Source organism: Chitinophaga sp. CF118 (genome assembly GCF_900112615.1).
In the GTDB taxonomy this organism is placed as follows: Bacteria; Bacteroidota; Bacteroidia; order Chitinophagales; family Chitinophagaceae; genus Chitinophaga.
On sequence record NZ_FOMK01000008.1, the window covers coordinates 117,354 to 175,024 of the forward strand.

Sequence of the window (57,671 nt, forward strand, 5' to 3'; positions counted from 1 at the left end):
ATGGGGCAGGATGCTGTCACTATGAAAACGACTATTAAGCATAAAAATTTAAGATTCTGGTATAAGATAATTCCGCTGAAAGAAATTGATTATAAATTTTTTCTGCAATCAGAAGATCCTGAAGTAAAAGTATTTGCAATTTTAGCTAACTTCGGAAATGATGATACAGAGACGGCTTTAGACAGAATTTTGAATGAGGTCAGTACCGCTTCTGATGGGGATTTAGCAAAAGAGAAGCATAATAATCAGCTGCGTGTCTTAGTTCAATTACGTAATGACAATGTTAAACATAAATTTAAACATATGATATCAACAAGAACATTTTTTAAGGTAAAAGATGATGCTTTTTATCAGATAGGGAAAGAGGAGGGAATAGCGGAAGGGAAAGTAGAAGGGAAAGTAGAAGGGAAAGTAGAAACAGCTATCAGGCTAAAAGAACTTGGATGTGATGTGGAATTAATTTCTAAAGGGTTAAATATTTCTATTGCAGAAGTAGAGCAACTTATAGAGCCATTGCAGATGGGGATTTAGCAGAAAGAAACATATTAATCAACTACGTGTTTTAGTGCAATTATGTAATGATAATGTTAAACTTGAACATATGATATCAACAAGAACATTTTTCAAGGTAAAAGATGATGCTTTCCTGAATTGCTTCAAAGTATAAGTCACCGTTTTTTACACTCCGGTCAAATTTAAAAAAAGATGCATATTGTACCAGGCCAAGCCTGTATATGGTTCCGGTGTTCAACGATATACTACTGGCTGCAGTTACAAGAGGATAAGAGTTGTCAATAATAGCTATATATGGGTCAGGCAGATTTAATGTAGTCACAGTACTTTGTTTTTTACAGGCAACAACAAGTGGTAGCAATAGGTAACAAAAAAAACTTATATTCATAACCGAATTTACACAAAAATTATTAGGCTAAAACACCCAAAATACAGATGCTGCGGTGTAGCCTTCCCTGGCGAAATGGCACAGGCGAACCAGGTGGTTACTGCCTGATTAACTACTTGCGATTTCATCCATGCAGATGCCGTGCATGATCTTTTATCATGCACGGCATCTGCTATTTTTAAAATTAATTTTAGGTATTGCCTATAAAACCCCAGGCAGGGTTAGCGATCTTTTGTTAAAAATCCCTGCTGATGATGCCCGGTCAGCAAACAAAGCTTATTTCCATCCTCCTCCTAAGCTTCTGTATAGTGTTACTAATGATGTGAGTTGTTGCAACCGGTCGTTTATGCTGCTTAACTGTGCAGATAAATAACCTTGCTCAGATGTTAATACATCGGTATAGGTGACATAACCATTTTTAAGCAGTTCGCGGTTGTAATCCACAGATCTGAACCAGGCATCAAGTTGCAGCTTACGGGTTAAGGATTTATCTTCAACTGCCTTGTAGTTGTATAACGCGTCAGAAACTTCGCGACCGGCATCAAGTACGGTTTGTTGAAAGGTTGCAACATTCTCCTCGTATTGAGCTTTGGCAAGTTGCATCCGCTGTTTGTTCAGGCCTTTGTTAAATATAGGCTGTGTTAAACCTCCTACAACATTGCCAAAAATGGTAGCACTTTTAAACAAATCGCCCACGGTTGCTGATTGCCACCCACCCTGGGCAGTAATATTAAGGGTAGGATAAAAGTAAGCGCGGGCTACATTGATCTGCTCAAAATAGTACCTGACGTTATACTCCGCCTGTTGTACATCGGGGCGGTTGCTTAGCAATTGTGCGGGCACACCCGTTTGTAATGTAGTGTCTACCTGTTGCGCCTCAAGTAAGTTTCTTTGAATTGCACCGGGATGTCTTCCTGTCAAAACGCACAGTGCATTTTCAGTTTGGCGAATACTGTTTTGCAGATCGGGTATGGTAACCTCGGCTGCATAACGGTTGGCTTCACTTTGTGCAACTGATGCTTCATTTACACGGTTAGCTATCTTTAATGCTTTATTAGTTTCTACATCTTCTTTACGGTTATCTACAGTTTGCATTGTTATAACCAGTTGTTTATCGTAAGCCAACAGGTTATAATAATTGGTAGCAATGTCGGCAATCAGTTTCGTTTGAACAGACCGTTGGTAGGCATAACTCTGCAGAAGCAGTGCCAGTGAACCTTTTTTGGCACTGCTTAATTTACCCCACAAATCTATTTCCCAACTGGCATTGCCTATTACCGCGTAAACGTTTTCTGGTGTAAAACCCAGGTTTCCACCTTGTGTGGCAGCAACTTTTTGCCTGGTGTATTGCGGCCCCACACTTAACGTTGGAAGGAACGCTGCTTTGGTTTGGCGCAAATTGGCTTCGGCTTGTTTGATGCGGGCAACGGCTATTTTTAAATCGTAGTTATTGGTAATGCCTTCCTGTATCAAAGTCTGCAATTTGTCATCCTTAAACATTTGTTTCCAGGATAAATTTGCGATGGTGGTAGTATCTGTGGTATATCCGGCGCGATACAGACTATCTGTTTCAACAGCAGGGCGTACGTAAGTCTGTCTTAGTTTACATGCGGGCAATATCAGTACAGCGACTGCAATTACAGCAGCTGTATGTGTAAAATATTTTAAGTTCATGTTGCTTAATTTAATTAATGATCATTAATCCAATGCAGGAGTTACCGGATGAACGGTCGTTTCATCAGGCTTCTTTTTTCCGCTGAATTTTTCCTGTAATGTTTGAAAAATGATGTACAGAACAGGGATAATAAATACACCGAATATTGTTCCTGTCAACATCCCACCTACAGCACCGGTGCCGATAGAACGGTTACCGGCAGCACCAACACCAGATGATAACATAAGTGGCATTAAGCCCACAATAAACGCAAGAGACGTCATTAATATAGGACGTAAACGGGCTGTGGCGGCCTCAATTGCAGCATCTACAATTGTCATACCTTTCTCTCGCCTTGCAACTGCATACTCAACTATCAGGATGGCATTTTTAGCGAGTAAGCCAATCAGCATCACTACAGATATTTGCATGTATATGTTGTTATCTATACCCATTATCCTGGCAAAAAGGTAAGTGCCAAACAAGCCCACAGGCAGGGAGAACAGAACAGCAAATGGTATAATGTAACTTTCATAAAGAGCGCTCAGCAAAAAGAATACAAACACGATACAAAGTATATAGATGAATACTGTTTGTCCACCAGAATTTACCTCCTCACGCGATAACCCCGAGTAGTCAAAGCTATAACCGGCAGGCAGAGTTTTAGCCGCGGTTTCTCTCACAGCAGCAAGCGCATCGCCACTGCTAAACCCGGGTTTGGGACTACCAATGACGGATATATTATTATATAAGTTGAACCTTGACAAACTTTGCGGCCCGTTAACAGCCGTAAGGTTCACAAATTCGGATACAGGTGCCATGTTACCGGCAGCATTCCTAACATACACATTATTGAGGCTCTCTGAATTGCTCCGGTATTTAGCATCGGCTTGTACCATAACGCGGTATTGTTTACCAAACTGGTTAAAGTTAGATGCATATATACCACCGTAATACCCCTGCATAGTTGCCATCAGATCACTGGTTAAAATGCCAGCCTCTTTTGTTTTGGCTACGTTTATATTCATTAAATATTGAGGGTAGTTGGGGTTAAACCCTGTAGCACCGTATAAAATTTCGGGGCGTTGGTTTATTGCACCCAGGAAGCCACCGGCTACTTTACTGAAGTTTTCTATACTACCACCTGTTTTATCCTGTAATTCAATGGAAAAACCGCTGGAATTACCAAAGCCTGGTACAGTTGGGGGGGCAAAGAAGATGATTTTTGCATCTTTTATTCCGGCTGTCATTCCAAATAGCTGACCAATTACATCATCTACTTTTATACCCTTTCTTTCATCCCACGGTTTTAGCTTAAATACAAGCAACCCAAAATTGCTACCTGTACCATTGATAATGCTTTGCCCGGTTATTTTTGCCCGGTTAGCAACAACTGGTATTTGCTTCGCCATATTGTCTACCATATTGGCAACCTGCATCGTTTTTTCAAGAGAGGTACCCGGAGGTAAGCTGATATCAGCGAAAATAGTACCCTGATCTTCATTGGGCACAAAACCACCTGGCGATGTTTTCATAAAGAAAACCAGTAATGCGGTAAATAAAACTACTGCAGATGGAATGATCCATTTTTTGCGGCTTAAGAAGCCTATTGACTTTTGGTATTTACCCTTTAAGGCATCAAAGCCGGTATTAAAAGCAGTATAAAACCTTTGTAACAGGTTTTTCCTGGTTCCATCATGTTCTTCATGCGGTTTCAAAAACAAGGCACACAATGCAGGACTTAATGTTAAGGCATTGATAGCCGAAATAATAATTGCCGAAGCTAACGTTAAACCAAACTGTTTAAAAAACACGCCAGAGCTACCGCTGATAAACGAAACCGGAACAAACACAGCAGCCATTACCAATGTGATAGCTACAATAGTTCCGCCCAATTCAGACATTGCATCAACAGATGCATTATATGCTGATTTATACCCTTCATCAAGCTTGGCATGTACCGCCTCCACTACTACTATCGCATCATCTACCACAATACCAATTGCCAGCACCAATGCAAAAAGAGTAAGCAGGTTAATTGTGAAGCCAAACAGACTGAGACAGGCAAACGTACCGATGATGGACACCAATACTGATATACCTGGTATCAGGGTTGAGCGAAAATCCTGAAGAAAGAGAAAAACGACAATGAAAACCAAAATATAGGCTTCTATTAAAGTATGCACCACTTTTTCTATGGATGCACTTAAAAAGTCATTCGCGTTCAATAAGGACACATAACTTACACCTTTGGGAAAAGATGTGGAAGCTTTATCAAGTGTAGCAATGGCTTCCTTAATAATGGCCTGGGCATTGGAACCGGCGGTTTGGCTTATAGCTATAACGGTTGCGGGCTGGTCGTCTGTATTCATAGTGGATGAATAAGTGAGCGAACCCATTTCCAGCCTGGCAATATCCTTTAAGCGTAATAACTGGCCGTTAGTTTTGGAACGCATAATAATGTTGCCAAACTGCGTGGTATCTATCAACCGGCCGGTATATTTAATGGTGTACTGAAAAACCTGGTTACTGTTTTCTCCAAATTTACCTGGTGCAGCATCAAAATTTTGTTCTGCAAGCGCGTCGTTTACATCTGCAGGAGTTATGCCATAGGTCGCCATTACATCCGGCTTCAGCCAAACACGCATTGAATAATCTTTTGTGCCAAATGAAACTACGCTGCCTACGCCGTTTATACGTTTAATTTCCGGTATAAGATTTATGTTGGCATAATTGCTTAAAAATGTCTGGTCGTACGATGGATTATCACTTTTAAGCGCAAAGATGAGCAGGTTACTACTTTGCTGCTTCTCTACAGTTACACCTGCTTTGGTTACCTCAGCAGGAAGTAAATTAGTAGCCCTTTGAACCCTGTTCTGCACATTTACGGCATTTATATCAGAGTTTGTACCCAGTTTAAAGTACACGGTTATGGTAGCATCACCATCATTGGTGGCGGTAGATGTCATGTAGGTCATTCCCTCTACACCATTTATCTGCTCTTCCAATGGTATAATAACGTTTCTTTGAATTACATCTGCGCCGGCACCGGTATAAGTAGCTGATACCTTAACAGTAGGTGGGGCGATTTCGGGGTATTGGGTAACTGGTAGCCCTAAATAAGCTAATACCCCCAGTATTACTATAATTACCGATATTACAGTAGATAAAACCGGTCTTTTTATGAATATTTTAAGCATAATATTTAAAAGTTTTGTGTGAAACTTAACAGTAAATTGGTCTACTTATGTTTGCCCGCATCAGCGTATAAGCTGTCGGCATTAGAAGGCAGCGGTTTAATAGCCATACCCGGCTTTAAATTACCTACACCTTCTACTACAAGCTTATCACCTTTTTTCAGACCGCTTTCCACCACATATAGATTTCCTATAGGGTTTGCAGATACGCTTACACTGGTATTTACAGTACTATCTTTATCGCTTAGTGTATAAACAAACTTTTGGCCCTGCATATCATAAGTGGCATTTTGAGGAATCAGCAAAGCATTCTCCATTTGAACGGGTATTTTAATTGTGGCGCTACTTCCGCTGCGTATTAAGCCAACCTTGTTTGGGAAATTAGCTCTGAAACTTACTGATCCTGTTTCTGTACTGATCAGACCACTGGCTGTAACTATTCTTCCTTTTTCCGGATACTCAGTGCCATCTGCAAGTATTAATGATACATCGTCCATTGTGGCCAGTTTTTCTTTAAGCGTTGCGCCTTTTACCCTTCTTGAAAATTCAAGCAGTTGTTTTTCATTTAAAGAAAAGTATACGTAAATATTATTTGTGTTGTAAACTGTGGTAAGTGGGTTTGCAGATGTGCTGCTTACCAAACTGCCAACCTTATAGGGTATGGTCCCTATAACACCGTTGGACGGGCTTGTTAAATAGGTATAACCTACATTTACTTTAGCGTTAACCAGATCGGCTTGTGCCGATGCCAGGGAGGCTTTTTTAGAATTTAAGGTATACTGCTTTGATTTTAACTCATAATCGCTGATGATCTTTCTTTCTACCAGGGGTCTAACCTTTTCTACGTCCATTTCTGCAGTCTGAACGTCGGCTTCTGCTATTTTAACAGCTGCAACAGCGGTTCTTACAGCGGCTTCGTATTGTGGGTTCCGTAATTCAAATAATGGCTCACCTTTATGTACAGTGGCGCCTTCATCTACAAATATGTTTTGGATAAAGCCATCAACTTTAGGGCGTATTTCAACATTCTGTTCACCTTGTACAGTAGCAGGATAACTGTAAAACATGGTAGCTGGTCCTGAGTATACTTCTGCAGATTGATAAGGTGCAGGCCCGGTTGGGCCTCCTTGTCCAGCTGCGCCCTGGCCGCCTGCTGCGGGTTTTCCTCCGCATGAAGTTAACACTACCAACGCTGTTGACAATTGAAAGAGTAATAGTACTGTGTTCGTTGTTATTGACATTTTCATACTTGTGTGCATTAATTGATGAGATTATTTAGCGTGTATTCTTTGAATTGATGGCACAAAGTTGAGGATCGGACAATCGAAAAAAAATGTCCGTAAGGAGTGAAAGTATGTGTATATGTCGCATTAACATTTTGCTTGCATTTCAATGAGCCATTTAGACATATTGTTACTACTTTCAGACATGGATACATCCCTTTTTAATACCAATATTTGTATTGTTTTTACAAGCAGTTAATCTTTATAACATGTCATTAAAAAATAAAGTCGCGATTTTAGCGGGGAGTACAGGTGCAATAGCTATAAGCATTGCAAAAATGCTGTTGAAAGAAAATGCAATTGTTATAGTACTCGCGCAAAGCGCAAAAGATCTGTTATGGATCAAACAAATTGAAGCAGTTACCGGCAGCGGTTCAATCATCACCATGCTGGCCGATTATCCTGATTTTTATAAGGCGGAACAAATGACAGACGATATCATTGAACGTTTTGGGAAAATAGATTTAAGTATTGCCTGTTTTGAAAATTCTACACTCACTAAACCTCTTAACCAGGTGGAAATTACAGATTGGGAGCGCACTATTGAACAAAATATAACAGCTTTTTTTGTGGCTGCCAGGTTATCCTTTATTGGTATAAAAAAATCCCGGCAAGGTATGTTCATCAGTATCGATTTCACTGATCATACTTTAAAAACAGAGCAGGCCAAACTTACCCGATTATCGCTAGGCATGCAAAAGGAAATGGCAAAAATGTTTTTCGAAGAAATAAAGGATACGAATATGGAATACTATCATTTGTATGTAGATCCTAAGGAGAAAAAAAGCAAGGTTCAAAATAATTATGTCCATCCGGATGAGCTGGGAGCACTAATACTGGATCTATACGATGGCAATACAAAAGGTAAAGACGCGCTGTTTCAATGGATGCACAATGATCATTAATCAATAATTAAATTATGGAGCACAAGCAAAAGAAGGTAGTAATTGTAGGTGGTGGCTTTGCAGGGTTAAACCTGGCTAAAAATCTACAAAAAAAACCGGGTTATCATATTACATTGATTGATAGAAATAATTATAATTTTTTTCAGCCGCTGTTATACCAGGTGGCAACGGGCTTTTTAGAGGCTTCCAGTATAAGCTATCCATACCGGAAATTGTTGCAGGGTAAAAAGAACATTAACTTCTATTTAGGGCGGATGGTTGAAATTTTGCCAACAGAGAATAAGGTATTGCTGGATGTAGGGGAGATGGAATATGACTACCTGGTTTTAGCTACCGGTACTAAAAGCAATTATTTAAATCTGAAAAACATCGAGGCAAATGCGTTACCCATGAAAACATTAGATGACGCTATCAATATGCGTAATTATTTGCTTCAGCAAATTGAAACAGCCACCAGGGTACCAGATATTGCCGAAAAGAAAAAGTTAACTACTATTGTTATTGTAGGTGGCGGGCCAACAGGGATAGAAATAGCCGGTATGCTTGCCGAAATGACAAAAGGTATTTTGCCCAAAGATTATCCTGAATTGATTGATCATGCTGGAGGTATCTATTTAGTAGATAGTCATGATTCCTTATTATCTGCAATGAGTGAGACTTCACAAGCCTATACTTATAATAAATTACAGGATATGGGGGTAAATATCAAGCTTGGCGCACGCGTAACAGATTATGTAGATGATTCGTTAATGTTATCTACGGGTGAAATTATACCTGCTAAAATTTTAATATGGGCAGCAGGTGTTATAGGAGAGGTATTTCCGGGTATTCCTCAAAGTACATATGGAAATGGGAACCGTTTAAGGGTGGATGCTCACAATACTGTAAGTGGATTTTCTAACATTTTTGCTATTGGTGATATTGCTCTGCTAACCAGCGACCCAAACTATAGCAAAGGCCATCCGCAGGTAGCACAGGTTGCTATGCAGCAGGGTAAAAACCTTGCCCATAATTTAATGGCTATAAATAGTAATAACCCCCTTAAACCATTTACTTATTTTGATAAAGGATCGATGGCTATTATTGGCAGTAAAATGGCGGTGGCAGATATGCCAAAACAAAAAATGCATTTTAATGGATTTATTGCCTGGGTGGTGTGGCTGTTTATACATTTAACCTATTTAGCCAATCATCGTAACCGTGTTAAAACTTTTTATAACTGGATGCTGGCTTATTTTACAAAAGACCAGGTATTACGTATGATCATCAGACCATCTTCAAGAACGTAGGTTGTCGTTATCGCTTTATTGGTGCTCAACTTATTGAAATATACTTAAATGTCTGTTAAGTTTCATAAATAGGGATTGAGAAGAATACAGAATCTGGCTTAATTTAATTAAATTGATCTTTCATTCGTGTCAATTGTCATGTTAAGTTTATGAAAGCCAATCCCCCTTCCATTCATAATTATACGATAAGTGATGTCAGTGCTGATGCTGGCCGAAAGGATACTGCTAAAGATTTTCTCATTTTCAGGAGTGATGAATTAATACCTAAAGAGGAGATATTAGGACGGCCTTTACGTTCAGATCATTTTTCAATTGCGCTGATAATTGAGGGGGAAGTGGAAATACAAATTAACCTGGTTAATTACCATATAAAAAAGAACGGCCTTATAATTATCCCTTCCAATGTGATACACCAGTTTCAAAATCATAATGATGAATCCATTGTGGTAGTGGTTATCTTTTCACATAAATTTATTGGACAGGCCCGGTTTGGCGAAAAACATTTACCTTCCTTTGGTTTCTTCTCCCCGCAAAATAATCCTTATTTAATGTTGCAGAAAGAAGAAACTGAGGCATTACAGGGAATTATAAAAATGTTAAGTAAAATGGAGGAGCCGTCATATGAGCATCCATTTAAGACGGAAATAATACATCATGGCTTTAATATTTTTATGTTTGAAGTAGCTGCTTTATTTAAAAAGTACCGACCGGATGAACAGGTAAAAATAACCAGGAAAGAAGAGATATTAACATCATTTGTAAAGTTACTTTTTCAGCACTTCAGGGAAGAACGTGGGGTGCAATTCTATGCAGATGCACTCTGTATAACACCTAAGCACCTCACTAAAATGGTGAAAGAAATCACTAATAAAACCTGTGGTGAAATGATTGATGAAATTGTGATTATGGAGGCGAAAATAATGCTGGATGATCTCGGACTGTCAGTTGCCACTGTTGCGGAACAACTACAGTTTAGTGATCAGTTTTTCTTCAGTAAGTTTTTCAAGAAACATACAGGTATAACTCCAAGTAAGTATAAAAGTGCAATAAAATAAAACTCATACTTCTACAAATAACCGTCCTTCTTCTCATATTTTTTGAGGAGAAAGAAACATACCTTTGCTTTGGGTATTATTTTCAATGTAATTATGAGAATTAGACGTTTCACCATTGCCACACATACCTTAGTTTGGGTAATGTTGCTGGTCATTCCTTACGTTTCAACCGATCAGGTTTTCAATGCGTTAGACCCTTCTTCTGACAATAAGTATCTATTGCTTTGTCTTGCATTAAGTGCAGTATTGATAATAATTTTTTACTTCAATTACTTTTTTCTTATACCTAAATATCTGCTTGCAGAGAAATACTGGTTTTATTTTTCTTCACTATTGCTGGCGATAATACTGGTATTTTTACTTTCCGGCGTTATATTTTTTTGGTCCGATTTCAACCCGGAAATATTACCCCAAACAAATCCTTCTATTGAAAAAGTTTTTCCTGTTATTATAGTGAATGCTCTTTTATTGTGGCTCTTATCAATTGTGTCATCTATTTTGTGGACGGTTTACAACAAATTAAAGCAAACTGAGAACGAGAAGCTTTCGGCGCAAATTGCTTCACTCAAGTCACAAATCAACCCCCACTTTCTGTTTAATACTTTAAACAACATTTATGCTACAGCTATTGATACCTCGCCCCAAACAGCAGATATGGTTGACAAGCTTTCAGAGATGATGCGCTACACCATGAAAGATACACAGCTGGATTTTGTTTTGCTGGAAGATGAAATAGCTTACATCAGCAATTTTATTGAATTGCAAAAAATGCGATTGGACAGAAGTGTGAAACTCGAATATCAGCATTTGGAAAATATCCCCGCTTTACGAATTGCTCCGATGCTGCTTATTCCTTTTATTGAAAATGCATTTAAACATGGCGTAAACTCAGAACAAAAAAGCCACATCAGAATCGAAATTACAATGAATAAAACAGAATTTCAGTTAAGTGTGGTGAATAATAAAGTGACTGTTCAGCGGGATATTTCTGAAAAAAGCGGATTGGGAATTGAGAATACAAAACATCGCCTTAATTTAATTTACCCATCAAAACATTTGCTGGTAATTAATGATACTGAAAAAGATTTTTTTGTTTCTTTGCATATCAACTTACAATGATAAACGCTATTGCCATAGATGATGAACCATTAGCACTTACAGTGATTCAATCCTTGTGCGATAAAAGTGGGAGTATAAATTTGCAAAAAACTTTTACCCAACCAAGCGAAGCATTAAAGTATTTACGCAAATTCCCTGTCGACTTAATTTTTTGCGATATACAAATGCCTTCCATGACAGGAATTAATTTAGTAAAGTCTTTGCCGCAAAAAACAATGGTGATTTTTACTACCGCTTTCAGTGAATACGCGGCCGTTAGTTACGAACTAAACGCCATTGACTATCTGCTTAAACCCATCAATCAGAAACGCTTTACGCAATCCATTACTAAGGCTCAGGAATATTTTGACTATATCAATAAAAAAGACCAAAGTACGGATAGAAATATTTTTATTCGTGCCGATTTTAGTTTGGTAAAAATTCCTTTAGCTGATATTCTATACATTGAAGGATTGGCTGATTATCTCAAAATTTTTATTAAAGACCGTAAAACTATTGTAGCCCGGATACCTATGAAAGACATGATGGAGAAACTACCTTCGACTGATTTCATTCGTGTGCATCGAAGTTTCATTTTGCCATTCAGCAAAATAGAGGCTGTGAGAGGGACTACTATTTTTATCGGCGACCAGGAGTTTCCTATTGGAAGAACTTACACCGATGAGTTTTTTAACCGCTATTCTTCTTAATAATCTTCTCTTTTGGTGATGTTCCGATAACTACCGGGAGATTCATATACATTCTTCGCTTAATTCTTTCCCTTCTTCTCATAATTTTTTATAAAGCGTTTTTTGATTTCATATTTGTATCGTTAATCATAAAAATGATTCACGAATGCAAATATGAAATCAAAAACCATTATTCTAATTCACAACTATGCATAAGAAAACACTAATAATAAACTTCGTTCTTTTATTTAGTACAACGCTATTGCTGGCACAATCAAAATTCACTGTAAGCGGAACAGTGAAACAAAAATCATCGGGAGAAACTCTTATAGGAGCAAGCGTAGCGGTAGTAGAAAAAATCAATGTTGGTGTAGTCACTAATGAGTATGGTTTTTATTCCCTTTCGCTTCCCAAAGGCAAGTACACATTGCGTATTTCATATATTGGATACAAGCAGGAATTGATTCCGGTTTCACTGGAATCAAATGTTACGGTAAGCATCAACCTGGCTAACGAAACCAGTATGCAGGAAGTAGTAATAAGCACAAAAAAAGACAATGATAATCTTACCAAAGCTACCATGGGCACTGAGGTGCTGAATATGCAAATGGCTGCAAAACTACCGGTAGTATTTGGTGAGAAAGATTTGGTAAAAACCATTCAGCTGATGCCAGGTGTAAAATCTAACGGTGAAGGAAGCAATGGCTTTTCTGTAAGAGGTGGCGCTACTGATCAAAACCTGATATTGCTGGATGAGGCACCTGTATATAACGCATCGCACATGTTAGGTATTTTCAGCACCTTCAATAGCGATGCCATCAAAGATGCTACTATTATTAAAGGTAATAGTCCGGCACAGTTTGGTGGCCGTCTTTCATCGGTACTGGATGTGAAAATGAAGGAAGGTAATAACAAGAACTACAAGGTAAGTGGCGGACTGGGATTGATCAGCAGCAGGTTGACAGTAGAAGGCCCTATTCAAAAGGAAAAATCATCGTTTATTATTTCGGGCAGAAGGACTTATGCAGATATTTTCGCAAGACTTTCATCAGATCTGAAAGACATTAAATTGTATTTCTATGACCTGAATGTAAAGGCAAACCTGGCAATCAATGATAAGAATAAAATATTTTTCTCCGGCTATTTTGGCAAAGATGTACTGTCTGTATCTTCAATTTTCGGAAGTAAATGGGGCAATGCTACAGGTACATTAAGATGGAACAGTGTATTGAGCAGCAAACTGTTTTCCAATACTTCATTCATTTACAGTAATTATGATTTCAATGTTGGTTTCAAAAGCGGTGGTAGTGAAACAAATTTTAATTCCCATATCAAAGATCTGAACCTGAAGCAGGATTTTACTCTTTATGCAAATGCTAATAATACGGTACGCTTTGGCTTTAATGTGATACACCATACCATTACTCCCACAAAAGCAGTAGGAACAGATATTGTAAGTAATAAAGAAAGTCGTAAGGGATTAGAAAATGCGGTATATGTAAGCAATTCCTGGAAAGCATCTGACAAAATTAATCTCGACTATGGAATTCGGTTTTCGTTTTACAATGTTTTAGGTGGCGATGCATATAATATTTACAAGGATAATCAACTCATTCATACCATACATTTAGAAAAAGGAAAAATCGGCGAGACTTATTCCAATTGGGAACCACGATTATCTGTGAACTACAGGGTGAGCAATAACGCTAGTATAAAAATTGGTTATGCCCGTAACACTCAAAATCTGCACCTGATGAGCAATTCTACAGGCGGCAGCCCTACCGACCAATGGATTGGAAACAGTTACAACATAAAGCCCGAGGTAGCCGACCAGGTGAGTGCCGGGTTTAGTAAAAATTTAAACGACAATGCATTTGAATTGAATACAGAAGCGTATTATAAAACTATGCAGCACCAAATTGATTACAGAGATGGTGCTGATATAAATACGGTACCGGATATAGAAAGCGAATTGCTTTTCGGCAAAGGCCGATCTTATGGGTTGGAAATTTTATTGAAAAAGAAAAAAGGAACCCTTACGGGATGGGTTGGTTACACCATTTCTAAAACTGAAAGGAAAATAAACGGCATTAATAACGGACAATGGTATAATGCGAAGCAGGACCGTACTCATGACTTATCAATAGTAGGCATTTATACGCTTTCCTCAAAATGGACATTGTCCGGTACATTTATATACACCACAGGAAATGCTGTATCATTCCCTACGGGAAAATATGTTTTGAATGATATGGTGATATACCAATATGCCAACCGAAATGCCGATAGGATGCCCGCCACCCACAGATTAGATGTTAGTGCTACTTACGATAGACCTTCCAAAGGGAAATTACATAGCTCCTGGAGTTTTGGGCTTTACAACGTATATGGCCGTCGCAATCCATACAGCATAACTTTTAAAGAAAACAAGTCTGATCCGAAAAAAATAGACGCTGTACAAACGTCACTGTTTCAATGGGTACCCAGTGTGAGTTATAATTTCAATTTCTAAAAAAGTAAAAATGAAAAATATTGTTAGGATAATATTCATCGCTTTAGTTCTCACAAGTTGCGAAAAAGTAGTGGAATTGAAATACAAAGGAAATCAATCCAGAATCATTATAGAAGGCAACATTACCAATGAGGCCGGGCCGTATTTTGTAAGAATCACAAAGTCCATCAGTTTGCCGGACACCGGCACTTATCCTGCCATTGATAACGCCATAGTTACCATCAGCGATGATGCAGGATACAACGAAATTCTTACTCCGCAACAAAATGGAATGTACCGTACTAATGCATTGATTGGGGAAGAGGGGAGAACCTATACACTGACTGTACAAGTAGAAAACGAGGTGTACACTGCACAAAGCACCATGCCACAACATGTTACATTTGATTCTATTAAGGTGGAGCAAGTTCTTTTTGCCGGTGATACTGAACGAAATTTAATACCTGTATACAAAGATCCAATTACAAAAGGTAATAATTACCGGTTTGTGTTGTCAGTAAACAATAAACTCATCAATCAGCACCTGGTCCTGAATGATGAAGTAAGGAATGGCAATGTAAATATCCTCAAGCTGGAAATAAATGATGATGACTTAAAGCTGAAGCGCGGAGATGAACTCTCTATAAAAATGCAATGTATAGATAAAAAAGTGGCATTATTTTACACTACACTGGCCCTGATGGCTGATAACGGCCCTGGCGGGGGCACTGCACCAAATAATCCGCCAAGTAATATTTCTAATGGAGCATTGGGCATATTTTCGGCTCATACAGTGGACATGAAGAGTGTTATGATACCGTAGTTCATAAATAGCCAATAGTACAAACGTTAGTTGTAGGTATAAGTGGTAGCCGGGATAGTCTTATCCCGGCTTTTACTATTTATCTATGCTATGATACCTTTTTAATACTCCAAAAGATTGAAAGGCTTCGGTTGGAACTTATGAAGTAGTGGGAGAGGGGTGGTAACGAACCGCTCTAACCGGAACCAGTTGGTGCTGGTTTTTAGAAAGTTAAACAAACCTTAACAGGAAATTACAATTGAATAGGAGGTTTATTGTTTACCGGACTTACTTACTTCTTCAAGCGTCATTTTCTTGAGCTTGATATATGTTGCCTCTTTTACCATTTTATAAAAGGTATATGTTTTACCATTCCATCTCCATACGGGAAATTCAAAGCCAGGTCCTCCTATCAGCAAATCAGGATATCCCTGGTAAGTGGTGGAAAGTATATCTGGCGCCATCCCAGGAAAGCCAAGATTATCTGTGTAGACTCCGGCGGCATTTTTAATGAACAGGGCGACACTTGATCCTGTCGCTCCGGAGGTGTAAGAATTTCCAAATACAATAAAGATTTCGTCCTTACTATCTTTATTGAGGTCTGTAGGGTAAACAGTCGCAGTAAAGGGATATTCCTTACTATCTTTATCCTGCGCGAATGGTTCGTTTTGATGTCCGGAAAGTACAAAGTTCAGTTTGGTAGCAATCTGATTTTTATCTGCTGGCGTTAGTGTAGTCTTAATATCTTTGAATAGCAGGGATGCTACTGCGTTGAGGCTATTCTGTTGACTAAATAACGGATTGCTCAATAAGAAAACAATCACTGGTAGGAGAAGCTTTTTCATTGTACTGTATTTTGACCTGATAAAGTTATTTTTCTGTACAGGGTAATGCCTGACTTCATCCGGTAGTGTTTGAGAATAGCCGATAATTTAAAAAGGACAATGCAATAGATGGTATTATCTGACAGATTATTTTTTGGAGTAACGTTTGACGATTCTGTCTTTCCAATCACGTGTTAAAGTGCTGCTAGTGAAGCTACTAAAATTAATTGAAAAACCGTAGAAATATTATTAAAAGGCTACTCCTGAAATTGGCGTAATAGTGGCAGTACAGCGAATAATGAGATGATTGAATATTCATGCTTAAATCTGTTAATAATAATTATATCTTCGAAATACCAGTTCGACAATTGCCCAGTCTTCTTTGACTTTTTAAAATTATCATAAACAAAAATTTAATTCAGAGAAATGGTTACCGACAACGAAATAATATTGCGAAAAACAGAAATTACCGATTTAGAGTTTTTTTTTATCTTTCAGCTTGACAAAGAAGCAAACTATTTGGCCGCTTTTACTTCAAAAGACCCGGCAGACAAAACAGCATATCTTCAGAAATACACAAAATTGCTTAATGACCCAACTATAAATATGTGGACAATAATGGTGAACAGCATTATTGCAGGAAGTATAGCAAAGTTTGAAATGGAAGGCGATGCAGAAATTACATATTGGATTGACAAGAAATTTTGGGCAAAAGGTATTGCAACAAAAGCACTTAAAGACTTTCTAACCATCGAAAATACCAGACCCATTTTTGGACGAGTAGCATTTGATAATTTGGGTTCGCAGAAAGTATTAGAGAAATGCAGTTTTATAAAAGTAGGAACAGACAAGGGTTTTGCAAATGCCCGACAGGCAGAAATAGAAGAATTTATTTACAAACTTATATAGGAATACCTTCGACTTTAACAACATCAACCAATCAAAGGTTATATTATGGCTATACCTCCGGTGGTGGTTGTCATTTTGAGTATCAAATAGGGCTTAAACACCCTATTTGATACTCGAACGTCTATATTTATTATTTGACAGCTTTTAGTTGAAAACCAATTTCGATCTCTTTGCTGATCATCCAATTTTCAGGACTACCTTCAGTTTTGTAGTTAATGCCCCACGCAGTCCTGTCAATCACAAATTTTGCATTTGCGGTAACATCATTCTCATTAACCGCGATCTGCGCCGGAAAAGTAATGTTCAGGGTACTATCTTTTAATGTCAGATTACCACTTATAAGATGAGTAGCACCTGCCAGGAGGCTTTTTCCCTTTACACTGTCATAAGGTGCTACGCCGGTGATAACGAATTTGGCGTTAGGATATTTGGCTACATCAAAAAAGTCAGGGCTTTTCAAGTGCTTATCAAGCTCAGTTGATTTTTTATCTTTCTCGGTAACGGAAGCAGGATCTGTGACAAGTGTATTCATATTCACTTCGAAACTTCCACCAGTAAGTGTACCATTTTCAATATTAAGACTTCCATCAGCTACCTTAATGTTTCCGAATCGTGGTGCAAATCCACCTTTGTGAGTAGCACGCCACTGAACAGATGTGGCTGTTGTGTCAATTGTGTAGGCGCTACCAGTGGTTGCTGCAGCTTCTTTTTTTTCTTCAGTTTTTGCATGATCCTGTGACGGACCACCACATGCTGCCAATGTAAGGAGTAAAATAAAGGATGATAATGTTTGTCTCATTTTATTGTTTTTTAATATTTTATTTAATAAAATAATTAGGAATGCTTACCCGAATCTAGTTATTTATTCAGAAAAGAGTGGGCAAACCTAACAATATAATTTCCATAATTCCATAATTAGAATGTCCATATTCACATTCGTGATAAATCTAGTAATGAGCATAAATACTTTAACAGTAAAGGCACAATCTAAACAAGAGATTGCCAGTATGCAGCAACAGTTGAAACAGCTTACTGCAGCTGATCAGCTAGTTCAACAGTATCTGAAAACATTTGATCCACTGGATTACACCGTATTCAGCAATCAGCAATGGGCACGCTTTCATGAAAAAGTAATCTTTGAGGAGCACGAATTAATTAACCTAATTAGATCGGGATAACTGCTTCCGATAATCAAGAGGGGAGTGGCTGGTCAGGTTTTTAAAGAACTTTCCAAAAGTGGACTGGTCATTAAAGTTCAGTTGATCCGCCACCTGAGCAATAGTTAATTCTTTATTTTGCAATAGTATCTTCGCTTCCAATAGCACCATTTCATCAATCCATTCACCAGCAGTTTTTCCACTCTCTTCTTTTACTACAGTGGTAAAATATTTTGGCGAAACAAATAGTTTTTGTGCATAATAGCTGACATTACGATGTCTTATAAAATCGCTGACCAATTGTTTCTTAAATTCAAAAAGCAGCTGTTGATTGCGCGTACGCGGTATATGGGATTGCACATCCTGTGCTTCCTGTACTTCCAGTACGGTGGCTATTTCATCTAAAATAATATAAATAAGACTACGGGCAATAGCTGGTGTTTTCGCAAATGATTCCTGGGCTGTTTGCTTGAAAAGTAGAAAATAAGTACTTAGTTTTTGATGTTGTATGTTGTTTAAGCCAATCACATGCTTGTCTTTGGAATAGAGAAACTCATATTGCTCCAGATAAGCAATATTGGCCTGATTTTCCAGGAAGAAGTTTTTATCAAAGAAAATAGTTTGTGCTTCAAACTCCCCTGTTGTAGGTAAAAAATGCCTAATGACACTGGGGCCGATAATAAAAATGGCAGGAGCTACAATATGATTATAAAAAAGGTCTGTTTCTACTTTCAATTCACCTTTACTAAGAAGGCATATAGCATAAGCTTTGGTGCGATGAGGTTCAAAATTAATCCGTTCATATTGGGAGAATTCGTACAAAAAATAATCGAGGCTTGCTAATTGAAGTCTAAGTTCTTTTGATAGTGAATTATGATCATATAGTGTAACCCCCTGCATTTCCAAATATACTATTTTCAGACAATTGCAGGAAATATCAGCAGTTAAAGCCCCGGGTGGACTCATACGAACACAAAAGTTGAAAGGTCGCAGAATTTCTCCGGCCTTTCAACTTTTCAAAAACAACTTTCTTTAGGACAACTTGCTTTCATTTGGCTACTTTGTTCATTTTCTAATTATTTGATGTGTGAGCTGCAAAGTTATGATGCTTGGGTTTGCTTTAGTAACTTTGTATCTAAAAGTAACAGTAACCTGCAGGTAACAAAGTAACATATGGAGTGTAAAAAAGATTTTCAAAGAGATCGCAAAAAAGAAATGATGGCTGTGCATGATGCTATGGACGTGCTGAGCGGGAAATGGAAGATCTATATCATCTCATCTATCTGCCATTACAACAAAAGAAGGTTTTCTGACATTTTGGATGATGTAGTCGGTATTTCCAACAAAATGTTAAGCAAGGAATTAAAGGAACTGGAAGTAAACAAACTGATCAAACGAACAGTTTTAGACACGCAACCTGTAACTGTTCAGTATGAACTTACGGAACACGGCCTAACGTTAAAAACCATAGTTGAAAATCTGACGGATTGGGGAATAGCACACCGAAAGGAAATTATCGGAGCGCAGAACAGTGGTTGAGTAATGCACCGGCTTTGTTATCTTAGTATCATGGAAAAGAAGCGTGTTGTGTTTTTTCTTTTTGACCATGTACATCTGATGGATCTGGCGGGTGCAGTCACTGTTTTTTATGAGGCGGGATGTTGCGGCCATCCGTATGAATTGCGATATGTGTCGCCCTATACGGCGCCGGGCACCTCTTCAGGATTGGGATTCAGTCGCGTGGAGACGCTGGATGCCGTCAGCATTCAACCCGACGATATAGTGATCGTAGCCGGTATGGACCTGTCGAAGTGGGACCATACAGATGATGGTGTATGGATACCCTGGCTGCAACATGCTGCTACAGTGGGTGCTACTGTATGTTCTGTTTGCACAGCTGCATTTGCACTGGCGGTGGCCGGACTGCTCGATGGCCGTAGCTGCACTACGCATTGGGCCTATACAGCTGAATTACAGCAACACTTTCCAAAGTTAGAGGTGATAGAGAACAGATTATTCGTAAAGAGCGACAATATTTACACCAGCGCAGGCATCTCCACCGGTATAGACCTGGCACTGTTCCTTGTGGAAGAACATTACGGTCCTACTTTCGCATATACGGTAGCCAAAGACATGGTGATATACATCCGCCGCGATGGGACGGCCTCACAGCATAGCATCCATCTGCAGCACCGGCAGCACATCAACCACCAGATACACAAAGTACAGGATTACATCACCCATCATCTGCAAACAAAACTGACGATTACCGAACTGGCAGCGATGGTATATATGTCGCCGCGGAATCTTACCCGCCTCTTCAAATCTACCACGGGTATTACCATTGGAGATTATATCCGTAACCTGCGCGAAGAAAAGGCCACACAATTGCTGAAGGAGGGTCAGAAGCTGGAGTGGGTGGCCAAAACCTGCGGCATTGGCAGCACACGCCAACTGGGTCAACTGGCGAAGAAGGCAGGTCTCGCAGCTAAAATGGCCTGATTGGCAGGTTAATTGTCCTTCTTTACACGGTACCGCCGGCCTAATTTGCGCGTACAATAATACCATATGAAACATTTATTCATTTTACTGCTGTTTATCCCTCTATGGGGAATGGCACAACAAGAAGCAGACTATGTTTGTCCACCTTGTGGCCAGTGCGACTCTATCGTATATCATAAGCCGGGCCTATGTTCCCATTGCGGCATGACGCTGGTGCTCCGTGATACGTCAAAGATACCACAGCCGTACAGCATCTGCTTCTACCTGTATGATGGTACGGAAGTACTTGATTTCGCGGGGCCACTGGAAGTATTTTCCTATGCGGGTTTTAAAATATTTACTGTGGGTAAAACGAAGGCGCCTGTAACCGTGCAGGGGATATTAAAAGTAAATCCCGACTACAGCATACAGGATGCGCCACCGGCAGATATCTTTGCAATATTCGGTGGAGATGATGGTGTGGCTGCCAATGATCCGGAAGTGATCAACTGGATTAAAAGCCGGGATGCCAGTACGAAAGTTTATTTCTCTGTGTGCACAGGTGCATTTGTGCTGGGCAACGCCGGTTTGCTGGACAACCTCACGGTGACGACCTTTCACAACAGCATCAAATCATTGCAGAAGGTCGTTCCTTCTGCCAAAGTGCTGGCCAATGTACGTTATGTAGACAATGGGCGTATCATCACTACCGCTGGTATCTCTGCAGGCATAGACGGTGCGTTGCACCTGGTGGCAAAGCTAAAGGGAGAAGCAGAAGCGTTACGTATTGCCAAACATATGGAATATGACAAGTATGTGCCGGAGCAGGGACTGATAGTGAAGCATTGAACCTATCCCTTTTCTTTTTGTAATTCTCATGAAACTATAACAGGCGGAAAAATATAACAGCTCCGCCTTTCTGGTTAGACAATTGTCAATTTTCAGAAGGAATCAAAACAGAAAATGGTATTTTTGCGGATCAAACAAAGAGAAAAAATTGGTATACAATAGTCAAAGTAGGATTTCCTATTTTTCTGATAAGTCAATAAATGAAATTGCATTACCCGAACGGTTTACTTTCCCTTTTTATTATGAGCCACATCCGTTAGCAAAAATAGCTGCCGCTGAATTAGAGCATTATCTGGAAACTCAAACTGAGCTTGAACATAATTTTGGACTGAGAGCTGATATAGAGGGAACTCCCATTGGGAAAATGTTTGGCATTTTGGTGGTGAAGGATACCGAAGGGAAACTGGGTTATCTATCAGCCTTCTCTGGTAAACTGGCAGGCTCAAATGATCATCCCAAATTTGTTCCACCTGTTTTTGATATGCTGGTTGAGAATAGCTTTTTTCTCAAAGAGCAGGAGATCATTAACACTATTAATGCGCAGATTGAAGGAATATGGTCGAACGAAAATTACCTGCGTCTAAAACAGGATATTAAACGATTATCAGCCGAATCTTTACTGGAAATATCAGCTTTAAAAAAACAATTAAAAAACAATAAGGAAGACCGGAAGAAGCTCCGTGAAAGCCAAAAGAACAGTCTAAATGAGCAGGATTATATTATAGCAGAGGCCCAGCTTGTCAGGCAGAGTTTGCATGACAAGTACCAGCTTAGGACTCTTACAAACAAGTGGGCACAGCTTCTGGAAGAAATGCAAACGAGACTGACTCAATTTGAGACTAATATTGAAACCTTAAAAAATGAACGCAAGGAAAGATCGGCCGCTTTGCAACAACAACTTTTTGAGCAATATGTATTTTTGAACAAAGACGGTAAACTGAAAAGTTTGCATGAGATTTTTAGCCAGACTCCTTTGGGGAAACCACCTGCAGCAGCAGGTGAATGTGCGGCACCTAAACTATTGCAGTTTGCATTTTCGAGAGGCTATAAGCCACTTGCTATGGCTGAGTTCTGGTGGGGAGCTGCACCAAAATCGGAGATTAGAAAACATAAACATTTTTATCCGGCCTGTACAGGTAAGTGCAAACCTATTTTGGCACATATGCTTGAAGGAATGCCTGTTGACGAAAATCCATTATTACGTACCCCGGAAAAGAATAGCATGCTTGAAATAGTTTATGAAGATGAAAGTTTTATTGTAGTCAATAAACCAGCAGGATTACGTTCTGTTCCTGGAGTTGATATCCAGGATTCGGTTTACACCAGGCTAAAAGATGTCCTGGTAAATAATGAACCACTTATTATTCACCGGCTGGATATGGATACCTCGGGACTTTTAGTGGTAGCGAAAAACAGGGAAGTACATAAGCATATTCAAAGGCAATTTTTGCAACGTAAAGTAAGTAAATGTTATACGGCACTACTTTCTAAAGTGATTGATCAATCAGAAGGTGAGATCGATCTTCCATTGTGCGCCGATTTGTTCAACCGGCCAAGACAACTGGTTTGCTTTAAAGCCGGAAAAAAAAGCGTCACAAGGTGGAAGGTAATTAATAGATACAAGGATACAACCAAAGTTAATTTTTGGCCGCTTACCGGAAGAACCCATCAGTTACGTATGCACTCAGCTCATGAACTTGGACTTAATGCACCAATTGTTGGAGATGATCTATATGGTAGTGCATCTGAAAGGATGTACCTGCATGCCGCTTATCTCGAATTTATACACCCTAAAACCAAAGAAAAAATCAGCTTTGAAGTAGAAGATTTTTTTTAATGCTTTAGTAAACTTAATGCTCCAGGTATTTATTTCAGGGAGTGGTGCTTTTTTCAATTTTAATGAGGGGGATAGCTGCAAAAGCGATCAATAACATGAAAGTAGCTGTTATAACAAATAACCCTGACCCAACTATATGGTATAAGAAAGCCCCGCTAATGAGTCCTATGATACTTGCCAGGCTACCAGCGCTGCCGGCAAAACCCTGGATCATACCCTGTACATGTTCATTGCCGGTATTAGAGAGTAAGGCTACAAAGGAAGGCCACATGATACCATTTCCAATAGCAAAGAACAATGCACCAGCATAAATTAAGACGATGTTATTGAATTTCAGTAATACAAAACAGATGCAGAGAATAATACTGCCTGTAATGACCAGAGAGGCTCCTGAGAATTTCTTTGCCAGGAATGTTAGTACAGGACCTTCAACCAATACCATCATCCCACTTAAAAAGGCAAAGAAGATACCCAGTTGTAACACGCTCCAGTGAAGCGCCCCGGCAGCATATACAGGGAATCCTACATAAAAGAAATTGAATCCTAAAAATATCAGGAAGTATAAGATCAGAAAATAGGGTACGTATGGTAATTTTAAGACGGTGGAAAGATGATTTAATTTTACTGTTGGGATTGCTTTCTGATCAGTATGTTTATCTTCATGTATACGGAAGTAAATCACAAAAACAGCCACGAGCGAAGTGAGGGCAGTAGCAATAACAGGCAATGTGTTTCCCATTGGAGTAGCGCCTAATATACCTGCCAGTAATGGCCCGAATATAATGCCCAGGTTCGATGCAGCCGCCATTTTCCCGAAGTTCTTTTTACGGTCTTCATGGGCAGAAATATCTGCTACATAAGCATTCGCTACCGAAATATTACCACCGGTGATTCCGTCTATGGCTCTGCCTAAAAAGATAAAGAACAGGGGGATACTGAAGAGGGATGTTGGTTGATTAGGTAATAAGAGGCCAATAAGAAATATCACCCAGGCAATGAAGGTACCACCTACACTTAGCAGCAGGATTTTTTTACGTCCAAATTTATCAGACCAGTCACCAAGAATAGGGGAGCCAATCAGTTGGAAGAAAGAAAAGGTGGCGCTTAGTAATCCATACACGATTTCATGTCCGCCCAGTTTTAACACGATAATAACCATAAAGGGAATTACAATACTGAAACCAAGTGCATTAATGAACGTAACCAGTAAAATGGGAAAGAGTGGTGCTTTCTGCATGACTTAAATTTAACGAATGTTACGTTAAGTCTTTATAAAGCCGTTGAATTATACAATAGAAAAACCGTCTTAACAAACAGGTTTTTTATTGTACAAGTCCTTTATTTTTGTCCCGGCAATTCTGCCAGTTTTGAATTCGGTTTATCTCCTCTTAAATCATTTTCTATAATCTTCCCATCTGTGCTGATGAGGAAACCTGCGGGCACAGCAGTAATATTGAGATATTTCTTATTTTATCTTCCAATAACAAGCTCTGCTTCGAATAGTTTAATTTTCATGGTTACGATTTATTTCTTTCAGTTGTTCAGCCTCTTCTATAGCCCTCGGGGATTTTAATTAAATTGAGGAACATAAAAATTAACATCAATCAAATGAGAAATGTAATCTTCGCCATCAACCTTAGCATAGATGGTTGCTGCGATCACACCAAATTAACTGGGAATGAAGAAGTACATGAATATTTTACACACCTCATGCAAGAGGTTGACCTGCTCGTTTACGGACGTAAAACCTATCAATTGATGGTTCCTTTTTGGCCCGATGTCGCAAAAAAACAATCTGGACAGACAAAGGCAATGAACGAATTTGCTCAAATATTTGACTCCATCGACAAGGTTGTTTTCTCGCAATCATTAGAAGCTGGTAAAGAAAAAAATACGAGAATTGTTCGTACAGATCTTCAGGAGGAAATACTGAGATTGAAAGAAGAAGAGGGCAAAAGTATTTTATTAGGAGGTGTAACACTTCCTTCACAACTTATAGAGCTGGGACTAGTTGATGAATATTGTATTGTTGTGCATCCAGAAGTTGTTGGAGAAGGGAGACGGTTATTAGAAAGTACCATCCTGCAGGAAAAATTACAATTAAAACTTATTGAGTCGAAGATCTTTGAGTCAGGATGTGTTGCACTTCGTTATTTGAAGCAGTGATAGATATTGTTATAGGAGTATGCTTTTGGTAGCAGTACAACTGCCAAAATTCACATTGGGGCAAAATAATTTCCATTTGCTTTGTAGTTCAAAGTACTTTTATATATTTGAGGTATCGGACAATTTGTACAATTCTAAATTATTGCACAATTGTATGCCCCTTCTACCTACAAGTCATTAGGATGTTTTATAACAAGAGGAGGAACTATTAACTATGGTACTTCAATTACTGGTATAAAATTCTATTTTGACGGAGGATCAATAATTAGTGGTACCGCGCAAATATTCCCTACAGGCAACAGCGGATTATAAATAAGTTAGAAACCTGAGAATGTCTCATAAATTAATGAGGCATTCTCTGTTATTTTAACGCTTTCTAACTCATTTTATCTGCCGGGGCGGATATTATTCGCTAAATTTCAAACAAAGAGAATGGCAAAAATAGTCTTGGTTACAGGCGCTTCATCAGGAATCGGTAAATCAACAGCAATTTATCAAACTGGTTGGTATTTCTCATTTCAGAAACTCCGCTTTTAGCTACTTTCCAATCCGCAATACACATTCGAAAAATCTTTCTTCTCAAGATCACTCTTATGGATCACAAAATAAAGTTCACCAGCATCCCAGAAGCAAAAACCGGGATTATCATCAGAGCTAACCCTCAACAGCACCATCCAATCTTCCGGGTTGCCTTTCTTTTCATTTACAGCCTCCATCTCCGGTGTTCCATGCTGCTTGAATACATAAGAGTTCATACTATGAACCGGACTAACTGAACAGGCCTCTAAGCCGTTTTTCAGTTGCTCCGCTTCATCAGACATCTCTTCCAGGTCTGTCAGTTCGGGATACAGACTAACGGCATTATACATAGTAGGTATGTTGGGATATTTCCCAGACGCTACCCGGAAGGGAGTGTATATATCGTCGTCATCATATGTGAATGCTGTTTCAATATCCAGGTCTTTCGCCGATTGCAGATCGCTGCTATCTCCATCGTAATACAACACTTTTGGCTCCATTTGTTCCAGGTCATTAACGAAGAAATAAAGGATGCCTGTTCTGGGAAGGTATTCCTGCAGGTGAGCAATAGCGGCGCAATTGATTTGAGCAATGAACTGAAAGCCTCTTACCTGTTCGTTCCCGACAATAAAGGATGGATAGTTCAGGCCGGGAGGCAGGTCTGGCAAACCGCCGAAGCGGTGATTCCCTTTTTCCAGATAGGTATCTTGTTCAGTTGTTTCCAGCGCCACCGATTTACGGGAGCAGTTGATCAATCCCTCCTTAAACTTCTCTAATCTGGCAGCATTTATCTGGGTTTCCAGCGTTTGCAACAGCTCCGGGTCATATTTTGCGAAGAAGCGGCGATCATCATAAGGAACCATCCCCTGGCCATCCGCACCTTTATAAGTATAGTCCAGCAGCGCCATTTTCTTTTCCAGTTCCAGTTTAAGTCTGGGGATCTTTTCCAGTTCCGCAGGTAGTTGCTGCAGCGGGTTTTTCTCGATATCCAGATATTGAAGCCGGGTCACAGACCCGGGCACAGAAGTAAGCCGGTTGTTTGCGAGGACCAGCGTTTCCAGTTTTTCCGGCAAGGCAGGGTGAATAGATTGCAACTGATTGCCGGAGAGATAAAGTTCCTTTACGACAGGCAGTTGTAATATATAAGGATGAATACCCTCTACCTTGCTGCCAGACAAGTGGATTGTTTCCAGCTTTTTGAGGTCGCCCAGCCATTGCGGCAGGCTATCCAACGCAGATACACCCGTCAGTGAGAGCTTTCGCAGTTCCTTCAGGCCTTTCACTGCTTTAGGAACAGCCTTGAAATCAGCCGCCCGTTGGCTATCCCGAAAATAAATTGATAATACCTCCAGCTGTGTTAACGACCGAATGGTTTCCTCCAACGTGCCAGGATAAGGATCTGTAAGCAAAAGCCGACGTACAATATCCGGTGCAGCCGTGCTCACCTCCTGTTCACTCAGGAAGCTGTAGCGCTCCCATACCAGATTTTCTATGGGCAGCTTAACCGCCACTTTTACCGGATATTGGTTGAAGAATCCATTAATACCCAGCCAACCTGCTTCGAGACTTACCTCCGCAGTAAGGTCCTGTAAGTAATGAAATCCGTCTTTCCAAAAAGAGGACAGGTAACTGCTGTCTTTACTCTTCTCAATGCGGAATTTGCCTGTGGGAATACCGGAATGATAGATACCCTTAAAGCAGAATTGCAGATATACCTTTCTATCATTATAGTCGTTGATGATGTCGCTTTGTTCCAGATCTATATACTCAGGCGCCTGTGCTTCAATTTTAACATACAGGTCACCGCCCCCATCAGAGATGTAACATAGTCTTTCCCCGCTAAGCACAAACATATGGCTCCCGATTTGCCAGCATTCCTGACCGTCAGCCGGAACGGAAAAAGGCGTAATATTTCTATTATCCTCTATTGCATCGTCGATAAGACTTTTAAAAGCTTCCTCACCTTCCTGCAGGGTTTCAGCAAGATCTCCCAAATACTGGAGACTTTGCAATATTTCGTCAAACAGCGGTTCATAGAATTCCCGTGAATCGCTCTTGCAATCGCCAATAAAGACGTAACCATATTCGCTGCTGACAGGCAACAGACCAAAATAATAAAAATCTCCTTTAGGGGATCCGGCAGTTCTTATATCGGACCTGAGACCCGCCACCTGTAATGTTTTATCCGCTATTACTTCAACGGCCCCACGTTCTTCGAGGCAGCTTTCCTGAAACCGGGCAAGGAGGTCATCGCCTTTATACTCATCATAAGAGCTCAGCTCCTGCAAACTGATAGAGACATAGGACAGACACTCATCGCCCTTCCGATGTTCTCCCATGACATGCTCCCGGACTGTCAGTATGTGCTCATATATTGAAGGAAAATTAACGCTGAAGGTTTTTGCTGAAGCTGACTGCATAGATTCGGTTATTAAAAAACGTTGACGTCAAGTATACTACTTTTGACGAGGATATGCAACAAAAAAGAGTACAGAGGTAGCATCTATCCTGGGAAGACTTAAAAACAAAATGCCGGAGATACGATCCCGGCATTACTTTAAAGTAGTTCTCAGGTGAAATCGGCGTCGTCTTCCATCCAATTGCTGATTGCGGCTTTAGACTGCTGTTAAATGTATTTTTTAGCTTTTAAAGGACTGTCTTTATTGTTCAACAAATCCTCTGCAATAGATATCATACCTCCATTATGAGAACCGCCCCATAAAGCTCTTCCATACACATAACTTGAAGTGTATTCTCTCCAGGTTTTACAGAATTTTTTCAACCCATCATAGCTTGCTTCCAGGTATTGTTTAAGTTCATTTTCTGATAAATAATCCATTTCAAAACAACACCTTGCTATGAATGAAGCTCTACCATAATTCCATCCTGCATCTTTTATTTTTTCCAGTGCAGAATAGTTTTCAAACAACCCCTGAGCTGTAACTTCCGGAATTACATTACCTAATTTTCTATAGATCTGAAGATATTGCTGAAATATGCTTTCGTCATCCGGCAATCCGGATTTTAATATTTCAACGTAGTTTTCCTTATTTCCATATGCTTCATATACAACAGAAATATAAGTATCATTATTCCTTTCTATCAAACTGCTCAGTATTTCCTTCGCATCTTCACTACTATAAATGTCCCAATAATCCTGCAATAATTTCTTAATTTCATTTTTACTTAAACCCGTAACAAAAGAGTTTAAATATGCCGATTGTTGAGATGCATACATAGAGCCCACCAATATATGATCTAGTTGTTGTCCGTATAGAGGTTGAGTATTATTAAGTCTGAAATCTGAAAAAGCCCTGAATATTTTCTTAAGAAAACTCATAAAATATCAGACAGATCTTAAATTAGAAAATCTGGACTTTAATTCCTCTACAAGTTGCTCTCCAACCACCTGATACTTTGCTCTGATTTGAAGTTGTTTTTTTAGATTCAATATATCCGTAGGATTTACAACATATCTTAATCTATCGTGAATTTCAAGCGATAATTGTTGTCCATCAATATCAAACGTGATCACATGAACTTTTGGCAGATATTCTTCTGCTTGTTTTGCATAAAATCCCAATTGAGCTTTTAATAATCCGCCATCTCGTAATTGGGCTTTTTCTATGCGAAAATTATCAAAGATTAAATGCTCTTCTAATTCACCTGCAGTATCAGTTGTGAAAAAATGCAAATCTTTACCACTTAAAACCCAGAAAGCATCGGTTTCTATACGCCGAAGTCTTACCCCAACACTAGACAATGCTACATTTTTCAGACCATCACCTATTAAGTTTTGAACTTTATTTGCTGTGCTTTGAGGTATAGACGCAGAACTGAAAGCATCAATTACTTTACCATCCATCCAATTTTTAAGAAAAGAAAAATCCTGATTTAATAACTCATTTTTGTAGGATGAATAATTTCCGCGTTCCTGATCAATATTTATTTCAGTTTTTGCAGATTTGTAACGTTTATTCATTATTACCATAAACACTATGCCTGCAATAGCAATAACTAATACTACCGGGATGATAAATAAGGGGTTCATAATTTATAAAAGTAGTTTAAGTCATTTAGTTAAGCTCCTAACGGAGCCTATTATGTTGCTACAAATACGGAGCTTAACTAAACAACATTGAATTTAAGGTTTAATTTATATGTTCTCAGGAGTCACCTTTTCTTTTTTCGAAGGAATAACGCCCCAGATTAATAAACCAATAATCAATAGCGCAACTATTTTACCTCCATATCTTGTATAAAAAGGTAATTTATTGAGTTCTTCTTTATTTCGCTTTTGTGATGCTAAAATTGCATCTATCTCGTTTTGAGGTATATCATAATAGGTCTCTGTTTGTTCATCAAAGCCAACCAATTTTGGTTCTTCAGTGATGTATAACGGAAGCAAATAAGCAATGTTGAATTCTTTATGAAGTGTAGCCAGATCAAAAAAATTGCCGTCTTTTAATTTAAATTCATCTGTATCAGGTAAGTCAAGTACTTTGTTTAATACTTCTCTTTCTCCTAAAGGAATTCTGGCTTTTGCAAAAACAGCTGTTGAAGAAAACACAACTAGTAAAGCGATAAAAATTGAACGAGTTAAGGAAATCATGCTAATTTAAATTATTATGTTATTTATAGGTTGTTAACTTTTAGGGAGATATCCTGAAATTTAATTTCGGCATAATAATACACTTTTTAATTAATATATTAAAAAAATAAATCTATTTATTATAATGTGCTCAGTTGGAAGACAGTATCTACTATTATTATAGTTCTTCTTTTTATAATCCACTGGAGTAAATAAACAAAAGCCACTTGAAGCGGAACGAGTGGCTATTTTCACTGAAATACCCAACCAGGTGATCAGGGCATCAGAGAAGTTGCCGATATTTGGCAAAACAGAGTTTTGACTTTATGGAGCGTTATGAATTTTTCAAACAATTCCACGACATCAGTCTAGCCGACTATTATTTGTTGACAGATTGCCTTAAAACCAGGTCGTTCAGGAAAGGAGATTTCATCACCGTCCCAGGGCAAATCCAGCGGGAACTTTTTTTTGTAAAAAGCGGCGTTCAAATGTCTTACTTTGAAAAGGGCGACAAAATCTACACACTTGCCTTCACCTATTTCCCGTATTTATGTGCCATCGCTGAATCTTTTTCGTTTCAGGTACCTTCGAAATACCATTTAATTTGTTTAACAGACAGTGAATTGGATTATATCACCCATGAAAATTTACAGAAGCTGGTGGATCAATCACAGCAAATAGAAAGGCTCTTCAGACGGATGACCGAAGCCATGTTTGCTGGCATGATTGATCTGCATATCGAACTGCGCGCGATGAATATCGAAGAACGGTACAAAGAGTTTTGCCGGAAAAGTCCACACCTGCTTCAACTTGTACCGCACAAATACATTGCTTCCTATCTGGGTATAGACCCCACCAATTTCAGTAAGCTGTTCAACAATGTTAAATTTTGATCTTGGTGTAGACCAAGATTTGTTTCTCCAGGAGTTTCGATCTTTGTCAACAAATAAGCACAAAGCAAATACAACTATGGAAAATCGTGGAAACTATGCCAACATTAATGGATTACAGCTATATTATGAAGTACATGGCAAGGGAGAACCGCTGCTACTCCTACCCGGGGCACTTTCGGGAATCGGCACCGCATTCGGGAAGTTAATCCCCCTGCTCGCAATAAAAAGGCAGGTTATTGCTGTTGAATTTCAGGGATATGGCCATACAGCCGATATCCAGGAACGCCCGCTCTCTTATGAACTGCTTGCAAATGATGTTATTGAACTACTCCATGTTTTGAATATACCGAAAACCGATATTTTCGGGTATAGTACGGGCGCAGGGGTGGCTTTGCTGATAGCTATCCGCAGGCCTGACGTAGTAAGAAAACTCGTACTGGCCTCGGTTAGCTATAAGAGCATCGGGCGGCATCCAGATCTCAGTACCCTGTTTAGCTCAGAATTCATGGAGCAAGCGCTGAAAGGTTCCCCATATGAAGCAGAGTACCTTAGCACGGCCCCAAGACCTGAAGACTGGCCGAAACAGCTCGCTAAAGTAAGAGCTTTTGAACAGGAAGTGCAGGACTGGCCGGCGGAGGAAATCAGTGGGATTGCAGCCCCCGCCCTGATTATAGCAGGTGACACAGATATCATTCAGCATGAACACACCGTAGCGTTGTATAAATTATTCGGTGGCGGAAGCTTAGGTGAATTGTCAATGCCCACCTCCCAACTAGCCATATTGCCAGGAACCATGCACACTACACTAACGCAAAAAACGGATTTGCTGATGGCTATGATCCCCGGTTTTCTTGATGTCAGCGATGAAGTACCTCACAAGTGAAACCACGGCAAATGACAGCGGCCATGAATCACAGGATGATAAGCTCGTTGTCTCTCCTATGTACAATTCAAACGATTGACAACCTGATTGGTTGCCACAAAATTTCTCAGATCAGACAGATGTTTCTCTTAAATAACTACTTGTCTTCATCAGGTACACAAACAAAAAAGGCTGCATCAAAGTATGCAGCCTCTTTTGTTTGTGTATGTGCTCTTCAGTGGCACATCGCGTTGAAAGATATCCTGAATATTATTTACACAGTAAAGCGGAAGTATCTCCAGTTTGACCATGAGCAATAGCGATCACCTACTTTGGCTCTTACGCGCCAGCGGCCTGGCTGTGCACCTACAAAGTTATGATTGAAGCTTGTGCTGGTCAGATTATGATATACAGCAAAACTGCGGAATGACTGTGCTGCCCACTGTCCGGCATTGACAGCGCCAAAGGCATCAACTTCGAGTGAATAAGTGGCGCCAGTGATATTTACCGGTGTCCATTTAAACGTCATTTTACGTGGATAATGATTGAACACTGTGCCTTCATCTGGATCGAGCAGGGTAGGCACTGCACCCTTCCACCATGTCAGGGTAGGATCGCCCAGTATACTCATACCATAGAACCATCTTCTTTCACCCAGGTCATGATCTGCACCACGTGCCTGCCACCATTCAGCCAAGGCATCACCGATACATTTTCCTTTACCGATGGGTTCATAAAAGTCTGCAAAAAACAGCATAGAACCTGTTTTGGTGCTACCTACAGCTGTCAGTCCACGATTGATTTCCCCACCAGCTTTGTCGAAGATATACCAGCCACCCAAATAGTCGTTTTCAGTAAAGCGGGCAGTACTGCAACAGAACAGGTTAAAGAAGTTCGCATTTGGACAGCGCTGATCGCGGAAGTATGCGGTATTGATCAATTCAGTGTTACCTTGTGATGGTACACGGAAAGAATGCACGTGTGGGGAGGAGTGAGCACATACCTGTACGAAGGAACGGGTCTTATTAATTTCCACTTTATACAGGTCGGCATCTGTTGTATTGGGATTGGTATATTTAGTGATGTAGGATGCGGGTGTCATCAGGTCCATTTCGCAATCATCGAAGTGTTCCCAGTCATCGTCCACGTAAGCGAGTGCAGAGCGGGAATGACCTAATTCCCCAACACGGAACTGGTGATTGCGATCGAAATAGTTATTGATTAACGCTGCATCATTACCATCGGCGGTAGGTGTCCAGATACGACCTAACCATATTTCCGGTGTAACATTTCCAGTCACTGCATTGTATTTACCATCACCGTCAGCATCAGTCCAGGTACCATTTGTATCCATATAGAACAGATCACAGGGGAACTCGGAATGAGCATCGTGAAAATCGTTATCCATTTCAAACCAGGCTACCGGAATAGCGCCTACCATCACCACGCCTTTAGGCGATTTACTACGGATGTAGTTGCGGATATAAGCAGGTTTGCCTCCTTTTACAACGTGTACCGTTGCCCAGTAGCCATCGTGGCCAAGGTCCAGCACATAACGTTCTACGCGGCTTTTTACTGCCTGATACACATCTTTATGTACCAGTACCAGCACTTTTCCTTTCGGAAAGCGGAATAAATTGTAGGTGTTCAGATAGCTTTCACCGGAAGGATGGGCGGGGCGGGGTTGTTCTTCAATCAGTGGAACGAGTTGCAGGAAGTTGTTGTGCTGCAATACATAATCGCCGTAAGTTTTCAGGCGTATATTATCTCTGTCTACGAGTTCCAGGTTACGCACATCCTTATAGGCATCATTCAGTTTGTACTGGCGCCCTATTGCTTCCATGTTGAAAACGGTCCTGTCGCCGTTTATCTGCGCACGGATGTTGGAGACATCTGTTAACGTTTGATTTTCACCCGCCATTGCCGGGTTGTTCTTTTCTTTAGACATGTTAAGGTTGTTTTGGAGTTACTTAATAATTAGGTTGATGTTGTCAAAACTACGATGCACTATGTTATGCGAATAGGTAGGAATTACCTGAAATACTGCGTAGTTATACGCGAATGATGCAGATACGGTTAATTGATGTGAACGGAAGAACGGCCCGAGCAGCTACTGTTAGCTGAATATGGATTTACAGTCCTTTCAATTCTACAGATCTCAACTATAAATGGTGCAACTGCTTTGAGCATTGATGATAAATACTGCTCAATTGAAAAAGGAAAGAAAGCCGATCTCCTTATTTGGAACAATAGCCCTTTTGACAATTATAAAAACTTTCTAGTCGACAAGACAATTATTAAAGATGGTGTCGTTTTAAAAAACTAAAGTAATAGACCAGACAGAGATAACTGTTAAACTTTCTGCAAACACCAGGTGGTCATGCACCGTAAGTTTTGCACATTGGTGGTTTTTACAGGTTCGTGTAGCCGGGCGTTGAGGCTTTCGGTATATTGAAGCAGTAATTGCTGGTTAACCAAAAAACGTTCGCTGCCATCGGGCAAAAGATAACGACCATTGCCCAGGTTCTGCACCAGCGTTTCAATCCCGATATCCGACGCAAGTCTTGCAAATAAATATCCGCCGGGTTTCAGCACCCGCCACATTGAGTGGATCATATTATCAAAATGATCGGGATTGTTGGCGAAGTGCAATACCGCGCTGCTGATCACCAGGTCAAAATAATTATCATCAAAAGGTAGGTTTTCAGTCGAAGCAACTACAAAATTCTCTATAGAGTTCGCATGGGCCAACGTTTGTGATAATTGTTTAACGGCTGATATCGCATTGGGATTAGGATCAATACCATACACCTCATAGCCGTTTCTTAAGAAGTAAATCAGGTTACGCCCGCCTCCGCAGCCTGCGTCGAGCACATTATTACAATTATCATAAGTACCTTTAAGCAGTTGGTCGAAAAGGTAAATGTCTATATTTCCGTAAAGTTGCTGAAGTTCCGATTGCATGGATCAAAGTTAAAGGATAAGTGGCTCGACAGTAATTTTATTGATAAAAATAATATTGCTAATTTGAGATTAAACAGGATAATTACAATGCTTACCGATACCTTAAAAATACTTTACAGCAGGGACCTTGCTAAATTAAAACAGGAACTGGAGTTATATAACAGCGAAGATAACATCTGGCGCGTTGACAAGAATATTTTAAATTCTGCGGGAAATCTTAGCCTTCATTTGATAGGAAACCTGAACACCTATATCGGTGCTGAACTGGGGAATACCGGTTATATAAGGAACAGGCCTGAAGAATTTTCACTGAACAATGTCCCCAGGCAAGAATTGATCAGTAAAATAGAGCGTACCATCGAAGTGCTTGACGTTACACTCGGTTCGCTCACTGAAGACCAATTAAAAAGCGAATACCCTCAGTCAGTTTTTGATGGTAAAGTATTAACTGAATATTTTCTCGTCCATCTCGCAACGCATTTAAGCTATCATTTGGGACAGGTAAATTACCACAGGCGGTTGCTTGATTACTGATATATTAGTCTTGAATATAGCGCCCAACTGATCCAGGAAGGACAATGGCCATTATCAGGAAATTATTTTTGCGGCACCTTCTTCATTTATATTTTGAGTATCTTTAATAAAGTGGGACAATTTTTGGGATACCCCTTTACCTATTATATTGTATATCAATGTACCAATCTTTGAGGAGTAAACATTTGCTCTGTATTCTCTTTTTTTGTATGCCAGTACCTGTTTGGGCACAGGTATCTCCTCCATCTATCTCATCTGTTTCTCCGGTCAGTGGTGCGGTAGGTGACACGATCACTATTACCGGTAAGAATTTCGTAGCTACCACCGCTGAAAATATCGTCTATATCGGGAATATAAAGGCGCAGGTGATATCGGCAGGCAGTACTGTGCTGAAGGCAAAGATACCTGCGGGTATTGGCAGTGACCCTGTGTCGGTTACCTGTAATAATCTCACGGCATGGTCTGAAGTAAGGGTTACACTTACTTTTCCGGTGAACAACGAAAAGTTCAGACCTTCCTCTTTTGGAACGAAGATAGAACTGAAAGGAAATTCCATTGCCGCATTAGCTGATATTAATAATGATGGTAAACTGGATCTGCTGTACAGGGATAACTACGGTCTGGCTTTAGTACGTAATACAAGTACCGTTGGGAATATCAGTTTTGCTGATCCGGAAGTCTATAAAATGGATGCCCTGAATAGTATTGCAGCAGCAGATCTGGATGGAGATGGAAAAACGGATGTAGCATCCGTTTCTTATCCCGGTAACCATATCGTTATCTTCCGTAATACAGGTAATGGCCTGAGTGATACCATTCAGGTGCCCTTAACGGTCGAATCACAATTCTTTAGTTTGGTTATATCAGACGTTGACAATACCGGGAAGGCGGATCTGTTTCTTTGCAGCAGTATTCTGAAAGAGGTATACCGGTTTAAAAATAACAGTACGCCGGGGCATATGTCTTTTCAGCTTTGGTCGATTTATAATAATGATATTGCTATTATTCCTTATAATCTGGCATTTGCAGATTATGATGGAGACGGAAAAAAGGATATGGCTATGTGTGGGTATGGTGAATATCTGCAGGTATTCAAAAATGTCGAGTATTTCGGTTATTGGTTCCGCAATCCATTGAATATCGATCTTACAGACAGAGGACCCGTAGTCAGTGATTTAAATGTAGTTAGTGTCGATATAGATCAGGATGGCAAAGCAGATCTGCTGACGTCTAATGGAGGTAGCAATAGTGTCTCCGTTTTCCTGAACAGACCAGCGTACGGAGACATGGCTTTTGCGCCACCTCTTTATTTCAAAACGGACGAGACGCTGGATTGGTTATCTGTCAACGATCTGGATGGAGATGGTAAAAAGGACCTGGTTACCAATAACTATTCCGGGTCCAGTATGTCTGTGTTTAAAAATATCAGCGACAGTAATAACGTGCAGTTTGCAGCACCGGTGAAATACCAGGTTGCTACTATCTTTGATGGCTATAATTATATGAATCTGACCGGAGATCTGGATGGAGATGGTAAACCTGAAATGATGGCTTGTCAGACCGGTGATCTGATTGTTATTTTTAAAAATGAGATAAAGCCGAATACAAATGTACATGTATGTGTCGGTACAGATACTGCGCTTACGTCTCCATTATCAGGAAACATCTACCAGTGGCAGATTGATACGGGGCAAGGGTTTATTCCTGTCACAGATGATAGTATTTACACAGGTAGTAATAGTGCCCGGCTGACCATCCGGAATGTGCAGTCATCTTATCAGAACTACCTGTATCGTTGTCTGGTGGATAATAAGAATGAGCAGGTGTTTACGCTGAAGATAGATACGGTGACAATACCAGATATAAAGATCAGTATAGACATGAACAATATTTGCGTAGGTACACCGGTAGAATTTTCTGCCACTTATAAAGATGCCGGTAATGCACCTTCATTCCGATGGCTGATCAATGGTTTGCCAACGGATAGTATCGGGCTCAAATACTATAGCAGCACGCTGGAAAACGGGGACAGTGTCTCAGCGGTGGTATACAGTAACGCCATCTGTTCTCAGCACATGAATGATACCAGTAATATCATCATCATGAATGTACATCTGGTTACACTACCGGTAATAAATATTACTGCTAAAGACAGTGTACTTGTGAATGAGCCATTTGTTATTACTGCTGATACCAGTAATATTCGCCCCGGGTCATCGCTTACCGTATTTCAGAGTATTAACGGGTCTGCTTATTCTCCTTATAGGTATGTATATGATATTGATACAGCCAGTCTTACTTTTACTGTCAGTAATGCAGATAGTGTGGCCGGCGTAAAAAAATATTTTATACGATTATACGGATACAGTATTGATGGTTGCACATTAATGGCGGTCAGTGATACCATTTCTGTGATTGTTTCCAAACGTACACCTGAAAGAGCATCTTCTCCTGATGAACCTTCCGGAAGATTATATCCCAATCCTGTTACAGATAATCTGACGGTGAATGATCTTGATCTCAATGATGGATGGGTAACGATGGAGATAAGAAGTATGGATGGTGCGCAGAACCTTGGTGTTTATAATATTGAAGGAAAAACCAGTCTGAATATTAATATCGCTACATTGAACAAAGGTTTTTATGTGGCGGTGCTGAAGCGTAAAACGGGTGCGCCCAAGACGATACGGTTTATCAAACTATAACTTAACATTTACCAGGATACTATTTATTTAAAAGAGTCCTTGAAGAAGGTGGCTCAATTACTTTTGAAATCTGGTCTTCCTGAATATAATATCCAAAGGGAGATTAACATTAAAACGTAGAAAAGGAATACTATATGATTTTTTTTAGCCATTTCGTGAGCCAGCGTAGCAACCAAACTTTCAGGTTCTAATAGTTGCTTACGATTCAACCATATTTCGTATTTACCATTTTGGCTCCTCCCGCCATAAAGACCTGCAGGATTTTGAAGTCCTTTGTCTGCTTCCAAAAAAATACGACCGCCCAAAGGACTACCGGTTGATATTTCATTTACCCCGTCATCGTAAAAACCTAGTTCAAAAAGGAAGGCCGGAGATAATCTCTGGCCTTTTCATATCGTGCCCAGACATCTTCTGTCACTTCTGCTGTTTCAGGTCAGGATAACGGGAAACCAGTTCCTCGTGCAAAAGGCGCATACCACATACATATGTAGACACCAGGATCCTTTTACCCTTTCCCTTGTGAGGAACGATATGCAGATAATTCCAGGCAAACTTGTATCCTTTTACGTCTTCCAGCAGGATCTCCCTGTTAACAAGTCTGGATACTTTACGGACACTATGATTATCCCAAAAGATCTTTTCATCCACCTGTAAAATACCGCACATAGAAGCGCCAATAGCAATAAGCGATACAGGTAAAATGAAGAAGATGCCTTTCCTGAGAAAAGGATCGAAGAATAAGTAGATCAGCAGGCTAACAAATACACATATCAAGGCGCCGAACATGATGTAAGTGGCATTCCTCCAGCCACGGGTCAAATAAAAAACGTCTTCCATAGAGTGAGCGTAAATATTTACTGTAAATATAAATCTTGCCCGTTAAAATCCAACTTTTAACATAGCAGTCACTTCCCAGAGATGTTCGCGGCCTTCCAGGTATAAACGCGATTTAACAAGACCAGGCTGTGATTCTGGCGTTCCATGTTTCATTGCAAAAGGTAATTTAGCAAAGAAGTAACATCTATTGTGTGGAAATCCGGGGCAGCGAATTCATGTATTCCTGAGGAGATGCGTTAAAGTGCTTTTGAAAATTCCTGCTAAAAAGACTGTGAGTACTGTAACCAACCATCCTGGCGATCTCAGCCAGACTAAACTCATTTTCAGCAATAAGACAAGCTGCCTTTCTGAGTCGGGTGATATCAATCAATTCTTTGGGTGATAAAGCAGAAAGAGATTTAATTTTCCGATAGAAAGTGGGCCGGCTCATATTCATATGTTCAGCCAGCGTATCAATATCCATTTGAGTATCCCGGATATTTTTACGAATATAATCATTCAGTTTTTTTAGAAAAATTTCGTCCGTTTTTGAGTGAGCCATCACCCGCACATCTTCAAATGGCGAACTCGCAAAATGAGTTTTTATCTTTAAGCGGTTATTAAGCAAATTGGTAATTTGTATTTGAAGGAATCTGGGAGAAAAAGGTTTTTTAATATAAGCGTCGGCGCCAGCCTCCAGTCCTTTTATATGTGACAGATGGGTGTTTTTGGATGTCAGTAATATGATAGGAATATGGCAGTATTCAACGTTTGATTTGACCACCTGACATAGTTCAAAACCATCCATCCCCGGCATCATAATGTCTAATACAATGAGATGTATCATTTCGGTATTTAGAACCAGCAGCGCGTTTTCAGCATTTTCTGCCAGATGTACTTTATAAGTATCACCTAAAACTTCTGATAGAAATTCCAGGATATCCTGGTTATCATCTATAATTAAAATGCTTTCAGTCATAGTTATTATATTTTTTTCCAGCTACTCAGATTAAACTCGAATTTTTGATGTACCGGTAATGTTAATACAAAAACGATTTCATTGATACTACCCGAAACCAACTCTAAAGATCCATTATGTAATTCTGTTAATGACCTGGCCAGAGGCAATCCAATGCCTGTTCCTGGCTTTTCCTTGTTGTTCAGCCTGAAAAACGGTTCAAATATTTTTTCCTGAAATCCGGCTGGTATCCCTTTCCCATCGTTACTGAAAATAATTGTAAATTTTTCGTCGCCGGCATTGAGGGGGGGCATCTTTATAGTAGCGCAGCATGCTGCATACTTAATGGCATTGGAGATCAGGTTACCGCATATTTTAATCAGTGCTTCCCGGTCTACAAATGCCATAATATGGATTTCAGGAAAATCTGTATGTAAACTTATTTTGCTCTCTTTAGCAAGTTCTCTGAATGAATCTGTTTGTTCTATGAGCAGTTTATTAATGTTTGCGTTTACAAAGTTTAATCCGAACTGTTCTATTTCGGTCTGCCTGAAATCCAGCAACTGCCCGGTAAGGTCTGTCAGTCGATTTGCATTCTTCTGCACCATCAACAGGCTCTTTTTAATATTCGGCTGGTCCTCTGCCATTTTTATCAATCTTTCTACTGGCCCTACAATCAGGGTTAGGGGTGTTTGGATTTCGTGCGCAATGTTGGTGAAAAAATCAATTTTAAACTGATAGATTTCTTTCGTTTTTTCGTGTTCAAATAGTTGGAGTTTAATCAGGTTTTTACTGTTCAGGTAACTATGATAATAGCGGATCAAAAGGAACAAAATGGTTCCTGAAATCAGCACATATAAAAAGTACGCAGTATTGCTTTTCCAGGAGGGGGGTGAAATGCTGATAAACAGGCGCCGTTCTTTACCTGTCCAGTTGCCGACATTACTTTCTGCACGCACTGTAAACGTATAGTTCCCCGGTGCCAGGTTTGTAAAATAGGCGTTTCTGTTGGTGTTAAGATATGTCCAGTCTTTATTTACTCCGGTCATGAAATATTTATACCTGGTGGCCCTGGCCGAAGAGTAATTCAGCGCAGCAAACTCAATACTGAAATTATTCTGATCATGGGTGAGCACAATGGTATCTGTAAATAGAATTGATCTGGTGTGTGGGTCATCTTTATTGTTTATCTGAAACCCGGTAATGTAAGTTGGCGGAGATACATCTTTGGTGCCGAAATCGGCGGGGTTAAAGGCGATCATTCCTTTCACAGATCCGAAATACATTTTGCCGGTAGCGTCTTTGTAGGCTGAATTGTAATTAAACTGATCTGTTATGAGCCCGTTCGATTGCGTATAAGTCTTACACTGTTCAGTGTGTAAATCAAAACAGATAAGACCTCTGAGTGAACTTATCCATAAGCGTTTTGAATTATCTTCCAGAATACAGAACACAGCATTACTGGGTAAGCCGTTTTCTATCGTAAATTTTTTAATGGTTTTCCGATCTGGATTTAACTTTATGAGGCCACCGCCGGCAGTTGCAAACCACAGTGAGTGATTGCTGTCTTCAAAAATATTATACACCGGAAATTCATTGATAATTTCGTTGTGCTGCTTGTCGCCAAAACGGAAATTACCATGTTTGCCGGTTTTACGATTATAGTAAAAAGCACCTTGCGATACGCTGCCAGTCCAGATATTTCCCTGTTCGTCTTCAGTGATGTCAAAAACATACGAGTTATAGGGTATCTGTTTAACACGGCTGAATGTTTTGTGCTTCCTGTCATAAAGAAATAATCCTGAGCCATTATATGCAGTACCAACCAGTAAGGTGCTATCCATTGTGAGATAGAAACGGAGTACAAAATCACTCACCTTGTCGTTTTTGTCACCAATAAATTGAAAGCGGTCAGTCACTGTTCCGGTGCGCGTGTCCATTATTTCCATACCATGTAAAAACGGGCCGATGAATAACTGATCACCTAATGTTAAAAGACCGTGGATATTGGGGTAGGAGATAGCACCCTTTTTTCCCGTTGCAGCATAACTGGTAAATTTTCCTGTTTTTACATTGAACTTATTGATACCTGCATCTTCGGTACCAATCCATAAGTTACCCCTGGTATCAGGACAAATTGTTCCCACAGCGTTGCCTGATATGGAGTTAGTGCCTTGCAGGGGATAATATTTTTCAAACCGGGCATTCTCTGCCGAATAATAATTTAAGCCACCAAAAAAAGTACCTGCCCACATACCTCCCCGATTGTCTTTGCATATTGTATAGACAGCGTTATCTGCAAGAGAATAAGGATCACTGATCTGTTTTCGTAAATTCTGGCTTGTGTTGGTGGCCCGGTCGTATACATATATACCTGATTCAGTGGCTATCCAGTAATGCTGATTACTGGCGGCAGTAATATCACGTACATATACATCAGTATTATCATTGTTGCGAAGGGGTAATGATGTGATTGTTCCTGTTTTAGTGTTATAACTTTTTAATCCCTGTTTAAAACACCCTATCAAAATTTCTTTATCACTAACGGGACATATTTTGCTGATAGATCGCATATTTGCAGGTATACGCAGATCAATTATCCGAACATTGGCCATCTTTTGGTGTGAATAGATGCTGATGACGCCATCGTCATTGCCCACCCACAAATTCCTGCTGCTGTCAATAGCCACGCAGGAGGCATGTAGCTTTAAATCGTCAACTTTTTTTTGTCTCTGATCATATTTGTAGAGTGAATAATTAGCCAGGAACCATAAATTATTGTCGCTGTCAATCACAAGATGGCTGATGTATGTTGACGGGGCGATGTCAAGTGGCGTAAAAGCTTCGTTACGGGGATTATACATATAAATACCCTTACCTGTACCAATCCATAACATACCGTTTTTATCTTCGGAGATAACGGTTATCACATTATTGCCTATACTGCCAAATTTGTTCTTTTCGTTTTTGTAAGTTTTAAATGTATAACCGTCAAAACGGTTTAATCCTCCTCTGGTACCAATCCACATCAAACCTTTACTATCCTGTAAAATGGATATCACAGAGTTGTGTACCAATCCATCATCAACCTGATAGTGTGTAAAATAATATTGTCCACAACAGGATAGTGTGGCAAGCTGTAATATCAGGCTTACAAAAATGGTATGAGGGAATAATCGCATAACGTTAATTCAAATATAAACAAATGTCCGGTTTGGGAAATGAACGAATTTACCTTGCTGCTCCTGTATATGAAAATCAATTATTTGTAAATGGGTTGAGATGAATCGACAAAAAGTTGAACAGATTATGCACTATCTATTCGTTTATTTTGAATGGCACTAAATCAAATCACTTAACCACAATTTCCTATGAAAAAAGAGTTATTTACTACAACTGCTGTTGCCATCGCATTGTTGGCAGCGGGTTGTCAAAAAAAGCAATCGGAGAGTATTGCTCAGTTGAGTCCCCCTACGACGCTCGGCGTTGCACCTGCATTGGGCACACTGGTGGATAGTGGTATCTATCGCATCAGGAGTTTCTCTTCATTACCAGCCGGCCCGGTAGTTGAAGTAACCGGAAACTCAACTGCTGATGGTGCAAAAATTCAGCAATGGGGATGGTTTCCCAATAACGGACAGAAATGGAAACTTATAAAAACCGATGCCACGTATTATAAGCTGATCAATGTTACCAGTAGTAAATGTCTCCAGTCGCCATCGGCAACTTCGGGCGAGGTATTACAACAGGGAACTGATGATGGCTCTGATGCACAACGTTGGGCAATTGCCTATTCCGGCAGTAACAATATTTTTTCACTGACCAACAAGGAAACAGGCATGAAAATGGTTGTTGATCCTGAAGATACTGTACCGGGCAGAAAAATCAAACAGAAAAGTAGTGTAACAGGCACACAGGATCTCTTTGAATTTCGTAACCTCAATTTTCAGAATCCTTTAAGTACTAACAGCCGTCCTGATCCCTTCATAGCGCAAAAAGATGGATATTATTATTTCCTGTGTACTAAAGGCAATAGGATAACCATTGCGAAAACTAAGTCTATATCATTACTGGCGACCGTACCTGAAACCACCGTCTGGACTCCTCCCACAGGTACAGCGTATTCATCTAATATATGGGCGCCTGAATTATATTTCCTCTCAGGCAAGTGGTATATTTATTTCACTGCTGATGATGGAGTATCGAGTGATACTCACCGTATGTTCGTGCTGGAGAATCCCAATGCTGATCCAACAACCGGAACATGGACATTCAAAGGAAAGATATCTGATTCAACTGATCAATTGGCTATTGATGGTTCGGTACTGACCGTTAATACAAAACATTACTTCATATGGTCGGGTTGGGAGAGTGTAGCTTCCAAATATAAACAATATATATACATTGCTTCCATGCATAACCCATGGACCCTCAACGGTACCAGGGTGAAAATATCATCGCCTACCAATACCTGGGAAAAATATGAGCCCAATTCAATAGGGGTTGGCGTTAATGAAGGTCCCATCATGCTGCAGAAAGATGACAGCAGCCCGGTATTCATTATATTTTCAGCAAGCCGTTATACAAGTGACAATTATTGCCTGGGGCAGATACAGTTAAAAAGCGGAGGTAATCCCACTGTTGCGGCCGATTGGATAAATAAGAAGCAGGTGTTTGTGAGAAATGATGCTAACGGTGTTTATGGACCAGGGCACAACGGCTTTTTTACCAGTAGTTATACCGACGCAAACGATGTGGTGCATACCGAAAACTGGTTTGTATATCATGCGCGCAGTGTAGCCGCCACTACAAACGGAGGCAGAGCGCCAAGAATGCAAAAACTAACCTGGAATGCAGATGGATCACCAAACTTTGGCGTAGCCGGAGCAACAGGTGTTAACATCCCCATTCCGATAGGTGACTGATAAGGTTGTCAGCGTAATTAATGAAACAGCCCGCCATTACAGGCGGGCTGTTTCATTATGCCTGATAATCTGCAGTATCAGTGAAAATTGTGTATTTCCATCCATCTTCTCGTGAAAAAGGGTAGCAAGTGAATTTCCTGTTCAGCGCTCTTTTATAAAGCCTTCTTATAATGCATACATACAACCCCATTGGCGAAGGTCTTCGAGCTTACCAGTGTGAGCTGTGTTGTTTTGGATACATTTTTGAAAAGAGGCATACCCTTGCCCAGCAGAACAGGGTTTACAAACAGCCAGAATTCATCTATTAAATCGTATTGCAACAATGAGTGTGTTGCTGAAGGGCTGCCAAATATAAGTATCTCCTTACCGGCCTGTTGCTTTAATGCTTTTATGCGGTGTTCTACTTCTTCACTAATGAAAACAGTATTGGGGAACTGCTCGCCCTGCATGCTCTTAGACAGTACAATTTTTTCTGCTTTCTTATACCAGGCGGCATGCTCAATGTCGTGCTTGCTGGCATTGGGTTGGTCTGCAGCGGTAGGCCAATAACCTTCCATCATTTGCCAGGTAACGCGGCCATACAATGCGGTATCACTATCATTGACGCGCTCACCAACATGTTCAAATATCTCATCATCAACTTTTATCCAATCCATTTCGCCATTGAGACCGGCCACATATCCATCCAAAGAAACATGAAAAAACGAAACAAGTTTACGCATACGCTCCTGGTTATAGGTTAATTATAATTTATTTACAAGCAAACTTACGACCTGCATCTGACTTGAACAATGGCCAATTGGGACAATCATCAGGGCTGTTTCAGTCATAAAATAACAGTGGTGTCAATTCCTTGTCTGCATTTGCAGCGGGAACGTCCTTTTATGATGCCAGCCCATAATTTTTAAATTATTAAACATTCCTGTTGCATTGGATGTTATATCACGTGCAAGTAATTACAATAGGACATTACTACTGTATATTATAGCGCTTTAATTACAAACGTCCTATCTTTCTGCTTTTGCTTTCTCTATTGTTTGTTATGTCTCCTATATGCTATCCTACTGGCAATGACTAAAAAGGTAGTCCCTGGTTAATTTAAACCAACGTTGCAGCTGCCTATCCTCATTTTACTTCTGTTAATTCAGATAGTCTTTGCCCTACAAACTGTTATAATGTTTGCAGGAACTTTTGGAATAATACATTTCTGATAATTCAGCCATTCCCTTATGAGAAAAATGTAATGAAGGTCTTGAAGCGGCTGTTAGCTGTTAAAGAACGTAGAAGAAAATGTTAAGATTTATTGAAAAAACCACTAAAAATTAAAGGAATTTGAAAAATTTAACCATGAGCAGGTTATTACTATCTGCCTGTTTTACCATGAGCATGTTTTATTCCTTCCAAAGTTTTGCACAGGGAGATCAAACAAAAATTTCAGTCAATATAGCCCCCGGTACAACAACAGGAGCCTGGCTACATTTACCCGATGATTACAGCAGTACATCTACCAATTATCCTCTCATTATTTTTATTCATGGAATAGGTGAAGGTGGTACGAATCTTAATGTTGTGCTTGCACATGGTGTACCAAAAATCATTTCCCGGGGTGCAAAAATGCAATTTACGGTTGGCGGAAAACTATTCAAATTCATTACTGTTTCGCCTCAATTCTCCAATGGCTGGGCCAGTGAGGATATGATCCAAAGTATTCTTGATGATGTTAAATCAAAATATCGTGTTGATGCTTCCCGTATTTATCTTACCGGATTGAGTGCCGGTGGGTATGGGGTCTTGAACTATGTAGCTTCAGGTACCAATTATTCAAATAACCTGGCAGCAATTGTACCAGTATCTACATCAGCTATAGATGGCGTTAAGATTCCGGGACTTTGTAATATTGCCAGCAGTAACATTGCTACCTGGTTTCTTTGCGGAAGCTATGACGGTTTTATTGATATTCAGAAAACATATGTTGCTAAGATTAATGATTGTAATCCTAAGTATCCTGTGATCAGTACTTCCTATGCAGGTGGTACACACAGTGATAATGTGTGGGATAAAGCATATGATGCAACACATACTTATCAGTCTCCTAATATTTACGAATGGATGCTGCAATACAGCAAAGGCAGTTCACCCATCATTATTCCTGATCCGGTAGCATCTGCAACGGCAACGAACATTACGATTCCTGTAAGTAGTACTACATTGGATGGATCATCTTCCACAGCACCCGGCAGCACCATTGCCAGTTATGCATGGAACCTTGTATCAGGGCCATCTACCCCTACCTTCAGCAGCACGAGTACTGCAAAGGTTATGGTGAGCAACCTTATAGCAGGTAGTTATGTATTTAACCTGACGGTAAAAAATGCAGCCGGCACCAGTAACAGTGAACAGGTAACAGTAGTCGTGACGGCAGCAACAGTGATCCCTGCCCCGATAGCTGCTATTGCAGCTACCAGTGTTTCTATTACACTTCCGGTAAGCAGTACTACAATGGATGGATCCGGATCCACAGCACCCGGCAGTACGATTGTCAGTTATGCATGGAGTCTGGTATCAGGACCGTCTACACCCACATTCAGTAGTACCAGTACAGCCGCTTCTATGGTGAGCAGCCTTATTAAAGGAACATACACGTTTAACCTGACTGTGAAAAATGCAGCTGGTGGAACAAACAGCAAACAGGCAACTGTATTGGTGAATCCTGCTGTGATTATTATACCTCCGGCTACAACGCCGACAACCTGCTCTTACTGTAAATTCCTGATCACACCTGGTACTGATGGTGGTGCCTATATTAATGGTGCCAACATGAAAGTGCAACCTGGAGATACCGTTTGTATCCAATCAGGTAATTATAAATATATCCAGTTCTTGAATTTTACCGGCACCGCGGCAGAACCAATTGTGTTTATCAACTGTGGTGGTCAGGTAAAAATAGGGAATGGTGGTAGCTATGGATTTATCTTTAATAACGTTAAATACTTTAAGGTTACCGGCACCGGTAGCAGCGATAAATATGGCTTTAGTATCAACAGTGTTACCACCAAACTAAATGTAGGTTTGGCTATGGGTAAAGGTTGTAGTGACTATGAAGCAGCTGGATTTGAAATCACTGGAAGTGATGTGGGCGTAATGGCCAAAGTGAATCCTGACTGTGATACCAATAATCAGTATCCTTATTTTGCTATACGTAATGTGAAATTTCATGACATTTATATCCATGATGTAACAGGAGAAGGAATGTATATAGGAAACCCTGCACTGAATAGTAAAACAGTAACGTGCACTGATGCTACGATGAAAATTGTATTGCCTCCACATTTCTATAATCTGAGAATCTATAATATAATAACTGCCAATACGGGCCTGGATGGTATACAGGTGGTATCTGCACCTGAAGATGTTGAAATTTATAATAATTCAGTATCGAATTATGGTATTCAGAATGTGGAGAATCAACAGGCTGGTATTATCCTTGGAGAGGAAACCAATGGAAAGATATATAACAACAGCATTATCAAAGGTACTGGCAGCGGTATACAAATATTAGGTATCGGACTTTGTTATGTGTATAACAATATTATTAGTGATGCTGGTGTTGATGGCACTGCTACAAAACAAGATGCACTATTTATTGATGACAGGCCTGTTAAAAACAATTTTATTCCGTTACGTGTAAATGTATTTAATAACACTATCATTAATTCAGGACGGGATGCTATCCGGTATTTGAATAGTTTTGGTACTGTGGCAAAAGGAAATCTATTCTTCAATAACTTACTGATAAATCCAGGTTTAGGGTACCTGAATATAAAGACGGGAATAGATTATACTGCTTCAAATAATCTTACTTATTCAGATATCAATGTTGTTAAATTTTCTAATGCAGCAGATAAGGATTTCCACCTGGCATCAGGATCACCTGCCATTGATAAAGGCAAAGACCTGAGTGCGTATTTTAAGATAGATATTGATGGAGATATAAGATCTCTGACTACTGCTTATGATATAGGTGCAGATGAATATGCTTCCGGTACGATAGAAAACCGGGTACCGGTGTCAGTTGCTGGTGATGATACAACCATAACATTACCGGTTTCAATAATCACACTGGATGGTGCTGGTTCATCAGATGCGGATGGCAACATCGTTTCATATGTCTGGAAACAGTTATCTGGCCCTGTTGCAGCTACCATTACTTCAGCAACCACTGCTAAGCCGGTAATAAATCTGATGTCTACTGCAGGTACTTATGTTTTTGAGCTGATAGTAACTGATAATAAGGGAGCTGCTTCCAGCAACGTAGTAAGTGTTATTTTATTAGCAGAAATACCTGTGGCAAATGTTGATGGAAATAAAACCATTATACAACCGTGTAATAGTAGTGATGCCACAGGTATGGTCATTGCAGACAGTGATAGAAGTATAACAAAGTATAACTGGACACAGGTTTCCGGGCCTACTAAAGCTTCCATCGCTTCACCCACCGAGTTGAAGACTGACTTGAATCAACTGACCAGTGTAGGCACCTACATATTCCGTCTAACAGTTACTAACGATAAAGGTGTTGAAAGTACGGCTGATCTGTCTGTATTTGTAAAACCTAATCCCGCCAATTTGTTATTGGCCAAAGCGGGAATTGATCAAACTATTGATTATGTGTCTGTCACAAAAGCGGTACTGGATGGTTCTCAGTCCTATGCAATTAATAACGGGTATATCTCTTATTATGCCTGGACAAAAGTAAGCGGTCCTGCAGGAGAAATCTTCCTGAATGCAGCAGCCCCAATGACGGTTGTTAAATTACAGGCAGCAGGTACTTATGTGTTTCGTTTGAAAGTAACAGATACGAATAACAATACTGCTACCGATGATGTAACCATCATTGCAGGTAATATAGGTGCGAAAACAGCTGTAAAAATAAGTGCGAAAATGTTAGATGTTGCTGTTATGAATGTGTCCGGTATACAGATTTATCCAAATCCGGTGGAGAGTATACTGCATTTAAAACTCACGCTGAATGCAGCCGCTACAATTGTAGCCAGGATCTTTAGCAGCAATGGGCAAATAAAGGGAACTTATTATCTGGGTAGCATCACGTCTATTCAAAAAAATATTGATATCAGTAATCTTGCAGGGGGGACGTACATATTACAGATCAAGGATGATAAGAAACTGGATTTGTCTTATAAATTCATCAAGTCAAATTAATAAGTATTCATGTCCAAAAGTGCTGCCGGGACATCCCGGCAGCACTTTTAGGAATAATCAGCATGCTTTTAGTGACTTTGTATCGAAAAGTAATGGTAACATCGGTGTAACAAAGTAACAACTGCTGGTAGATTTTCGAATCAAATAGCCTGGATTATAAAGATGTTATATGAAAATTACCATTTTGGATTTTGCTTCATTGCCGGATTGCCATTGATTTCTACCAGTGGAATAGGCCAGAGGTAATCGCGTTCAGGATCGAATATTCTGTTTTCCACAATTACCGGCTGGTTTGTGTTGGGATTGATAGCGCCCATTGCTTGCCCTTTCAACACTTCTTCTCCTATCTTCCAACGGCGTATATCAAACAGGCGGGTGCCCTCAAATGCCAGTTCTACTTTTCTTTCCCGGCGGTATAATTCACGCATTTTTTCCTGTGTATTATACACTACAGTATTTACATCAGGCATGCCTGCCCTTTTGCGGATCTTGTTGAGATACAGCAACACATCCGGATTTTGCCAGTCGTCTGATTCTACCAGTGCTTCTACATAACTCAGTAATATTTCAGCGTAGCGGATAATCATAAAGTTTAATGTACCGGCATTATTGCGGGACACATCTTTGGCATCGACGTATTTCTTTACCCAGAAACCAGTTTGTGTAGATTGTGTTGCCCCGATCTGGTCCACTGATCCTGCGGTGAAGGGGTCCAGCAGACGGTTTACAAACGTTTGCCCCGGGAAAAGAATACTGGCCGCCAACCTCGGATCTCTGTTATTTTTGTACAAGGGATTTCTCCAGTAATAGGTCAGGCTGTCGGCTCCCAGCTCTTGCAATGTTTGGCCTTGCAGCGTTTCGTAAGTATTTACCATGGCAGCGGTAGGGCCGTTACAGGCTTGCCCGGACAGGCTTTTGGGTGCCAGTCTGAAAAATGCACCGGAGTTACCGGTACGGCGGAAGAGAATGCGTTCCTTGTTTTCCAATGCATCATAGGTAAATAATTGAGCATAACTGTTAACTCCAGGGGCGGTACTGTAGTGCAAGTCATATACTCCCAGGCTAATAAGTTTCCTGGCATATTCGATCGCCTTTGCATAATTTTTTATGCTGAGAAATAATTGTACCTGCATGGCATAACAGGCTCCTTTTGAAATGCGGTAAGCATCACTGGTAGGATAGGATGCAGGTAGTATTCCCGCGGCAGAATCTAATTCGGCAGCAATGAAATTTACTACTTCCTCCTGCGTATTGCGTGGCACAGACGCACCTTCTTCCGGGTCCAGGCTTTTACTCACAATAGGTATAGGGCCATAGAAAAGAAACAGGTTAAGGTGTGCCCTTGCCCGCAGTGCCCTTGCCTCTGCAGCACGTTGCTCTTTCACTACCGCGTTTTCCATGTAAATGCGTGAGTAGTTTTCCAATATACGGGAAGCATTACGTATGTCTTTATAATTCTGACGATAAATATCGGAAAGATAACTATCTGTCGATGTAACTGCCCCCAGCGGATAACTATTCCAGCTACCGAAATTGGCCCGGAATACTGATTCGTCTGTAATGCCGCTCATATGTATGCGACAGTTTGCCTGGTAGGAAGAAGAAGTGATCAAGGCTCCGGGCGACATCTGATTATTATAGATTACTTCCAGGTAATTGAAAAGGTCGGACTCCAGCCGCCACCATTTTTCATCGGTGGTAGCAGTAGGATTGTCCCTGTTGAGGTAATCTTTGGAACAGCCCCAAAGCAGGACTAACACAAACAGAGAGGTAAATATTTTTTTATGAATATGTTTCATGATCCTGTTTTTTTAGAATTTAAGGTTAAGACCGAAAGTGTATGTCTTCAGCAATGGCACTGTATTCTGATTACCACCACTTTCAGGATCAAACAATTTTACTTTCGAGAAGGTGAGTACATTTTGTGCATTGAAGTACACACGCAGCATTTTAGCCCTTATTTTTCTGACTAAAGGTGCAGGCAGCGTATAACCCAGTTGTATATAACGAACACGCACGTATTTGCCGCTTACACGCCAGAAATCAGAGAAGTTGGCGTTGGTGCCTGGTGTGGGTGTCAGCCGCGGACGTGAGGCGCCTGTGTTCTGTGGCGTCCAGTAATCCATCTGTGATTTTTGTGGGGTGCCGCTTTCTCCACCAATATTCAATGGTATGGCCAGGTTGCCGCTGTAAAATAAGGGGGCGCCGGATTCTCCCGATAATAAAGTCTGGAAGTCTATATCTTTAAAATTGAAACCAAGGTTGAAGAAGAAGATATCAGTAGGTTCTGTATTGCCCAGTGATACCCGGTCTAGATTGTTGATGATGGTATCTCCATTGGTATTTATAAAGTGAACATCACCAGCTGCCTGACCATTTATTTTAAGAATCTTAGGGTTATCGATATCAGTCTGCTGCAGTAATCCTTGCGTGGCATAACCATAGTACTCTCTTAAGGCGCCACCCTCATGCATGATGGTATTGCTGCTGATGATTGGCTGACCATTGTTGGTAAGATGAATGATCTGACTTTTGTTCTTGCTGTAACCTATGCCTGCGTCAAAGATGAAGTTATTGCCAAATGATTTATGGTAAGATATCTTGATCTCCTGTCCGCGGTTTCTCACGCTACCTACGTTAACAGGGGCTCCGTTGTTGTCGGTGCCAATACCAGTACCAGCCGTGTAGTTAGGCTGTGGTGTGATGATCATGTCGGTAGTCAGTTTGTTATACCATTCAGCAGTGATACTGATACCTGCTTTGAAATGTATGTCTGTACCAACATTCAGTTCCTTTACTTTTTCCCAGCTCAGGTTGGGGTTTCCAATTACTGTTTCTGTACCATTACCTGCTTCGATGGTTGTTTGGTAGAGATATGGATCTACGTTATTATTACCCAGCACTCCCCAGGAACCTCTAAGTTTCCAGGCATCAAGGAACTTAACATGGAAGAAATTTTCCTTGTCAATATTCCAGCCTGCAGCAACAGAAGGGAATATGCCCCATTTTTTACCATCGCCGAACAGGGAAGAACCGTCGCGGCGTAAGCCGGCTTCAAACAGGTAACGGTCGTCGTAGGTATAAAATACTTTTGCAAATATGGAACGCAGTGCCACATCTTTCCACGAGTCGTAAGTGCGTAGTTCCTGTGTATAACCAGCGATAGCATTTACATTGTGTTTGCCAAAATCGTGGTTGTAGTCCAGGTTGCCCCCAAAGTACAGATAACTTTCTCTGGCTGTAAGCGTGGCGGTTTTAACCGTTGGATAGTTTACACCGGCAGTACGATTGGTATAGTAGTCAAAGAAGATATAAGATTCCTGATCTGCCTTGTCTATACCGGAAGCTATGCGATAGCTGGCTTGTCCTTTCAGGCTCAACCCTGGCAGGATATTCCATTGCGGGCGTATGTTGAGTAAAGCCTCATCCCGTGTTTTGCTCAGGGTACCACCTTTTTCCAGCATAGCTACAGGGTTCCAGCTCTCGCCATAAATGCCGTAGTAAGTGTAATCAGGATTTTCCTCTTTCCCCGGATACTTTGAAATGATATTTGGTGGTATGGTGTAGATGCGCCGGTAGATATCGGTGGTATACCTATTAGTCGCATAGGGTTGATTTTGAACATTGCGTGAAGCAAAAAGGTCCATATAAATGAAGAAGTTCTTCATCAGGTCTACGGTAGTATTGGCACGTACTGTAGTACGACTGTAATCGGAGTTTTTTACATGCCCCTGCTGCCATGTTTGATTGATGGAGAGGGAGAACCTTGCCGCGGTATTACCGCCGGAAACCAGGATGGAATGTTGCTGTATTGGAATGGCATTGCGTAATACCAGATCGGGCCAGTTGGTGTTAGGGTACTTAACCGGATCGCTGCCGTTTCGCGTCATGAGTATGGTTGAGTCACTGTAAATTGGATTGCCGCCGGAATTTTTCATCGCTTCATTGTTCATTTGCATCCAGGTGGCAGCATCTACGAAGTGGGGCATATATTGAGGTTGTTGAATACCATAGTATCCGTTGTATTCAATATTTGGAACCCCGGCAACGCCACGTTTGGTGGTGATGATAATTACGCCATTGGCAGCCCTGGCGCCATACATAGAAGCGGCAGCTGCATCTTTCAATACTGTAATACTTTCAACGGTATTAGGGTCCAGGTTATTCATGTCAAATGGTACACCATCCACGAGTACCAGTGGTGATGAATTGAGGAGTGTGCCTACTCCACGTATCCGGATGTTTGCCTGGTCGCCACCTACCAGCCCGGTGGTTTGAGACACCACAATGCCAGTGCCGCCACCCTGAAGTGCCTGGGAGAGTTGCACAACAGGTTTGTTTTTCACATTCCCCATATTAACGATACTAACAGAGCTGGCTATATTTTTTACCTTCTGTGTACCAAAGCCTGTTACTACTACCTGGTCTAAGGTTTTAAGATCTTCTCTCAGGGAGATGATCAGGTTTGCCTGCTCTGCATTCACGATGTATTCCTGTGGCTTATAGCCGATCATGGAGATTTCCAGTGTGCTGCCTTTGGGTACATGTAGTTCAAAAACCCCGTCATTATCTGCGGTGACACCTTTGCTACTGCCTTTCACTTTAATGGTAGCACCTACCAGGGGCCCGGGTGGATCTTTAGCTTCCAGGACACGTCCCAGAACTCTGAGAAGCTTTTCCTGCGGAGGAGGCACGTTGGAAAAGCTGTCTTTGATAAACTCCTTTTTCTTTACCACTACCGTTTTGCCGATGATGCTATAGCTCAGTGGCTGATCTTTGAAACACAGGTCCAGTACCTGCTTTAGTGAAACATCTTTTACCTGTAACGATACAGGTGCAATAGTAACAGTAACCAGCTCTTTTTCTTCATACACAACATATACGCCTGCCTGTTTAGCAATTTTTTTCAGCACAGTTTTTAACTGTTCATTTTTAACAGTAATAGTAATATTCTGGGAAATGCCGCTTGCATAGATATTCATCATTGTCAGCAGTAAGAGGATAGAAGTAATGCGCATAATCCTGGATGATTTTGTATGTTTTTCGTGGCCATGTTTATCAGCAATCGATTGCCGGTTATGGGATGGCAATGTCCTGGGCACCGCTGTACGCGATGCTCCGGTGAAGTAATATGGATGCATAGATTAGTGGAATTGTGTGATGGACTATAGTTGATTTTACATTGGGTGCCGGTAATTTTGGTTGTTTAGGAATGAACGGAGAGCACAGTAAGCTTTCTGTTTTCAAGTTTGCACTCAACTCCGTACAGATGCAGTATTGTTAGTAGGTCCTGCAGATTCATATCTCTGCCTATCTGGCCACCGAATTTCTTAAGGGCTACCTCCCTTGCCGGAGCCTCGATGGCGATTTCTATATCATACCATCGTGCCAGTTGCCGCAGGAAGGTTGGCAAGTCGGTATTTTCCAGTTCAAATTTTCCATTGCGCCAGGCCAGTACATTTTCCAGGTTAACAGTCTGTACTTCCATTTTTCCGGTGGCAGGGTTCAGTTTTGATTGTTGTCCGGTTTGCAGTAAGGCAGATGCACTTCCCTGTGATACTTTTATCGCTCCTTCTATCAGGGTAGTGTTCACTACCTCTTCGTCTTTATAGGCCATAATGTCAAAACTGGTTCCCAATACCTGTACTTCCATTTCACCTGCTTTTACAATGAAGGGTTGCTTAGCATTGTGTGCAATTTCAAAGTATGCTTGTCCGTTCAGTATTACTGTTCGATTATCCTTAAACTTTAATGGGTATTTAAGAGATGATGCCGCATTGAGCCATACATGGCTGCCATCAGAAAGGTTTACCTGGAACACGCCACCACGAGGCGTCGTAAGCTCATTAAATGCATTAGCTTCATTACCCTGGCTCTCATACTGCAATTCACCCTGCTTTTGCCGAATAGCTATGTTACCGGTTTTAATCACCTGGTTGGCAGTATCAGTTAATACTACTTTGGAGCCATCTGCAAGTGTCAATACTGCTTTGTTGCCGCCAGGCTTTATTACAGATGTGACCACAGCCAGGGGCTTTGGCTGCTGTTTTTGCAGCAATGGATAAGTTATAACTGCAAGCACAAGCACGGCTGCTGCAAGCCACCAGTATTTCCGGTAATGGCGTTTTTCTATAGCATCAACCCGCTGCTGGATCTTATCCCACATACGCATGGAAGTATCCTGTGGCAAACGGTTACCCTGCTGCAGGTTTTCCTGAAAAATGTCTGCAGCCTGCTCCCGGAGTTCCGCAGCATCTGTAGATTCCAGGTATGATTGCAGCCATTGTTCATCTTCCGTACTGCGGTGCGGCGACGACAGAATCTCTTTTAATCTTTGTTGATCGCTTTTCAAATGTCAGGGTACCTTTATTTATATTAATACAACTGGTAATAATAAAGGGGGGGGTAGAAGAGGGGATTTTTTCAAAGAATTTCCATCAGCAGGAAAAGAAGCAGGGGAGTATCATAACTCACATGCTTACGTATATACTCCCTTAATATATGCATAACTTCTCCCAGGTATTCCTTTACGGTGTGTCTGGAAATACCCATCAGCTGTGAGGTCTCTTCATATGTGCGGCCTTCCATCTTACAAAGCTCAAATACGCGTCTTTTTTGCGGAGATAACTGGCTGATGGCAGTTTCCAGTAACTTCCACTGTTTTTCGACAGTCAGGAAATCATTATCGATAATAGGTTGCAGGCAGGCTTTCGCCGCTTTGCTTTTTTCACGCAACTTCTTTTTGAGATGATTAATTGCACGGTTAAATGTAATGGTAAAAAGCCAGGGACCTAATGGTCTGGTTATATCAATCTCTTTGCGTTTTTCCCAGAGTGTAATGAATGCCTCCTGGATTATATCTTCCGTTTCCGGAGAGGAATGAAGTATCTGGAAAGTTTTACGGTACAGCCCATGATGGTATTTATCATACAGCGCTTTAAAAGCTGCCTGATCGCCGGTGGACAATCCTTTCAGGAGTCCTGTTTCATCGTGGAAGTCTGCTGGGTTAATCAATAACTGGAATTCAAGATGATGATTACCAAAGTATCAAAAAAATAACAACCAACCTAATAGTGAATTGATAAAAGCTAATAGTA

Annotated in this window: 44 protein-coding genes (1 of these 44 only partly in view); 22 read left to right on the forward strand and 22 right to left on the reverse strand. The window is 40.4% G+C overall.

Annotation, left to right across the window (positions count from 1 at the left end; all coding sequences use genetic code 11):
- A protein-coding gene (locus tag BM176_RS24655) for an Rpn family recombination-promoting nuclease/putative transposase (RefSeq protein WP_255373583.1) crosses the window boundary here: on the forward strand, nucleotides 1-531 show its 3' portion. The gene continues 240 nt to the left of window position 1, outside the view; only the last 531 of its 771 coding nucleotides appear in the window; the start codon falls outside the window, past its left edge; it ends in the stop codon at nucleotides 529-531.
- 646 nt (nucleotides 532-1,177) lie between these two features.
- On the opposite strand, the gene BM176_RS24665 is transcribed toward BM176_RS24655, so the two are convergent.
- From BM176_RS24665 to BM176_RS24675, 3 genes are read right to left on the reverse strand one after another with little or no spacing between them, the layout of a single operon-like run.
- Complete coding sequence (locus BM176_RS24665) at nucleotides 1,178-2,575, reverse strand: efflux transporter outer membrane subunit (protein ID WP_090107016.1); 1,398 nt, start codon at nucleotides 2,573-2,575, stop codon at nucleotides 1,178-1,180.
- A 24-nt stretch (nucleotides 2,576-2,599) separates the two neighbouring features.
- Nucleotides 2,600-5,755, reverse strand: a complete 3,156-nt coding sequence (locus BM176_RS24670; protein ID WP_090107017.1) for an efflux RND transporter permease subunit — start codon at nucleotides 5,753-5,755, stop codon at nucleotides 2,600-2,602.
- Nucleotides 5,756-5,796: 41 nt separating this feature from the next.
- On the reverse strand, nucleotides 5,797-6,999 hold the full coding sequence (locus tag BM176_RS24675) for an efflux RND transporter periplasmic adaptor subunit (RefSeq protein ID WP_218162274.1): 1,203 nt from the start codon (nucleotides 6,997-6,999) through the stop codon (nucleotides 5,797-5,799).
- 245 nt (nucleotides 7,000-7,244) lie between these two features.
- On the opposite strand from BM176_RS24675, the gene BM176_RS24680 reads away from it, so the two are divergent.
- The 7 genes from BM176_RS24680 (at nucleotide 7,245) to BM176_RS24710 (ending at nucleotide 15,385) form a co-directional block, all read left to right on the forward strand.
- Complete coding sequence (locus BM176_RS24680; RefSeq protein WP_090107018.1) at nucleotides 7,245-7,940, forward strand: SDR family NAD(P)-dependent oxidoreductase; 696 nt, start codon at nucleotides 7,245-7,247, stop codon at nucleotides 7,938-7,940.
- 14 nt (nucleotides 7,941-7,954) lie between these two features.
- Nucleotides 7,955-9,229 (forward strand): NAD(P)/FAD-dependent oxidoreductase, encoded by a 1,275-nt coding sequence (locus BM176_RS24685; RefSeq protein ID WP_090107019.1) that lies wholly within the window; start codon nucleotides 7,955-7,957, stop codon nucleotides 9,227-9,229.
- Between the two features lie 149 nt (nucleotides 9,230-9,378).
- Nucleotides 9,379-10,284 carry a helix-turn-helix domain-containing protein gene (locus BM176_RS24690; RefSeq protein ID WP_090107020.1) on the forward strand — a complete coding sequence of 302 codons (906 nt, stop codon included), beginning with the start codon at nucleotides 9,379-9,381 and terminating at the stop codon, nucleotides 10,282-10,284.
- Nucleotides 10,285-10,377: 93 nt separating this feature from the next.
- A complete protein-coding gene (locus BM176_RS24695; RefSeq protein ID WP_090107021.1) occupies nucleotides 10,378-11,403 on the forward strand; it encodes a sensor histidine kinase in 1,026 nt (341 codons plus the stop codon).
- Nucleotides 11,400-12,092, forward strand: a complete 693-nt coding sequence (locus BM176_RS24700; protein WP_090107022.1) for a LytR/AlgR family response regulator transcription factor — start codon at nucleotides 11,400-11,402, stop codon at nucleotides 12,090-12,092. Before BM176_RS24695 ends, BM176_RS24700 begins: the two co-directional genes overlap by 4 nt.
- Nucleotides 12,093-12,279: 187 nt before the next feature.
- Nucleotides 12,280-14,583: a TonB-dependent receptor gene (locus tag BM176_RS24705; protein ID WP_090107023.1), complete on the forward strand. Its 2,304-nt coding sequence runs from the start codon at nucleotides 12,280-12,282 to the stop codon at nucleotides 14,581-14,583.
- Between the two features lie 10 nt (nucleotides 14,584-14,593).
- A complete protein-coding gene (locus BM176_RS24710) occupies nucleotides 14,594-15,385 on the forward strand; it encodes a DUF4249 family protein (protein ID WP_090107024.1) in 792 nt (263 codons plus the stop codon).
- Nucleotides 15,386-15,636: 251 nt separating this feature from the next.
- Here BM176_RS24710 and BM176_RS24715 read toward each other — a convergent pair whose 3' ends face one another.
- A complete protein-coding gene (locus BM176_RS24715; RefSeq protein ID WP_090107025.1) occupies nucleotides 15,637-16,209 on the reverse strand; it encodes a hypothetical protein in 573 nt (190 codons plus the stop codon).
- A 405-nt stretch (nucleotides 16,210-16,614) separates the two neighbouring features.
- Between BM176_RS24715 and BM176_RS24720 the strand changes: the two genes are divergently transcribed.
- Entirely contained in the window at nucleotides 16,615-17,097 is a 483-nt protein-coding gene (locus BM176_RS24720; RefSeq protein ID WP_090107026.1) for a GNAT family N-acetyltransferase, read from the forward strand.
- A 130-nt stretch (nucleotides 17,098-17,227) separates the two neighbouring features.
- Here the strand turns inward: BM176_RS24720 and BM176_RS24725 are convergent, their stop codons facing one another.
- The gene (locus BM176_RS24725; RefSeq protein WP_090107027.1) at nucleotides 17,228-17,896 is read right to left on the reverse strand and encodes a YceI family protein; all 669 of its coding nucleotides are present in this window, start codon (nucleotides 17,894-17,896) and stop codon (nucleotides 17,228-17,230) included.
- Nucleotides 17,897-18,050: 154 nt separating this feature from the next.
- On the opposite strand from BM176_RS24725, the gene BM176_RS24730 reads away from it, so the two are divergent.
- Nucleotides 18,051-18,275, forward strand: a complete 225-nt coding sequence (locus BM176_RS24730) for a hypothetical protein (protein WP_143097915.1) — start codon at nucleotides 18,051-18,053, stop codon at nucleotides 18,273-18,275.
- On the opposite strand, the gene BM176_RS24735 is transcribed toward BM176_RS24730, so the two are convergent.
- Complete coding sequence (locus tag BM176_RS24735; RefSeq protein ID WP_255373584.1) at nucleotides 18,258-19,154, reverse strand: helix-turn-helix domain-containing protein; 897 nt, start codon at nucleotides 19,152-19,154, stop codon at nucleotides 18,258-18,260. The two genes, BM176_RS24730 and BM176_RS24735, sit on opposite strands and share 18 nt — an antisense overlap.
- Nucleotides 19,155-19,427: 273 nt before the next feature.
- On the opposite strand from BM176_RS24735, the gene BM176_RS24740 reads away from it, so the two are divergent.
- The 4 genes from BM176_RS24740 (at nucleotide 19,428) to BM176_RS24755 (ending at nucleotide 23,421) form a co-directional block, all read left to right on the forward strand.
- Complete coding sequence (locus tag BM176_RS24740; RefSeq protein WP_090107030.1) at nucleotides 19,428-19,793, forward strand: winged helix-turn-helix transcriptional regulator; 366 nt, start codon at nucleotides 19,428-19,430, stop codon at nucleotides 19,791-19,793.
- A gap of 30 nt (nucleotides 19,794-19,823) precedes the next feature.
- Nucleotides 19,824-20,756, forward strand: coding sequence for a GlxA family transcriptional regulator (locus BM176_RS24745; protein WP_177230532.1), 933 nt, complete (start codon nucleotides 19,824-19,826; stop codon nucleotides 20,754-20,756).
- Nucleotides 20,757-20,822: 66 nt separating this feature from the next.
- Nucleotides 20,823-21,584 (forward strand): DJ-1/PfpI family protein, encoded by a 762-nt coding sequence (locus BM176_RS24750; RefSeq protein WP_090107032.1) that lies wholly within the window; start codon nucleotides 20,823-20,825, stop codon nucleotides 21,582-21,584.
- Nucleotides 21,585-21,732: 148 nt separating this feature from the next.
- Entirely contained in the window at nucleotides 21,733-23,421 is a 1,689-nt protein-coding gene (locus BM176_RS24755) for an RluA family pseudouridine synthase (protein ID WP_090107033.1), read from the forward strand.
- Nucleotides 23,422-23,455: 34 nt separating this feature from the next.
- On the opposite strand, the gene BM176_RS24760 is transcribed toward BM176_RS24755, so the two are convergent.
- On the reverse strand, nucleotides 23,456-24,658 hold the full coding sequence (locus tag BM176_RS24760; protein WP_090107034.1) for an MFS transporter: 1,203 nt from the start codon (nucleotides 24,656-24,658) through the stop codon (nucleotides 23,456-23,458).
- Between the two features lie 371 nt (nucleotides 24,659-25,029).
- Between BM176_RS24760 and BM176_RS24765 the strand changes: the two genes are divergently transcribed.
- Nucleotides 25,030-25,587, forward strand: coding sequence for a dihydrofolate reductase family protein (locus BM176_RS24765; RefSeq protein ID WP_090107035.1), 558 nt, complete (start codon nucleotides 25,030-25,032; stop codon nucleotides 25,585-25,587).
- Between the two features lie 533 nt (nucleotides 25,588-26,120).
- Here BM176_RS24765 and BM176_RS24770 read toward each other — a convergent pair.
- From BM176_RS24770 to BM176_RS24785, 4 genes are all read right to left on the reverse strand, one after another.
- On the reverse strand, nucleotides 26,121-28,526 hold the full coding sequence (locus tag BM176_RS24770) for a DUF1963 domain-containing protein (protein ID WP_090107036.1): 2,406 nt from the start codon (nucleotides 28,524-28,526) through the stop codon (nucleotides 26,121-26,123).
- Nucleotides 28,527-28,732: 206 nt separating this feature from the next.
- Nucleotides 28,733-29,344 carry a DUF1266 domain-containing protein gene (locus tag BM176_RS24775; protein ID WP_218162275.1) on the reverse strand — a complete coding sequence of 204 codons (612 nt, stop codon included), beginning with the start codon at nucleotides 29,342-29,344 and terminating at the stop codon, nucleotides 28,733-28,735.
- 108 nt (nucleotides 29,345-29,452) lie between these two features.
- Complete coding sequence (locus BM176_RS24780; RefSeq protein ID WP_090107038.1) at nucleotides 29,453-30,157, reverse strand: hypothetical protein; 705 nt, start codon at nucleotides 30,155-30,157, stop codon at nucleotides 29,453-29,455.
- A 105-nt stretch (nucleotides 30,158-30,262) separates the two neighbouring features.
- Entirely contained in the window at nucleotides 30,263-30,718 is a 456-nt protein-coding gene (locus BM176_RS24785; protein WP_090107039.1) for a hypothetical protein, read from the reverse strand.
- Nucleotides 30,719-31,023: 305 nt separating this feature from the next.
- On the opposite strand from BM176_RS24785, the gene BM176_RS24790 reads away from it, so the two are divergent.
- Both BM176_RS24790 and BM176_RS24795 read left to right on the forward strand, forming a co-directional pair.
- Entirely contained in the window at nucleotides 31,024-31,590 is a 567-nt protein-coding gene (locus tag BM176_RS24790; protein WP_090107040.1) for a Crp/Fnr family transcriptional regulator, read from the forward strand.
- Between the two features lie 76 nt (nucleotides 31,591-31,666).
- Complete coding sequence (locus BM176_RS24795; RefSeq protein WP_177230533.1) at nucleotides 31,667-32,473, forward strand: alpha/beta fold hydrolase; 807 nt, start codon at nucleotides 31,667-31,669, stop codon at nucleotides 32,471-32,473.
- Between the two features lie 253 nt (nucleotides 32,474-32,726).
- Here BM176_RS24795 and BM176_RS24800 read toward each other — a convergent pair whose 3' ends face one another.
- Nucleotides 32,727-34,400 (reverse strand): C25 family cysteine peptidase, encoded by a 1,674-nt coding sequence (locus tag BM176_RS24800; RefSeq protein ID WP_090107042.1) that lies wholly within the window; start codon nucleotides 34,398-34,400, stop codon nucleotides 32,727-32,729.
- Nucleotides 34,401-34,565: 165 nt separating this feature from the next.
- Here BM176_RS24800 and BM176_RS33170 point away from each other — a divergent pair, with 165 nt between their 5' ends.
- Nucleotides 34,566-34,778, forward strand: a complete 213-nt coding sequence (locus BM176_RS33170) for an amidohydrolase family protein (RefSeq protein WP_090107043.1) — start codon at nucleotides 34,566-34,568, stop codon at nucleotides 34,776-34,778.
- A 26-nt stretch (nucleotides 34,779-34,804) separates the two neighbouring features.
- Here the strand turns inward: BM176_RS33170 and BM176_RS24810 are convergent, their stop codons facing one another.
- Complete coding sequence (locus tag BM176_RS24810) at nucleotides 34,805-35,416, reverse strand: class I SAM-dependent methyltransferase (protein WP_090107044.1); 612 nt, start codon at nucleotides 35,414-35,416, stop codon at nucleotides 34,805-34,807.
- A gap of 87 nt (nucleotides 35,417-35,503) precedes the next feature.
- Between BM176_RS24810 and BM176_RS24815 the strand changes: the two genes are divergently transcribed.
- Both BM176_RS24815 and BM176_RS24820 read left to right on the forward strand, forming a co-directional pair.
- Entirely contained in the window at nucleotides 35,504-35,950 is a 447-nt protein-coding gene (locus tag BM176_RS24815) for a DUF1572 family protein (RefSeq protein WP_090107147.1), read from the forward strand.
- 209 nt (nucleotides 35,951-36,159) lie between these two features.
- Complete coding sequence (locus BM176_RS24820; protein WP_177230534.1) at nucleotides 36,160-38,655, forward strand: FG-GAP-like repeat-containing protein; 2,496 nt, start codon at nucleotides 36,160-36,162, stop codon at nucleotides 38,653-38,655.
- 53 nt (nucleotides 38,656-38,708) lie between these two features.
- Here BM176_RS24820 and BM176_RS32255 read toward each other — a convergent pair whose 3' ends face one another.
- The 4 genes from BM176_RS32255 to BM176_RS24835 all read right to left on the reverse strand — a co-directional run bounded on the left by BM176_RS32255 (nucleotide 38,709) and on the right by BM176_RS24835 (nucleotide 43,611).
- Nucleotides 38,709-38,960 (reverse strand): hypothetical protein, encoded by a 252-nt coding sequence (locus BM176_RS32255; RefSeq protein ID WP_143097916.1) that lies wholly within the window; start codon nucleotides 38,958-38,960, stop codon nucleotides 38,709-38,711.
- A gap of 109 nt (nucleotides 38,961-39,069) precedes the next feature.
- Nucleotides 39,070-39,492, reverse strand: a complete 423-nt coding sequence (locus tag BM176_RS24825; protein ID WP_090107046.1) for a hypothetical protein — start codon at nucleotides 39,490-39,492, stop codon at nucleotides 39,070-39,072.
- Nucleotides 39,493-39,676: 184 nt separating this feature from the next.
- Nucleotides 39,677-40,450, reverse strand: a complete 774-nt coding sequence (locus BM176_RS24830) for a response regulator transcription factor (RefSeq protein WP_090107047.1) — start codon at nucleotides 40,448-40,450, stop codon at nucleotides 39,677-39,679.
- A gap of 5 nt (nucleotides 40,451-40,455) precedes the next feature.
- Nucleotides 40,456-43,611 carry a ligand-binding sensor domain-containing protein gene (locus tag BM176_RS24835; RefSeq protein WP_090107048.1) on the reverse strand — a complete coding sequence of 1,052 codons (3,156 nt, stop codon included), beginning with the start codon at nucleotides 43,609-43,611 and terminating at the stop codon, nucleotides 40,456-40,458.
- A gap of 189 nt (nucleotides 43,612-43,800) precedes the next feature.
- Between BM176_RS24835 and BM176_RS24840 the strand changes: the two genes are divergently transcribed.
- Nucleotides 43,801-45,354 carry a family 43 glycosylhydrolase gene (locus tag BM176_RS24840; protein ID WP_090107049.1) on the forward strand — a complete coding sequence of 518 codons (1,554 nt, stop codon included), beginning with the start codon at nucleotides 43,801-43,803 and terminating at the stop codon, nucleotides 45,352-45,354.
- A gap of 152 nt (nucleotides 45,355-45,506) precedes the next feature.
- On the opposite strand, the gene BM176_RS24845 is transcribed toward BM176_RS24840, so the two are convergent.
- A complete protein-coding gene (locus BM176_RS24845) occupies nucleotides 45,507-46,076 on the reverse strand; it encodes a dihydrofolate reductase family protein (protein WP_090107050.1) in 570 nt (189 codons plus the stop codon).
- 625 nt (nucleotides 46,077-46,701) lie between these two features.
- Between BM176_RS24845 and BM176_RS24850 the strand changes: the two genes are divergently transcribed.
- Entirely contained in the window at nucleotides 46,702-50,574 is a 3,873-nt protein-coding gene (locus tag BM176_RS24850) for a PKD domain-containing protein (RefSeq protein ID WP_090107051.1), read from the forward strand.
- A 176-nt stretch (nucleotides 50,575-50,750) separates the two neighbouring features.
- Here the strand turns inward: BM176_RS24850 and BM176_RS24855 are convergent, their stop codons facing one another.
- The 4 genes from BM176_RS24855 to BM176_RS24870 form a co-directional block, all read right to left on the reverse strand.
- Nucleotides 50,751-52,373 carry a RagB/SusD family nutrient uptake outer membrane protein gene (locus tag BM176_RS24855; RefSeq protein ID WP_090107052.1) on the reverse strand — a complete coding sequence of 541 codons (1,623 nt, stop codon included), beginning with the start codon at nucleotides 52,371-52,373 and terminating at the stop codon, nucleotides 50,751-50,753.
- A 12-nt stretch (nucleotides 52,374-52,385) separates the two neighbouring features.
- Nucleotides 52,386-55,715 (reverse strand): TonB-dependent receptor, encoded by a 3,330-nt coding sequence (locus tag BM176_RS24860; protein ID WP_090107053.1) that lies wholly within the window; start codon nucleotides 55,713-55,715, stop codon nucleotides 52,386-52,388.
- 65 nt (nucleotides 55,716-55,780) lie between these two features.
- Nucleotides 55,781-56,926, reverse strand: a complete 1,146-nt coding sequence (locus BM176_RS24865) for a FecR family protein (protein ID WP_090107054.1) — start codon at nucleotides 56,924-56,926, stop codon at nucleotides 55,781-55,783.
- A 71-nt stretch (nucleotides 56,927-56,997) separates the two neighbouring features.
- The gene (locus BM176_RS24870; protein ID WP_090107055.1) at nucleotides 56,998-57,588 is read right to left on the reverse strand and encodes an RNA polymerase sigma factor; all 591 of its coding nucleotides are present in this window, start codon (nucleotides 57,586-57,588) and stop codon (nucleotides 56,998-57,000) included.
- Nucleotides 57,589-57,671 lie beyond the last annotated feature (83 nt).

Bases quoted from the DNA above. Each gene is read 5' to 3' on its own strand.
- BM176_RS24665 (WP_090107016.1), bottom strand. From the start codon at position 2,575: ATGAACTTAAAATATTTTACACATACAGCTGCTGTAATTGCAGTCGCT.
- BM176_RS24670 (WP_090107017.1), bottom strand. From the start codon at position 5,755: ATGCTTAAAATATTCATAAAAAGACCGGTTTTATCTACTGTAATATCG.
- BM176_RS24675 (WP_218162274.1), bottom strand. From the start codon at position 6,999: ATGAAAATGTCAATAACAACGAACACAGTACTATTACTCTTTCAATTG.
- BM176_RS24680 (WP_090107018.1), top strand. From the start codon at position 7,245: ATGTCATTAAAAAATAAAGTCGCGATTTTAGCGGGGAGTACAGGTGCA.
- BM176_RS24685 (WP_090107019.1), top strand. From the start codon at position 7,955: ATGGAGCACAAGCAAAAGAAGGTAGTAATTGTAGGTGGTGGCTTTGCA.
- BM176_RS24690 (WP_090107020.1), top strand. From the start codon at position 9,379: ATGAAAGCCAATCCCCCTTCCATTCATAATTATACGATAAGTGATGTC.
- BM176_RS24695 (WP_090107021.1), top strand. From the start codon at position 10,378: ATGAGAATTAGACGTTTCACCATTGCCACACATACCTTAGTTTGGGTA.
- BM176_RS24700 (WP_090107022.1), top strand. From the start codon at position 11,400: ATGATAAACGCTATTGCCATAGATGATGAACCATTAGCACTTACAGTG.
- BM176_RS24705 (WP_090107023.1), top strand. From the start codon at position 12,280: ATGCATAAGAAAACACTAATAATAAACTTCGTTCTTTTATTTAGTACA.
- BM176_RS24710 (WP_090107024.1), top strand. From the start codon at position 14,594: ATGAAAAATATTGTTAGGATAATATTCATCGCTTTAGTTCTCACAAGT.
- BM176_RS24715 (WP_090107025.1), bottom strand. From the start codon at position 16,209: ATGAAAAAGCTTCTCCTACCAGTGATTGTTTTCTTATTGAGCAATCCG.
- BM176_RS24720 (WP_090107026.1), top strand. From the start codon at position 16,615: ATGGTTACCGACAACGAAATAATATTGCGAAAAACAGAAATTACCGAT.
- BM176_RS24725 (WP_090107027.1), bottom strand. From the start codon at position 17,896: ATGAGACAAACATTATCATCCTTTATTTTACTCCTTACATTGGCAGCA.
- BM176_RS24730 (WP_143097915.1), top strand. From the start codon at position 18,051: ATGAGCATAAATACTTTAACAGTAAAGGCACAATCTAAACAAGAGATT.
- BM176_RS24735 (WP_255373584.1), bottom strand. From the start codon at position 19,154: ATGCAGGGGGTTACACTATATGATCATAATTCACTATCAAAAGAACTT.
- BM176_RS24740 (WP_090107030.1), top strand. From the start codon at position 19,428: ATGGAGTGTAAAAAAGATTTTCAAAGAGATCGCAAAAAAGAAATGATG.
- BM176_RS24745 (WP_177230532.1), top strand. From the start codon at position 19,824: ATGGAAAAGAAGCGTGTTGTGTTTTTTCTTTTTGACCATGTACATCTG.
- BM176_RS24750 (WP_090107032.1), top strand. From the start codon at position 20,823: ATGAAACATTTATTCATTTTACTGCTGTTTATCCCTCTATGGGGAATG.
- BM176_RS24760 (WP_090107034.1), bottom strand. From the start codon at position 24,658: ATGCAGAAAGCACCACTCTTTCCCATTTTACTGGTTACGTTCATTAAT.
- BM176_RS24765 (WP_090107035.1), top strand. From the start codon at position 25,030: ATGAGAAATGTAATCTTCGCCATCAACCTTAGCATAGATGGTTGCTGC.
- BM176_RS24770 (WP_090107036.1), bottom strand. From the start codon at position 28,526: ATGCAGTCAGCTTCAGCAAAAACCTTCAGCGTTAATTTTCCTTCAATA.
- BM176_RS24775 (WP_218162275.1), bottom strand. From the start codon at position 29,344: ATGTATGCATCTCAACAATCGGCATATTTAAACTCTTTTGTTACGGGT.
- BM176_RS24780 (WP_090107038.1), bottom strand. From the start codon at position 30,157: ATGAACCCCTTATTTATCATCCCGGTAGTATTAGTTATTGCTATTGCA.
- BM176_RS24785 (WP_090107039.1), bottom strand. From the start codon at position 30,718: ATGATTTCCTTAACTCGTTCAATTTTTATCGCTTTACTAGTTGTGTTT.
- BM176_RS24790 (WP_090107040.1), top strand. From the start codon at position 31,024: ATGGAGCGTTATGAATTTTTCAAACAATTCCACGACATCAGTCTAGCC.
- BM176_RS24795 (WP_177230533.1), top strand. From the start codon at position 31,667: ATGGAAAATCGTGGAAACTATGCCAACATTAATGGATTACAGCTATAT.
- BM176_RS24800 (WP_090107042.1), bottom strand. From the start codon at position 34,400: ATGTCTAAAGAAAAGAACAACCCGGCAATGGCGGGTGAAAATCAAACG.
- BM176_RS24810 (WP_090107044.1), bottom strand. From the start codon at position 35,416: ATGCAATCGGAACTTCAGCAACTTTACGGAAATATAGACATTTACCTT.
- BM176_RS24815 (WP_090107147.1), top strand. From the start codon at position 35,504: ATGCTTACCGATACCTTAAAAATACTTTACAGCAGGGACCTTGCTAAA.
- BM176_RS24820 (WP_177230534.1), top strand. From the start codon at position 36,160: ATGCCAGTACCTGTTTGGGCACAGGTATCTCCTCCATCTATCTCATCT.
- BM176_RS24825 (WP_090107046.1), bottom strand. From the start codon at position 39,492: ATGGAAGACGTTTTTTATTTGACCCGTGGCTGGAGGAATGCCACTTAC.
- BM176_RS24830 (WP_090107047.1), bottom strand. From the start codon at position 40,450: ATGACTGAAAGCATTTTAATTATAGATGATAACCAGGATATCCTGGAA.
- BM176_RS24835 (WP_090107048.1), bottom strand. From the start codon at position 43,611: ATGCGATTATTCCCTCATACCATTTTTGTAAGCCTGATATTACAGCTT.
- BM176_RS24840 (WP_090107049.1), top strand. From the start codon at position 43,801: ATGAAAAAAGAGTTATTTACTACAACTGCTGTTGCCATCGCATTGTTG.
- BM176_RS24845 (WP_090107050.1), bottom strand. From the start codon at position 46,076: ATGCGTAAACTTGTTTCGTTTTTTCATGTTTCTTTGGATGGATATGTG.
- BM176_RS24850 (WP_090107051.1), top strand. From the start codon at position 46,702: ATGAGCAGGTTATTACTATCTGCCTGTTTTACCATGAGCATGTTTTAT.
- BM176_RS24855 (WP_090107052.1), bottom strand. From the start codon at position 52,373: ATGAAACATATTCATAAAAAAATATTTACCTCTCTGTTTGTGTTAGTC.
- BM176_RS24860 (WP_090107053.1), bottom strand. From the start codon at position 55,715: ATGCATCCATATTACTTCACCGGAGCATCGCGTACAGCGGTGCCCAGG.